Annotated in this window: 43 protein-coding genes, 3 tRNA genes, 1 rRNA gene and 3 pseudogenes (1 of these 50 cut by a window edge); 26 read left to right on the plus strand and 24 right to left on the minus strand. The window is 72.5% G+C overall.

The window, feature by feature from the left end; translation table 11 throughout:
• Window positions 1-75: 75 nt before the first annotated feature.
• The 5 genes from KCH_RS13315 to KCH_RS13335 form a co-directional block, all read right to left on the minus strand.
• Window positions 76-1,594: ribosomal RNA gene (locus tag KCH_RS13315) — 16S ribosomal RNA — on the minus strand.
• A gap of 543 nt (window positions 1,595-2,137) precedes the next feature.
• Entirely contained in the window at window positions 2,138-2,821 is a 684-nt protein-coding gene (locus KCH_RS13320) for a nucleoside/nucleotide kinase family protein (protein ID WP_051653028.1), read from the minus strand.
• Window positions 2,822-2,832: 11 nt separating this feature from the next.
• On the minus strand, window positions 2,833-3,762 hold the full coding sequence (locus KCH_RS13325; protein WP_035862878.1) for a S66 peptidase family protein: 930 nt from the start codon (window positions 3,760-3,762) through the stop codon (window positions 2,833-2,835).
• Between the two features lie 264 nt (window positions 3,763-4,026).
• A complete protein-coding gene (gene trpS / locus KCH_RS13330; RefSeq protein ID WP_035862884.1) occupies window positions 4,027-5,064 on the minus strand; it encodes a tryptophan--tRNA ligase in 1,038 nt (345 codons plus the stop codon).
• Between the two features lie 460 nt (window positions 5,065-5,524).
• Window positions 5,525-6,097, minus strand: coding sequence for a hypothetical protein (locus KCH_RS13335; RefSeq protein ID WP_157032035.1), 573 nt, complete (start codon window positions 6,095-6,097; stop codon window positions 5,525-5,527).
• A gap of 28 nt (window positions 6,098-6,125) precedes the next feature.
• Between KCH_RS13335 and KCH_RS41290 the strand changes: the two genes are divergently transcribed.
• Window positions 6,126-6,386 (plus strand): hypothetical protein, encoded by a 261-nt coding sequence (locus KCH_RS41290; RefSeq protein WP_157032036.1) that lies wholly within the window; start codon window positions 6,126-6,128, stop codon window positions 6,384-6,386.
• Between the two features lie 147 nt (window positions 6,387-6,533).
• Here the strand turns inward: KCH_RS41290 and KCH_RS13345 are convergent, their stop codons facing one another.
• On the minus strand, window positions 6,534-7,091 hold the full coding sequence (locus KCH_RS13345; RefSeq protein ID WP_084223571.1) for an NUDIX hydrolase: 558 nt from the start codon (window positions 7,089-7,091) through the stop codon (window positions 6,534-6,536).
• Between the two features lie 148 nt (window positions 7,092-7,239).
• On the opposite strand from KCH_RS13345, the gene KCH_RS13350 reads away from it, so the two are divergent.
• Window positions 7,240-8,262 carry an ATP-grasp domain-containing protein gene (locus tag KCH_RS13350; protein ID WP_063750144.1) on the plus strand — a complete coding sequence of 341 codons (1,023 nt, stop codon included), beginning with the start codon at window positions 7,240-7,242 and terminating at the stop codon, window positions 8,260-8,262.
• Here KCH_RS13350 and KCH_RS13355 read toward each other — a convergent pair whose 3' ends face one another.
• Complete coding sequence (locus tag KCH_RS13355) at window positions 8,263-11,982, minus strand: ABC transporter ATP-binding protein (RefSeq protein WP_035862901.1); 3,720 nt, start codon at window positions 11,980-11,982, stop codon at window positions 8,263-8,265. It abuts the gene before it with no gap.
• A gap of 222 nt (window positions 11,983-12,204) precedes the next feature.
• Complete coding sequence (locus KCH_RS13360) at window positions 12,205-12,867, minus strand: TetR/AcrR family transcriptional regulator (protein ID WP_035871878.1); 663 nt, start codon at window positions 12,865-12,867, stop codon at window positions 12,205-12,207.
• A gap of 130 nt (window positions 12,868-12,997) precedes the next feature.
• Here KCH_RS13360 and KCH_RS13365 point away from each other — a divergent pair, with 130 nt between their 5' ends.
• The 4 genes from KCH_RS13365 to KCH_RS13380 all read left to right on the plus strand — a co-directional run bounded on the left by KCH_RS13365 (window position 12,998) and on the right by KCH_RS13380 (window position 19,300).
• The gene (locus KCH_RS13365; protein WP_244305317.1) at window positions 12,998-14,713 is read left to right on the plus strand and encodes a carboxyl transferase domain-containing protein; all 1,716 of its coding nucleotides are present in this window, start codon (window positions 12,998-13,000) and stop codon (window positions 14,711-14,713) included.
• Between the two features lie 94 nt (window positions 14,714-14,807).
• Entirely contained in the window at window positions 14,808-17,060 is a 2,253-nt protein-coding gene (locus KCH_RS13370; protein WP_084223573.1) for an ATP-binding protein, read from the plus strand.
• On the plus strand, window positions 17,057-18,052 hold the full coding sequence (locus tag KCH_RS13375) for a hydroxymethylglutaryl-CoA lyase (protein ID WP_051653029.1): 996 nt from the start codon (window positions 17,057-17,059) through the stop codon (window positions 18,050-18,052). Before KCH_RS13370 ends, KCH_RS13375 begins: the two co-directional genes overlap by 4 nt.
• 57 nt (window positions 18,053-18,109) lie before the next feature.
• The gene (locus KCH_RS13380) at window positions 18,110-19,300 is read left to right on the plus strand and encodes an acyl-CoA dehydrogenase family protein (RefSeq protein WP_425268768.1); all 1,191 of its coding nucleotides are present in this window, start codon (window positions 18,110-18,112) and stop codon (window positions 19,298-19,300) included.
• 98 nt (window positions 19,301-19,398) lie between these two features.
• Here the strand turns inward: KCH_RS13380 and KCH_RS13385 are convergent, their stop codons facing one another.
• From KCH_RS13385 to KCH_RS13395, 3 genes are all read right to left on the minus strand, one after another.
• Entirely contained in the window at window positions 19,399-20,208 is an 810-nt protein-coding gene (locus KCH_RS13385; protein WP_084223575.1) for a bestrophin-like domain, read from the minus strand.
• Window positions 20,209-20,392: 184 nt separating this feature from the next.
• Window positions 20,393-22,282 (minus strand): DUF7507 domain-containing protein, encoded by a 1,890-nt coding sequence (locus KCH_RS47650; protein WP_482793295.1) that lies wholly within the window; start codon window positions 22,280-22,282, stop codon window positions 20,393-20,395.
• Window positions 22,283-22,562: 280 nt separating this feature from the next.
• Window positions 22,563-23,072, minus strand: coding sequence for a universal stress protein (locus KCH_RS13395; RefSeq protein ID WP_035862913.1), 510 nt, complete (start codon window positions 23,070-23,072; stop codon window positions 22,563-22,565).
• A gap of 1,059 nt (window positions 23,073-24,131) precedes the next feature.
• Here KCH_RS13395 and KCH_RS37260 point away from each other — a divergent pair.
• From KCH_RS37260 to KCH_RS13420, 5 genes and pseudogenes are all read left to right on the plus strand, one after another.
• Entirely contained in the window at window positions 24,132-25,100 is a 969-nt protein-coding gene (locus tag KCH_RS37260; RefSeq protein ID WP_051653031.1) for an HAD family hydrolase, read from the plus strand.
• Between the two features lie 1,214 nt (window positions 25,101-26,314).
• Window positions 26,315-27,535 (plus strand): annotated as a pseudogene (locus KCH_RS13405) (helix-turn-helix domain-containing protein); the annotation flags it as partial.
• 571 nt (window positions 27,536-28,106) lie between these two features.
• A complete protein-coding gene (gene orn / locus KCH_RS13410) occupies window positions 28,107-28,709 on the plus strand; it encodes an oligoribonuclease (RefSeq protein ID WP_035862916.1) in 603 nt (200 codons plus the stop codon).
• Window positions 28,710-28,823: 114 nt separating this feature from the next.
• A tRNA-His gene (locus KCH_RS13415) sits at window positions 28,824-28,899 on the plus strand.
• Between the two features lie 335 nt (window positions 28,900-29,234).
• Window positions 29,235-29,681 (plus strand): DUF4442 domain-containing protein, encoded by a 447-nt coding sequence (locus KCH_RS13420; RefSeq protein ID WP_035862918.1) that lies wholly within the window; start codon window positions 29,235-29,237, stop codon window positions 29,679-29,681.
• A gap of 181 nt (window positions 29,682-29,862) precedes the next feature.
• Here the strand turns inward: KCH_RS13420 and KCH_RS13425 are convergent, their stop codons facing one another.
• A complete protein-coding gene (locus KCH_RS13425; RefSeq protein ID WP_035862920.1) occupies window positions 29,863-30,927 on the minus strand; it encodes a LacI family DNA-binding transcriptional regulator in 1,065 nt (354 codons plus the stop codon).
• Window positions 30,928-31,328: 401 nt separating this feature from the next.
• On the opposite strand from KCH_RS13425, the gene KCH_RS13430 reads away from it, so the two are divergent.
• From KCH_RS13430 to KCH_RS13450, 5 genes are all read left to right on the plus strand, one after another.
• Window positions 31,329-32,651 carry an ABC transporter substrate-binding protein gene (locus tag KCH_RS13430; protein ID WP_035862922.1) on the plus strand — a complete coding sequence of 441 codons (1,323 nt, stop codon included), beginning with the start codon at window positions 31,329-31,331 and terminating at the stop codon, window positions 32,649-32,651.
• Window positions 32,652-32,875: 224 nt separating this feature from the next.
• Entirely contained in the window at window positions 32,876-33,841 is a 966-nt protein-coding gene (locus tag KCH_RS13435) for a carbohydrate ABC transporter permease (RefSeq protein ID WP_035862923.1), read from the plus strand.
• Window position 33,842: 1 nt separating this feature from the next.
• Complete coding sequence (locus KCH_RS13440) at window positions 33,843-34,757, plus strand: carbohydrate ABC transporter permease (RefSeq protein ID WP_035862931.1); 915 nt, start codon at window positions 33,843-33,845, stop codon at window positions 34,755-34,757.
• Between the two features lie 75 nt (window positions 34,758-34,832).
• Window positions 34,833-36,272 carry a GH1 family beta-glucosidase gene (locus KCH_RS13445; protein WP_035862935.1) on the plus strand — a complete coding sequence of 480 codons (1,440 nt, stop codon included), beginning with the start codon at window positions 34,833-34,835 and terminating at the stop codon, window positions 36,270-36,272.
• 80 nt (window positions 36,273-36,352) lie between these two features.
• Window positions 36,353-37,060 carry a hypothetical protein gene (locus KCH_RS13450; RefSeq protein WP_035862937.1) on the plus strand — a complete coding sequence of 236 codons (708 nt, stop codon included), beginning with the start codon at window positions 36,353-36,355 and terminating at the stop codon, window positions 37,058-37,060.
• A gap of 37 nt (window positions 37,061-37,097) precedes the next feature.
• Here the strand turns inward: KCH_RS13450 and KCH_RS13455 are convergent, their stop codons facing one another.
• From KCH_RS13455 to KCH_RS13470, 4 genes are all read right to left on the minus strand, one after another.
• Window positions 37,098-37,919 carry a spermidine synthase gene (locus KCH_RS13455; protein WP_051653032.1) on the minus strand — a complete coding sequence of 274 codons (822 nt, stop codon included), beginning with the start codon at window positions 37,917-37,919 and terminating at the stop codon, window positions 37,098-37,100.
• Window positions 37,920-38,224: 305 nt separating this feature from the next.
• The gene (locus KCH_RS13460; RefSeq protein WP_035862939.1) at window positions 38,225-38,476 is read right to left on the minus strand and encodes a hypothetical protein; all 252 of its coding nucleotides are present in this window, start codon (window positions 38,474-38,476) and stop codon (window positions 38,225-38,227) included.
• Window positions 38,473-39,042 (minus strand): DUF6232 family protein, encoded by a 570-nt coding sequence (locus KCH_RS13465; RefSeq protein ID WP_051653033.1) that lies wholly within the window; start codon window positions 39,040-39,042, stop codon window positions 38,473-38,475. The genes KCH_RS13460 and KCH_RS13465 overlap by 4 nt, the downstream gene beginning before the upstream one ends.
• A gap of 133 nt (window positions 39,043-39,175) precedes the next feature.
• On the minus strand, window positions 39,176-39,637 hold the full coding sequence (locus KCH_RS13470; protein WP_244305319.1) for a hypothetical protein: 462 nt from the start codon (window positions 39,635-39,637) through the stop codon (window positions 39,176-39,178).
• 334 nt (window positions 39,638-39,971) lie between these two features.
• Here KCH_RS13470 and KCH_RS13475 point away from each other — a divergent pair.
• A pseudogene (locus KCH_RS13475) lies at window positions 39,972-41,419 on the plus strand (NsdA family TPR-like regulatory protein).
• A 51-nt stretch (window positions 41,420-41,470) separates the two neighbouring features.
• Here the strand turns inward: KCH_RS13475 and KCH_RS13480 are convergent.
• On the minus strand, window positions 41,471-42,115 hold the full coding sequence (locus KCH_RS13480; RefSeq protein WP_035862947.1) for a histidine phosphatase family protein: 645 nt from the start codon (window positions 42,113-42,115) through the stop codon (window positions 41,471-41,473).
• A 192-nt stretch (window positions 42,116-42,307) separates the two neighbouring features.
• On the opposite strand from KCH_RS13480, the pseudogene KCH_RS44380 reads away from it, so the two are divergent.
• From KCH_RS44380 to KCH_RS13515, 7 genes and pseudogenes are all read left to right on the plus strand, one after another.
• A pseudogene (locus KCH_RS44380) lies at window positions 42,308-43,507 on the plus strand (hypothetical protein); the annotation flags it as partial.
• Between the two features lie 13 nt (window positions 43,508-43,520).
• A complete protein-coding gene (locus tag KCH_RS13490) occupies window positions 43,521-45,119 on the plus strand; it encodes a membrane protein (protein ID WP_035862956.1) in 1,599 nt (532 codons plus the stop codon).
• 7 nt (window positions 45,120-45,126) lie between these two features.
• On the plus strand, window positions 45,127-46,524 hold the full coding sequence (locus KCH_RS13495; RefSeq protein ID WP_051653034.1) for an AAA domain-containing protein: 1,398 nt from the start codon (window positions 45,127-45,129) through the stop codon (window positions 46,522-46,524).
• 142 nt (window positions 46,525-46,666) lie between these two features.
• Window positions 46,667-47,065, plus strand: a complete 399-nt coding sequence (locus KCH_RS13500; protein ID WP_244305321.1) for a hypothetical protein — start codon at window positions 46,667-46,669, stop codon at window positions 47,063-47,065.
• A 127-nt stretch (window positions 47,066-47,192) separates the two neighbouring features.
• On the plus strand, window positions 47,193-47,738 hold the full coding sequence (locus KCH_RS13505) for a bifunctional DNA primase/polymerase (RefSeq protein WP_051653035.1): 546 nt from the start codon (window positions 47,193-47,195) through the stop codon (window positions 47,736-47,738).
• Window positions 47,739-47,824: 86 nt separating this feature from the next.
• Window positions 47,825-47,898 (plus strand) — tRNA-Lys (locus KCH_RS13510).
• A 142-nt stretch (window positions 47,899-48,040) separates the two neighbouring features.
• Window positions 48,041-48,292 carry a hypothetical protein gene (locus KCH_RS13515; RefSeq protein ID WP_035862958.1) on the plus strand — a complete coding sequence of 84 codons (252 nt, stop codon included), beginning with the start codon at window positions 48,041-48,043 and terminating at the stop codon, window positions 48,290-48,292.
• A gap of 8 nt (window positions 48,293-48,300) precedes the next feature.
• On the opposite strand, the gene KCH_RS13520 is transcribed toward KCH_RS13515, so the two are convergent.
• Genes KCH_RS13520 through KCH_RS13530 form a run of 3 tightly spaced genes read right to left on the minus strand, consistent with a single transcriptional unit; the run spans window position 48,301 to window position 51,130 of the window.
• On the minus strand, window positions 48,301-48,918 hold the full coding sequence (locus tag KCH_RS13520; protein WP_035862962.1) for a LutC/YkgG family protein: 618 nt from the start codon (window positions 48,916-48,918) through the stop codon (window positions 48,301-48,303).
• Window positions 48,915-50,345: a lactate utilization protein B gene (locus tag KCH_RS13525; protein ID WP_035862965.1), complete on the minus strand. Its 1,431-nt coding sequence runs from the start codon at window positions 50,343-50,345 to the stop codon at window positions 48,915-48,917. Before KCH_RS13525 ends, KCH_RS13520 begins: the two co-directional genes overlap by 4 nt.
• On the minus strand, window positions 50,342-51,130 hold the full coding sequence (locus KCH_RS13530; protein ID WP_035862966.1) for a (Fe-S)-binding protein: 789 nt from the start codon (window positions 51,128-51,130) through the stop codon (window positions 50,342-50,344). Before KCH_RS13530 ends, KCH_RS13525 begins: the two co-directional genes overlap by 4 nt.
• Window positions 51,131-51,189: 59 nt before the next feature.
• On the opposite strand from KCH_RS13530, the gene KCH_RS13535 reads away from it, so the two are divergent.
• Window positions 51,190-51,849: a GntR family transcriptional regulator gene (locus tag KCH_RS13535; RefSeq protein WP_244305323.1), complete on the plus strand. Its 660-nt coding sequence runs from the start codon at window positions 51,190-51,192 to the stop codon at window positions 51,847-51,849.
• Window positions 51,850-51,907: 58 nt separating this feature from the next.
• On the opposite strand, the gene pgi is transcribed toward KCH_RS13535, so the two are convergent.
• Both pgi and KCH_RS13545 read right to left on the minus strand, forming a co-directional pair.
• Window positions 51,908-53,572 carry a glucose-6-phosphate isomerase gene (pgi, locus tag KCH_RS13540; RefSeq protein ID WP_035862967.1) on the minus strand — a complete coding sequence of 555 codons (1,665 nt, stop codon included), beginning with the start codon at window positions 53,570-53,572 and terminating at the stop codon, window positions 51,908-51,910.
• A 172-nt stretch (window positions 53,573-53,744) separates the two neighbouring features.
• Window positions 53,745-55,325, minus strand: a complete 1,581-nt coding sequence (locus tag KCH_RS13545) for a Na+/H+ antiporter (RefSeq protein ID WP_035862969.1) — start codon at window positions 55,323-55,325, stop codon at window positions 53,745-53,747.
• Window positions 55,326-55,436: 111 nt separating this feature from the next.
• Between KCH_RS13545 and KCH_RS13550 the strand changes: the two genes are divergently transcribed.
• A tRNA-Lys gene (locus KCH_RS13550) sits at window positions 55,437-55,510 on the plus strand.
• A gap of 52 nt (window positions 55,511-55,562) precedes the next feature.
• On the opposite strand, the gene KCH_RS13555 is transcribed toward KCH_RS13550, so the two are convergent.
• Together KCH_RS13555 and KCH_RS13560 are read right to left on the minus strand one after the other, a co-directional pair.
• A complete protein-coding gene (locus tag KCH_RS13555) occupies window positions 55,563-55,943 on the minus strand; it encodes a VOC family protein (RefSeq protein ID WP_035871922.1) in 381 nt (126 codons plus the stop codon).
• Between the two features lie 143 nt (window positions 55,944-56,086).
• On the minus strand, window positions 56,087-57,671 hold the 3' portion of the coding sequence (locus tag KCH_RS13560; protein ID WP_035862972.1) for a chitinase. The gene runs 74 nt beyond the window's last position; only the last 1,585 of its 1,659 coding nucleotides appear in the window; its start codon lies beyond the right edge, outside the window; it ends in the stop codon at window positions 56,087-56,089.

Genomic DNA, 57,671 nt, shown 5'->3' on the forward strand with positions numbered 1-57,671 from the left:
GTGCCGAATAGTCAACGTTCCACCCATGAGCAACCGTGCGAGACATTCGCTCGCAAGCGGCCATGTGCTCCTTAGAAAGGAGGTGATCCAGCCGCACCTTCCGGTACGGCTACCTTGTTACGACTTCGTCCCAATCGCTGGTCCCACCTTCGACGGCTCCTCCCCTTACGGGTTAGGCCACCGGCTTCGGGTGTTACCGACTTTCGTGACGTGACGGGCGGTGTGTACAAGGCCCGGGAACGTATTCACCGCAGCATGCTGATCTGCGATTACTAGCAACTCCAACTTCATGGGGTCGAGTTGCAGACCCCAATCCGAACTGAGACCGGCTTTTTGGGATTCGCTCCGCCTCACGGCATCGCAGCCCTTTGTACCGGCCATTGTAGCACGTGTGCAGCCCAAGACATAAGGGGCATGATGATTTGACGTCGTCCCCACCTTCCTCCGAGTTGACCCCGGCAGTCTCCTGTGAGTCCCCGACATTACTCGCTGGCAACACAGAACAAGGGTTGCGCTCGTTGCGGGACTTAACCCAACATCTCACGACACGAGCTGACGACAACCATGCACCACCTGTACACCGACCACAAGGGGGCTGCCCATCTCTGAGCCGTTTCCGGTGTATGTCAAGCCTTGGTAAGGTTCTTCGCGTTGCGTCGAATTAAGCCACATGCTCCGCTGCTTGTGCGGGCCCCCGTCAATTCCTTTGAGTTTTAGCCTTGCGGCCGTACTCCCCAGGCGGGGAACTTAATGCGTTAGCTGCGGCACCGACGACGTGGAATGTCGCCAACACCTAGTTCCCAACGTTTACGGCGTGGACTACCAGGGTATCTAATCCTGTTCGCTCCCCACGCTTTCGCTCCTCAGCGTCAGTAATGGCCCAGAGATCCGCCTTCGCCACCGGTGTTCCTCCTGATATCTGCGCATTTCACCGCTACACCAGGAATTCCGATCTCCCCTACCACACTCCAGCCTGCCCGTATCGAATGCAGACCCGGGGTTAAGCCCCGGGCTTTCACATCCGACGCGACAGGCCGCCTACGAGCTCTTTACGCCCAATAATTCCGGACAACGCTCGCACCCTACGTATTACCGCGGCTGCTGGCACGTAGTTAGCCGGTGCTTCTTCTGCAGGTACCGTCACTTGCGCTTCTTCCCTGCTGAAAGAGGTTTACAACCCGAAGGCCGTCATCCCTCACGCGGCGTCGCTGCATCAGGCTTTCGCCCATTGTGCAATATTCCCCACTGCTGCCTCCCGTAGGAGTCTGGGCCGTGTCTCAGTCCCAGTGTGGCCGGTCGCCCTCTCAGGCCGGCTACCCGTCGTCGCCTTGGTAGGCCATTACCCCACCAACAAGCTGATAGGCCGCGGGATCATCCTGAACCGCCGGAGCTTTCCACCAACCCCCATGCGGGAGAAGGTCGTATCCGGTATTAGACCTCGTTTCCAAGGCTTGTCCCAGAGTTCAGGGCAGATTCCCCACGTGTTACTCACCCGTTCGCCACTGATCCACCCCGAAGGGCTTCACCGTTCGACTTGCATGTGTTAAGCACGCCGCCAGCGTTCGTCCTGAGCCAGGATCAAACTCTCCGTGAATGTCTCCACGGGGAGCGGCACAGCAACCACCGGAATAAGGGCGGTCCTGCGCACTGCGTCCTCGCTAGTGTTACTTCATAAAGGAATCTCCAACCAACCGATACCGGCTGGCCGGGGATGTCAACATATCTGGCGTTGACTTTTGGCACGCTGTTGAGTTCTCAAGGAACGGACGCTTCCTTCGAGCCGCACTCCTGCGGACCCTCCGGGCGCTTCGTTCTTTCGTGTTTCCAGCTTATCAGATGTTTTCCGCTCCGTTTTCCGGAGTTTCGATCCGACTCGCTGTTGTCTTCTGCGACCTGACGGCCCGTCCGACGTTTCAAACTCTAGCCGATCCCCGCTCCGAAAAGCGAATCCGCCGCAATCTCCGAAAACGCGCACACCAAATAAGAACGGAGACGCGAAAAGGACGCGACCCGTCACGGATCAGCTACTTGGTTCTCAGGGATTGGCCGCCCCGGGACCGTCCACACAGATGCGTGTCCGGTGCTCCCTGCCGAGCGACTAGGTAACACTACGCCAATCGGTGGGCGGATGCAAAGTTCAGTCCGTACGGACGGTCCAGTCGCAGGTCATCCGGGTCGTCTCCACGTACGCCGCGTTGGGCAGGTCATTGAGGTCGACCCGTTGGCGGGCGGCGGCGCGGTCCTGGCCGCCGGCGGTGTGGCGATCGAGGAGGCGGGCGTCGCGGGCCGCGTGCTCGGCGTCGACGTACCAGAGCTCGCGCAGCAGTGCCCGGGCGTCCGTCCACGGGGTGGCGGAGGAGGCGAGGTAGTTGCCTTCGGTGACGACCAGGCGGGTGCAGGGGCGGATCAGGTGGCGGGCAGCGACGGGTTCGTCCAGCGTGCGGTCGAAGTCGGGCGCGTAGATGTCGTGGAAGCGGTCGGCGGCGACGCGCTGAAGGAGGGTGAGGTAGCCGCGCGCGTCGAAGGTCTCGGGGGCGCCCTTGCGGGAGCGCAGGTCGAGTCGGTCGAGCTGGGCGTTGGAGAGGTGGAAGCCGTCCAGGGGGAGGTAGGCGGCGGTGTCGGGGCCCTCAAGGCGGTTGATCTCGTCGATCAGGTGGCGGGCGAGGGTGGACTTTCCGGCGGCGGGCGGCCCGGCCAGGCCGAGGAGTACGCGCCCGGTTCCGCTGCCCGGGCCGCGGAGCAGGCCGAGCGCGCGGGCCACCGCCCGCTCTGGGCCGGCGGGGGTGGAAGTGCCTTCGACGGGGATGCCTTCGACGTGCATGGGCCGCAACCCTACGCGTGAGTAGGTGCGGTGAGAACCGGCGCGTCGAGCGTCAGGGTGGCGGCGTCGGCGTCCAGCGTGGCAGGGACGCCGAGCGGCACGGTGAGGGTGGACGGGCCGTGGCCGAAGCCGAGCTCCCACACGACGGGGACGCCGAGTCCGCCGAGGTGGTCGAGCATCACGGCGCGGACGCCGTCGAGCGGTCCACAGCTGTCCCAGGAGCCGAGGACCACTCCGGCGATTCCGTCCAGAGCGCCGCTGCGTCGCAACTGGGTCAGGATGCGGTCGAGCTGGTAGGGCTGCTCGTTGATGTCCTCCAGGACGAGCAGGCCGCCCGCGAACGACGGTCGGGCGGCGGGGGTGCCGCGGTCGGCGGCGAGGAGGGAGACGCAACCGCCCATCAGGACGCCGTGCGCGCGGCCGGGGACGAGGGTCGCGGCATCGGGTCCGGCGAGGACGGTGGTGCCGGCCGGTTCGAACAGGGTCCGGCGGAGGTGTTCGGCGGTCGGGCCGTCGGTGCTGAAGACGCCGGCACCGGGCATCGGACCGTAGAGAGTGGGGACGCCGAGCTGCTGGGCGACGGCTTCGTGCAGGACGGTGATGTCGCTGAACCCGACCAGCAGTTTGGGCGGCACGGCACGCATCGCCTCCCAGTCGAGGAGGTCGACCATCCGGTGCGCGCCGAAGCCGCCGCGGACGCAGAGGACGGCCGCGATATCCGGATCGAGCCAGGCGGCCTGCAGGTCGGCGGCGCGGTGGGCGTCGGCGCCGGCGAGGTGCGCCAGCGTGGGGTGGGTGTCGTGGACGTGCGGGAAGACGACCGGCTCCAGGCCCCAGGACCTGAGGATGTCGATGCCGAGGGCGAGTCGTGCGGGGTCGACCGCGCCGCTGGGAGCGACGAGGGCGACGCGGTCACCGGGACGGAGCGGGCGCAGGGGCATCGGGACTCCTTCATGGTGCGGAGCGGCAGCAGGACCCGAGAGCCGTGCCCGGCTGGGGCCGGCGAGTGGTCCGTCTGCTGACGGTATCCCCCACTCGTTAACCCGCCACCCCGAAGCGGGTGCTGTTGATCTGTCAGGACGGTATCGGCAGGGCGTGGATCAACTGCTGCATCGGGCAGCGTCGTTCGCCCGGTGCACGGGCCGCTGCCGGAGTGCGCGCCGTCTCGGTCGGACGCCCGCGCCCCGGCAGCGGGGCAGGACAGTTCAGAAGGTGCCCATCGCGGTGCGGACCTCGGCGAGGGTGCGGTCGGCGATGGCGTTGGCGCGGGCGTTGCCTGCGTGCAGGACGTCGCGCAGCACGGCACGGTCGGCGGCGAGTTCGGCCCGTCGGGTACGCAGGGGGCGGAGGAACTCGTTGACCGCCTCGGTCGCGGTGCGCTTGAGGAGGGCCGCTCCGCCGGAGCCGATCTCCTCCGCGACGGCGTGCGGGTCGCGGTCCTGGCAGAGGGCGATGAGCAGGACCAGGTTGGAGACACCCGGGCGGGTCTCGGGCTGGTAGCTGATGTGGCGGTCGGTGTCGGTGACCGCGCCCCGCAGCAGTCGGGCGGTCTCGTCCTCGTCGGCGCCGAGGGTGATGGCGTTGCCGCGGCTCTTGCTCATCTTGCCGCCGTCGGTGCCGAGGAGCAGCGGGGCTCGGGAGAGCAGCGCCTGCGGTTCGGGGAAGAGCGGGGTGTAGCGGTCGTTGAAGCGGCGGGCGATGAGGCGGGTGGTCTCCAGGTGCGGCAGCTGGTCCTGGCCGACGGGGACCAGGTCCGCCTTGCAGAACAGCAGGTCGGCGGCCTGATGGACGGGGTAGGTGAACATCAGTCCGCTGACGGCGGCCTGCCGGGAGTGGGCGATCTCGTCCTTGACGGTGGGGTTGCGGGAGAGTTCGGCGACGCTGATCAGGCTGAGGAACGGCAGCATCAGCTGGTTGAGAGCGGGGACGGCGCTGTGGGTGAAGATCGTGGCGCGCTCGGGGTCGACGCCGGCGGCCAGGTAGTCGAGGACCAGGTTCTCGGCGTGCTCGGCGATCCGCTCGGCCCGGTCCCGGTCGGTGATCACCTGGTAGTCAGCGATCACGATCATCAACTCCAGCCCTTGGGACTGGAGTTGGACCCGGTTCCGGAGCGTGCCGAAGTAGTGGCCGAGGTGCAGCGGCCCGGTCGGACGGTCCCCGGTCAGGATGCGGCGGTGGCCTTCGGCGCCGGCGGCGATCAGCGGGTTGGCGGTGCCGGACGCGGTGTCCGTGGTGGCGGTCATGGCGGAGGTTCTCCTCGGTTGCGGTGGTGACCGCCCGCCGGGTACCGGACCCCGTCCGAAATGATCGCGCCGGGGCCGCCCGTACGGACGGCCCTGGAGTCATGCAAGGGGATCGGCCGTCCTAGGACGGCCACCAGCACAGGCATGACGTGAGAGACATGCCTTCACCATAACGCGGCGGCGAGCGCGGGCGAGCGGATTTCGGCCCGCGCGGGCGGGAACCGCCAGGCTGTGCACGCACGTCCCTTGGCCCGGCGCGCACCGGTGGTGCAGGATCGGGCGTGCCGAGAATCCGGAGGGCTGCAGCCATGACCTCGCTCGACCAGAACGCGCCGGACCGGCCGGACGCGGACGCCAACCGCCGTGCGGCGAGCGTGCCTTCGACAGGTCCCGGCGCAGCGCGCGGCTCGGTGCCGTCCGACTCGACCCCGGGCGGGGCCGCTGACGCCGATGCGGACGGTCACAGAGCGGCGGGCAGGCGCGAGGTGCCCGGAGGCCGGGCGCTGTCGAGCGGCCGCGCGGTTTCGGACGGGGGCAGGTCGGCGGGGACGCCAGTGGCGACCGGGGCGACCGGGCCGTCGACGGTGCCCGGGTCGGTGCGGGGCACCGGGTCGGCGCGGGACGCCGGCTCGGCGCGGGACGCCGGCTCGGCGCGGGACGCCGGCTCGGTGCGGGAGTCCGCGCGGGTGCCCGGCGAGGTCGGTGCTGTGTCCGGAGTCGGCGGTCTCGGGCCGGCGGGGGCCGCGGAGTTGGTGACGGGTGGGGCTACCGGCGCTTCTGGGGCGTTGAGTTGGTCATCAGGGGTCTGGGGCGTGGGCGTGACCGCGGGGCGGGTACGGCCGCCGCGGCGGCCGACGCCTTCGCGGCGGTTGAGCCAGGTGCGGGCCGTTCCGTCCGCGTCGGTGCCGCTCGGCGGCACGGTGGAGGACGGGCCGGTTCCTGTGGAGGCGGACAGTGCGCCGGCTGCCCCGGTCGGCGTGCCGATGGGCGTACTGATCGGCGGGTCGCCCGGGCTGGTCGAGAGTGTGGCCACCGGCGTTGCTCGAATCGCGGAGCGCCGGGTGTCCGCCCAGTTGCTGCGGTTCGGCTCCGGGACCTGCCAGGTGGTGCTGCCGGAGTGGCGGCCGGCCATCGCGGTGTCCGTCCCCACCGAGCAGTTGCAGCGCTCGACCGGAATGAGCCCGGACGAACTGCGCTCCGCGCTGCTGTCGGTGGTGATCAACCCGGAGGCTGTGCACGACCGCGAGTTGGGGCCGCGCGACTGGCAGGCCGAGGTCCCGGCGGCTCGTGGACGCCGGAGGGGTCGGCGCCAGGTCCGCTGAGCGGGCTCGATCGGCTGCGGGTACGGGTGCGGGTTCCGTTCCTGTTGCGGCTCCTCTCTGTCGCCTGTCTGCCGCCTGTCGGGCTCGGCTGCGGGTACGGGTGCGGGTTCGGCGTGGGCGGGGTGTGCGCCCGGCTCCGGTCCGCTGTCAGCTGCTTCGGTTCGGGGTGGTCGGCGTGCTCGGGGCGGTGTTGGGCAGGTAGCCGAGGTGGACCGGGACGATCGGGCCGGGCTCTGCGGTGCGGAGCGCGGCAACCAGCTCGGGCAGGTTCGGCGGCCAGAGCGGGTCGGCGTCCGGTGCGGCGAGTTCGGCGGGCGTCCACCAGCGCCAGCCCAGGATGCCGTCGGCCCGGTGGACTGCCGCGACGTCTCCCGGCTCGCGCCGCGGACCGTACGTCAGAAATATGTGCTCGTGCTGCCGGACGGGCGTGCCGTGCCAGGTGAAGTCGTGCTCCCAGGTGCAGAGGAGTTCACCGGGCCGGAGGTCGGTCCAGCCGGTTTCCTCGTGCAACTCGCGGAGCGCTCCCTCCATGGGCGTCTCGCCGGACTCCAGGCCGCCGCCCGGAGCGTTCCAGTGCACCCCGATCTCGGAGTTGTCCGACCGGAACAGGAACACCTCGCCCTGCGGCGAGAGGATGACCGTTCGCGCCGCTCGACGGGGCCGTCGTTCGCCGTTGGACTTCTGACGTCTTGTGATCCACCGCACACGGAGAGCGTCGCAGCAGAACTGACGGGGTGTCGATCGATTTTTCGGCCATCGCGGTGGGGCGGCGCGGGTGTGCGACGCAGAGTGCCTGGTCAACGCCGGGTCAAAGCCGGACCGTCCACCGATCGGTGGACCTAATCTGAGCCCCATGGCCGACCCCACCGTCATCCTTCCCTCCGATCCGCTGCTGCCGCGTCGGACGGACCCTCACTTCGCCTGGGAAGCCGGACTGATCCGAGCCACCGGCGGCCGGCAGGCGCTGATCGACCACGACGCCCTGCTGGCCGGGGACGCCGAGGCCGCCGTCCGACGTGTCCCCACCGGCTCAGGTCTGCTCTGGTACCGGGGCTGGATGATTCCCGTCGCCCGGTACGCCGAGCTCGCCGAGGCCTTGGCCGACCGTGGCTGCAAGCTGCTGACCGGGCTGGACGAGTACGCCGCTGCCCATGAACTGCCCGGCTGGTACCGGACGTTCGAGCCCGTGACACCGGCCAGCTCCTGGCTGCCGGGCACCGGCTGGGACCGTCCCGCACTGTCTGCGGCCGCGTCCGCGCTGGGCGGACGCGGGCCTGCGGTGGTGAAGGACTACGTGAAGTCCCGCAAGCACGAGTGGCACGAGGCCTGCTACGTGCCCGAGTTGGCCGATCTCGACGCGCTGGAGCGCGTGGCCTCGCGGTTCGCCGAACTGCAGGGCGAGTTCCTCGCGGGCGGGTTGGTGCTCCGCCGCTTCGAGTCCTTCGCGCGGGCTGCGGACGGCCGGACGGAGGAGGCCCGGGTCTGGTGGCTGGACGGCGAGCCAGTGCTGATCGGACCGCACCCCGACTGCCCCGCGAGCCGGATCGAGCCCGACCTGTCGGCCGTCCGGCCTCTGGTGCGGGAGTTGGGGTGCCGTTTCGTCACCACCGACTTGGCGCGGCTGGCCGACGGCGCCGGGAGCCGTGACGGCAGCGCGGGCGGTGAGTGGCGGGTGGTGGAGGTCGGGGACGGCCAGGTCAGCGAGTTGCCGTCGGGGTGGATGCCGAGGTGCTGTTCCGGGCGCTACTGGCTGCCGCCTAGTCCGGGCGAACGTGAGGCCGCGCGGCGGGAAGGCCGACCCGGCACCGGGCAGGCCCCGCCGCCCGACGCGAGGTCGGGCCGGGGCCTGGCCGGTGCCGGGTCGGTCGGCGGGTGATCAGCCGAGTACCGGCGCGGGGTGTCCTTCGGCGATGAAGGCGTTCCACAGCTTGGCGTAGGTGCCGTTCCGGTCGAGGAGTTCGGCGTGGGTGCCGTCCTCCACTATTCGTCCGTGGTCGAGGACGACGACCCGGTCGGCGCGTTCGGCGGTAGTCAGCCGGTGGGCGATGACCAGGGTGGTGCGTCCCCCGGCGAGCCGGTCGGCGGCGTGGTTGACGGCTGCTTCGGTGGCGAGGTCGAGGGCGGCGGTGGCCTCGTCGAGGAGCAGGATGTCGGGGTCGACCAGTTCCGCGCGGGCGAGGGCGATGAGCTGGCGCTGACCGGCGGAGAGGTTGCGGCCTCGGGGGGCGACGGTGTGCCGGTAGCCGTCGCTGAGCCCGATGATCATGTCGTGCGCGCCGACCGCCTTGGCTGCGGCTTCGACCTCGGCGTCGCTCGCCCCGGGTCGGCCGTAGGCGATGGCGTCGCGGACCGTCCCGGCGAACAGGTAGGCCTCCTGCGGGACGACGCCGAGCCGGTGCCGGTAGCCCTCGAGGTCGTAGCCGGTCAGGTCGGTGCCGTCGACCCGGAGGGTTCCGCCGGTGGCGTCGTAGAACCGGGCGACCAGCTTGACCAGGGTGGATTTGCCCGCTCCGGTCTCGCCGACCAGCGCGACGGTCTGCCCGGCCGGTATGTGCAGGTCGATCCCGGACAGCACCTCGGGGTTGCCGGCGCCGCCGCCGTTGTAGGCGAAGCTGACGTTCTCGAAGGCGATCTCCCCGCGCAGCGACCCGACCGGGATGGGGTTCTCGGCCTGGGGCGTGGTGGTGGGGGTGCGCAGCAGGTCGCGGATCCGGCCGAGGCCGACGGCGGCCTGCTGGTAGCCGTCGAAGATCTGCGAGAGCTGGTTGACCGGGGCGAAGAACAGGTCGATGTACAGCAGGTAGGCGACCAGGGCGCCGATGGTGAGGGTGCCGTGGTCGACCCGGGAGGCGCCGACGATCAGGACCAGGGCGGACGCGACGCTGGACAGGAACTGCACGAACGGGAAGTACAGCGAGATGTACAGCTGGGCCTTGGCCCGGGCGTGCCGGTAGGCGAGGCCGCGTTCGACGAACCGGTCGATGTTGGCGTCCTGGCGGCGGAATGCCTGGACGATCCGCATGCCGGCGACGTTCTCCTGCAGGTCGGCGTTGACCGTGCTGATCAGGTCGCGGGAGATTTCGTACTGCTGGGCGGACTTCTTGCGGAACAGCAGGGTGGCGATGATCAGCGGCGGCAGCACCGTGAGGACGACCAGGGCGAGGCCCGGGTCGATCACTACGAGGGCCGCGAAGATGCCCACGAAGGTGAACAGGCTGACCACGGCGGTGACCACGCCGGTCTGCAGGAACGAGGAGATGGAGTCCACGTCCGTGGTCATGCGGGTCATGATCCGGCCGGTCAGCTCGCGCTCGTAGTAGTCGAGGCCGAGCCGGTTGAGGTGGGCGAAGATCTTCAGCCGCAGCGTGTACAGGACCCGCTCGCCGGTGCGCCCGGAGACCCTGCTCTCGGTGGCCTGCACCAGCCAGTCGAGCAGGACGATGACCAGGGCCAGCAGGGAGGCGACCGCGACTCCGCCGATGGCGGCCTTGCTGACGCCGTCGTCGATGCCGTGCCGGATCAGCACCGGCAGCGTCAGGCCGGCGGCGGTGTCCAGGGCGACCAGCAGCAGGGCGAGCAGCAGCGGGCGCCGGAACGGGGCGAGCAGTCGGGCCAGGCTGAAGCCGGGGTCGGCGGCCTCGGCCTGCTCGACCGGGATGTCGGGGGTGTCGGTCGCGGGCGGGAGGGCGGCGACCTTGGCGAGCAGTTCAGCATCGGCGCCGGGCTTCTCGGCTGCCGGTGCGGCGTTGGCGTTCTGCACCACCGCCTCGGCCCGCTCGGGCTCGGCCGTGGCGGGCACTGGGGCGGCCAGCGCGTCCGGGTCGGTGATCAGCGACCGATAGCGCGGACACCTGGCGGTGAGTTCCTCGTGGGTGCCCAGGTCGATCAGCCGGCCGCCTTCCAGGACGGCGATGCGGTCGGCGAGCTGCAGCGTCGAACGGCGGTGGGCGATCAGGAGGGTGGTGCGGCCGGCCATCACGCTGTCCAGCGCGTCGTGGATCTCCGCCTCGATCTGCGGGTCGACGGCGGAGGTGGCGTCGTCGAGCAGCAGGATGCGGGGGTCGGTGAGGACGGCGCGGGCGAGGGCTATGCGCTGCCGCTGGCCGCCGGAGAGCGTGAGGCCCTGCTCGCCCACCTTGGTGTCGTAGCCCTCGGGGAGCGCCCGGATGAAGCCGTCGGCCTGGGCGATCCGGGCGGCGGCGAGGATCTGCTCCTCGGTGGCTTCGGGGTGGCCGTACGCGATGTTGGTGCGGACGGTCTCGGAGAACAGGAAGCTCTCCTCCGGGACGATGCCGATGGCGGCGCGCACCGAGTCGAGGGTGGCCTCGCGGAGGTCCTGCCCGAAGAGTCGGACGGTGCCGGCGGTGGGGTCGTAGAAGCGGGGCACCAGCTGGGCGACGGTCGACTTGCCGGAGCCGGATGCGCCGACCAGTGCCAGGGTCTCGCCCGGGGCGATCCGCAGGGTGAGGCCGTCCAGCACCGGGACGCCGTCGGGGGCGCTGCCGGGCTCGGGGTGTTCCTCGGCCCGGTAGTGGAAGTCGACCCGGTCGAGCTCCAGGGCGGGCGTGTCGGCGGGGGCCGCGTCGGGGTCGAGGGGGCGGGCGTCCGGCGCGTCGGCGACCAGCGGGCGCTGGTCGATCAACTGCAGGACGCGCTCCACGCCCGCCCGGGCCTGCTGGCCCACGGTGATCACCATGGCGAGCATCCGGACCGGGCCGGCCATCTGCGCCAGGTAGGTGGAGAAGGCGACGAAGGTGCCGAGGGTGACGTCTCCCCGGACGGCGAGCCAGCCGCCGCCGGCGAGCACGGCGACCTGCCCGAGCGCCGGAACGGCCTGCATCGCCGGGGTGTAGCGGGCGTTCAGCCGGATCGAGCGGAGCCGGGCAGCGAACAGGGCGCGGGAGACCCGCTCCAGCTTGCCGCGCTCCTGGGCCTCCTGGCCGAAGCCCTTGACCACCCGGACGCCGCCGACCGCGGCGTCCACCACGCCGGCGACCTCGGCGGCCTGCTGCTGGGCGGCCCAGGTGGCGGGGAACAGGCGCTTGCGGCTGAGCGTGGAGAGCCACCACAGCACCGGGCCCATCACCAGCGCGATCACGGTGAGCGGCAGCGACAGCCAGAGCATGACCACCATCGACATGCCGAACATCAGGGCGTAGCCCGTCATCATCGGCATCATCGAGAGCAGCCCGTTGACCAGCTGCAGGTCGGAGGTGGCACGGCCGACCACCTGGCCGGTGTCCAGCCGGTCCTGGCGGTGCCCGTCGAGCCTGGTCAGCGAGCGGAACAGGTCGGCCCGCATGTCGTGCTGGACGTCGAGCGCGAGCTGCCCGCCGTAGTAGCGGCGGATCTGCGTGCACAGGAAGACGCCGGCGGCCGCGACCAGCAGCAGCACCGCCCAGGGGGTGAGCGGGCGGCGGTGCGTGGCGATCACGTCGTCGATGATCAGCTTGGTGATGAGCGGAACGATCGCGGTGATCGCCATGCCGACGAGCGACGCCCCGAAGGACAGCAGCAGGTTGCGACGGTAGCGCCAACAGTAGCCACCGAGCCGGCGAAGCCAGCCTTGCTCTGGGTAACCATGAGTCTCGGGCATATTTAGTGATGCTAACCATTCGGCCGATTGGGCGTCCATCGGGTTCGACGGGCGCATAGGAGGCTGAACGACCCGGGGCCGAGCTTCCTTCCCAATCACAGCCTGCCCGCGGCACGCGGTGGTGCGCCTCCTACGGTCGGCTACACCTGGGTCGGCCGATCGTCCTAGGCGGGGGTGCAGTCGGCTTCAGGCGAATGGTGAACGCGCCTGTAAAACCGCAGGTCAGACGAGGGGGCGCAGCGCGGCGACCTCCGCCGCGGCCGCCACGAACGCCCCCTGGGCCAGCGCGCGCAGCAACGCCGCCATGGCCTCCCGGCTCAGGCCGGCCCGCTCGGCAGCGGGATCGACCGGGGCGGCCTGGGGTGCAGCGCTGTGCGGAGTGGAGTTCAACAGGCCGAAGACCGCGTGCACGGCGGCCCGGGCGACCGGTTCCGCCTCCGCGGCGGCCAGCGCGTCGAAGGCCTCGCGCACCACCGCGACCCAGAGCTCGACGTACCCGCGCTGGAGCCGGCGCACCCGGCGTCGGTCCTCCTCCTTGAGATGGAGCAGCTCGCGGTCGTGCAGGATGATCAGGTCCCGGTCGTCCAGGGCGAAGTCGATGTGACCGTCGATCAGGGAGTCCAGCGCGGCCTGCGGCCCCGCGGCCGAACCGGCGCGACGGCGGCCCTCCTCCAGCAGGCGCTCACTGATGCCGACCAGGAGGTCGGCGAGCATCGCGTCCTTGCCCGCGAAGTGCCGGTACAGGCCCGGTCCGCTGATGCCGACCGCCTTGCCGATCTCGTCCACGCCGACCCCGAGGAAACCGCGGGCGGCGAACAGCCTGGCGGCCTCCTTCCGGATCTGGTCACGGCGTGGGAGCGCGGGGGCGGCGGGGCGGTTGGGCATGCTGCCCATCGTAGACAGTCGGGTTATCGCTGGTTAACCTGGCCACAGAGTTAACGCTCATTAACACGGGCTGGCCGGCTCGCCCTTCGGCCTGCCCGGATTCGAATCCGAGGGCAAGGGAGCTCTTGGGATGGTCCCCTCTTCGGCACCGACCTCATCGTGGTCTCCGGCTTCGTCGCAGAACGCTGCCGCGCAGCCGCCACTGGCACCGCTGTTCGGCGCGGCCGCCGCACCGGCGCCCCGCTTGGAGAGCACGGTCGACCCGGCGTCACCCGCCGGGCTCGCCAACGCGCAGGCCCACCGGGCGCTGGTCGCCGAGCTGCGCGAAAAGCTTGCGGCTGCGGCGCTCGGCGGCGGTGAGAAGGCGCGCGCCAAGCACACCGCCCGCGGCAAGCTCCTGCCCCGCGAACGGGTCGACACCCTGCTCGACCCCGGCTCGCCGTTCCTGGAGCTGGCCCCGCTGGCGGCCGACGGCCTGTACGACGGGGCCGCGCCCGCCGCCGGGGTGATCGCCGGCATCGGACGGGTCGCCGGGCGCGAGGTCCTGGTGGTGGCGAACGACGCCACCGTCAAGGGCGGCACCTACTACCCGATGACGGTGAAGAAGCACCTGCGGGCGCAGGAGGTAGCCCTCGAGAACAGGCTGCCCTGCATCTACCTGGTGGACTCGGGAGGCGCGTTCCTGCCGATGCAGGACGAGGTCTTCCCCGACCGCGACCACTTCGGCCGGATCTTCTACAACCAGGCGCGGCTGTCCGCCGCCGGGATCCCGCAGATCGCGGCGGTGCTCGGCTCGTGCACCGCGGGCGGCGCCTACGTCCCCGCGATGAGCGACGAAGCGGTGATCGTCCGCAACCAGGGCACCATCTTCCTCGGCGGCCCGCCGCTGGTGAAGGCGGCCACCGGCGAGGTGGTGACCGCCGAGGAGCTCGGCGGCGGCGACCTGCACTCCCGCACTTCCGGCGTCACGGACCACCTGGCGGAGGACGACGCGCACGCGCTGTCCATCGTCCGCACCATCGTGGCCGGGCTCGGCCCGCGCACGCCCAAGCCGTGGCCGGTGGCTCCGGTCGAGCCGCCCGCCGTCGACCCGGCCGGGCTGTACGGCGTGGTGCCGGTGGACCCGCGCACCCCCTACGACGTGCGCGAGGTGATCGCCCGACTGGTCGACGGCAGCCGCTTCGCCGAGTTCAAGGCGGAGTACGGCAGCACCCTGGTGACCGGCTTCGCCCGGATCCACGGCCACCCGGTCGGCATCGTCGCCAACAACGGCGTCCTGTTCGCGGAGTCCGCGCTCAAGGGCGCGCACTTCATCGAGTTGTGCGACCAGCGGGGCATCCCCCTCCTCTTCCTGCAGAACATCACCGGCTTCATGGTGGGCCGCCAGTACGAGGCCGGCGGCATCGCCAAGCACGGCGCCAAGATGGTCACCGCGGTGGCGTGCACCCGGGTGCCGAAGCTGACCGTGGTGATCGGCGGCTCGTACGGCGCGGGCAACTATTCGATGTGCGGGCGGGCCTACTCACCTCGCTTCCTGTGGATGTGGCCGAACGCGAAGATCTCCGTGATGGGCGGCGAGCAGGCGGCCTCCGTCCTGGCCACCGTCCGCCGCGACCAGTTCGAGGCCCGGGGCGAGGACTGGTCCACCGAGGCCGAGGACGAGTTCAAGCGCCCGGTCCGCGAGCAGTACGAGCGGCAGGGCAACGCCTACTACGCCACCGCGCGACTGTGGGACGACGGCGTGATCGACCCCATGCAGACCCGGACCGCGCTCGGCCTGGCGCTCACCGCCTGCGCCAACGCCCCGCTCGCCGAACCCCGTCCGTACGGGGTCTTCCGGATGTGACGCCCCGCCGGAGGGCCGAGCCACGGATCGGCCTCCACTCCTGATGCATCGTCAACTCGCTCACCCGTTCTTCTCGCAACGGAGGCACACCTCCATGTTCGACACCGTGCTCGTCGCCAACCGCGGCGAGATCGCGCTGCGGGTGATCCGCACCCTTCGACGGCTGGGCGTTCGCTCGGTCGCCGTGCACAGCGACGCGGACGCGGATGCCCCGCACGTCCGGGCCGCCGACCTGGCGGTCCGGCTCGGGCCCGCCGACCGGAGCGACAGCTCGGCCGCCGAGACCTACCTGCGCACCGACCTGATCCTGGACGCCGCCCGCCGGACCGGCGCACGGGCCGTCCACCCCGGCTACGGGTTCCTCGCCGAGAACCCCGCCTTCGCCGAGGCCTGCAACCAGGCCGGGCTGGTCTTCATCGGCCCGCCGCCGGCTGCGGTGGAACTGATGGGCGACAAGATCAACGCCAAGGAGGCCGTCCGCGTTGCCGGGGTGCCCGTCGTTCCCGGCAGCGAGGACGGTTCGCCCAGCGACGAGCAGCTGATCGAGGCGGCGGCCCGGATCGGCTACCCGGTGCTGCTCAAGCCCTCGGCCGGCGGCGGCGGCAAGGGCATGCGCCTGGTCCGCGACCCGGCCGAGCTGCCCGCCGAGCTCGCCGCCGCCCGCCGGGTGGCCCGCACCGCGTTCGGCGACGACACCCTGCTCCTCGAGCGCTGGGTGGACCAGCCGCGCCACATCGAGGTGCAGGTCCTGGCCGACACCCACGGCCGGACCGTTCACCTCGGCGAGCGCGAGTGCAGTCTCCAGCGCCGCCATCAGAAGCTCATCGAAGAGGCTCCTTCCGTCCTGTTGAACGCTCGGACCCGGGCCGCGATGGGCGCGGCCGCGGTACGTGCCGCCGAAGCCTGTGGCTACACCGGCGCCGGCACGGTCGAGTTCATCGTTCCCGGCGGGGACCCGGCAGGGCCCGACGCCGACGACGTCCTCGACTTCTTCTTCATGGAGATGAACACCCGCCTCCAGGTGGAACACCCCGTCACGGAACTGGCCGTCTCCGTCGACGGCCCCGAGGGACCGCAGCGGCTCGACCTGGTCGAGTGGCAGCTGCGCGTCGCCGCGGGCGAAGCACTGTCGTTCACACAGTCCGACATCTCCTTCCTGGGCCACGCGATCGAGGCCCGCATCTGCGCCGAGGACCCGGAACGGGACTTCCTGCCCACCGGCGGTCAAGTACTGCTGCTGGACGAACCCTCGGGCGAGGGCATCCGGGTGGACTCCGGAATCGCACCCGGCGAGCGGATCGGCAGCCTGTACGACCCGATGCTCGCCAAGGTGATCGCGTACGGGCCCGACCGCCCGACCGCGATCCGTCGGCTGCGGGCCGCACTCGCCGAGACCCGCATCCTGGGCGTCACCACCAACACCGGCTACCTGCGCCGGCTGCTGGCTCAGCCCGAGGTGACGGCAGGACGGCTCGACACCGGCCTGGTGGAACGCAGCGCCCAGCAGGACCCCTCCGTGCTGAGCTCTCCGTACACCCGTCCCGAGTCGATCGACCTGCTCCACTTCGCCGCCGCACTGGTGCGGCAGCTCGAACTCGGCCCGACCGACGCCTCCGACGGCTGGACCGACCCCTTCTCCCTCCCTTCCGGTTGGCGACTCGGTGGCGAGACCGCTTGGACCACGCACCGACTCCGGCTCGCCGGCCGCGAACCGGTCGCCGTGAGTTGCCGAATGACTACCAGCGGTGAATTCGAGAGCGCCAGCGGTTTTTCTGCCGCGACCACTCCCGAGTGGGAGGTCCGACTCGACGGCGGCCCGATCCGGCGAGCTCGCGCGAGCCGTGACGGAAACCTGCTCCGCCTTGCGGTTGACGGCCTGCAGGCCACTTTCACGGTCGCCGAGGAGCGCACCGCCGAGGGCATCACGCACTGGCTCGGCACCGACGGAGATGCCTGGCCCGTTCACCCGTTCGACCCAATTGCCGAGCGCGCCGCCGCCGGCACCGTCCACCACGGCACCCTCACCGCCCCGATGCCCGGCACCGTCACTGTGGTCAAGGTCGAGGCCGGCGAGCGGGTCCGCCGCGGACAGGCGCTGCTCGTCCTCGAGGCCATGAAGATGGAGCACGTCATCGCCGCGCCGCACGACGGCACCGTCGAGGACCTGAGGGTCACCGCCGGGGCCACCGTCGCCATGGACGAGGCGCTGGTGGCCGTCGCTCCGGACGACGAAGACGCCGGTGCCGCTGCTGGCACGGAAGCCGACAGCACCGCCGGAGGGGAAGCCGGCGCCAGCACCGAGGCGGCGGCCGGCACCACCGCGAAACTGTCGGAGGCTGCACGATGACCACCACCCCTGACCGGACCGCGCCGGAACCGACCGTGCTGGACCTCGGCCTGCCGGACCCGGTGCGCGACCCCGATCTGCCCGCCCGGGTGCGCATCCACGAGGTCGGCGCGCGCGACGGCCTGCAGAACGAGGGCACGCTCGTCCCCGTCGACGTCAAGGCGGAGTTCATCGCGCGGCTGGCGGCCGCCGGGCTGCGCACCGTGGAGGCCACCAGCTTCGTCCACCCCAAGTGGGTGCCGCAGCTGGCCGACGCCGAGGAGCTGATGCCCCGGCTGGCCGACCTGCCCGGGCGCCACCCGGGGCTGCGACTGCCCGTCCTGGTGCCAAACGAGCGCGGACTGGACCGGGCGCTGGCCCACCACGCGGGCGAGGTCGCGGTGTTCGCCAGCGCGACCGAGACGTTCGCCCGGCGCAATCTGAATCGCTCGGCCGACGAGGCGATGGCCATGTTCCGCCCCGTGGTCGAACGCGCCACGGCCGCAGGCGTCCCCGTGCGCGGCTACCTGTCCATGTGCTTCGGCGATCCGTGGGAAGGGCCTGTCCCGATCGCCCAGGTGGTCCGGCACGGACTGGCCCTGCTGGAGATGGGCTGCGCCGAGTTGAGCCTCGGCGACACCATCGGCGTCGCGACGCCCGGCCAGGTCAAGGCGCTGCTCGACGAGTTCACCCGCACCGGTGTTCCGATCGATCGGATCGCGGTGCACTTCCACGACACCTACGGGCAGGCCCTGTCCAACACGCTGGCCGCGCTCCGCTCCGGCGTGACGGTGGTGGACGCCTCGGCCGGCGGCCTCGGCGGCTGCCCGTACGCCAAGAGCGCCACGGGCAACCTGGCCACCGAGGACCTGGTCTGGATGCTGCACGGCCTGGGCATCGAGACCGGCGTCGACCTCGCGGCGCTCGCCGAAACCAGCGGCTGGATGGCGCGTCAACTCGGCCGCCCCAGCCCGTCGCGGACCGTCCGCGCCCTGCTCGGGCCCACGGCCTGACCGCTGATTCCACCACCCTCGCCAGGCCCACCAGGCCTCGATCCCGGGAGGATCCCTGTGCTCGACCACCGGCTGAGCAGTGACTACGAGGAACTCCGCCGCACCGTTGCGGAGTTTGCCAACGACGTGGTTGCGCCGAAGATCGGCGAATACTACGAGCAGAATGAATTCCCGTACGAAATCATTCGGGAAATGGGGCGGATGGGCCTGTTCGGGCTTCCCTTCCCCGAGGAGTACGGCGGCATGGGCGGCGATTACTTCGCACTCTGCCTGGCCCTGGAGGAATTGGCCCGGGTCGATTCCTCGGTGGCGATCACCCTGGAGGCCGCAGTCTCGCTCGGCGCCATGCCGATCTACCTCTTCGGCACCGAGGAGCAGAAGCGCGAGTGGCTGCCGAAGTTGACGTCCGGTCAGATGCTCGGCGCGTTCGGCCTGACCGAGCCCGAGGGCGGCACGGACGCCGGCGGAACCCGCACCACCGCGCGCTACGACGAGGCCACCGATGAATGGGTGATCAACGGCAGCAAGTGCTTCATCACCAATTCCGGGACCGATATCACCGGCCTGGTGACCGTCACCGCACTGACCGAACCGCTCACACATTCGAGTGACGGAGGTGTAAACAACTCGCCTACGAGGGAGATCTCCTCCATTATCGTCCCCACTGGAACCCCCGGGTTCCAGGTGTCGAAGAAGTACTCGAAGGTCGGGTGGAACGCCTCCGACACCCGCGAACTGTCCTTCTCCGACTGCCGAGTTCCCGCGGCCAACCTGCTCGGTCGCCGGGGCCGCGGCTACGCCCAGTTCCTGCGCATCCTCGACGAGGGCCGCATCGCCATCGCGGCCCTGGCCACCGGCCTGGCCCAGGGGTGCGTCGACCAGTCCCTGTCCTACGCCGCCACGCGCCGCGCCTTCGGCCGGCCGATCGGCGCCAACCAGGTCATCCAGTTCAAGCTCGCCGACATGGAGATGCGCGCACACACCTCCCGCCTGGCCTGGCGGGACGCCGCCTCCCGGCTGCTGCACTCCGAGGCCTTCAAGAAGGAGGCAGCCATTGCCAAGCTGTACGCCTCCGAGGCTGCGGTCGACAACGCCCGCGAGGCGACCCAGATCCACGGTGGCTACGGCTTCATGAACGAGTACCCGGTCGCCCGCATGTGGCGCGACTGCAAGATCCTGGAGATCGGCGAGGGCACCTCCGAGGTCCAGCGGATGCTGATCGCGCGCGAACTCGGCGTCAACTCCTGAACCACCTTCCGACACAGCCCTGCTGACGGGCCAACACCTGCGGAAGTGCCCGGACCGCCGCGTCCCGGCCCATCCTCAGGTCGGTCCGCCGAACGAGGCTAGAACGGCGGCAGTGCCGACCCACCGGCATCGGTGTCGATCTGGTCGTACCGCTCCAACGCCAGTTGGAACGCGGTCGGCTGGATCCGCACCGCGCCGGAGAACGGGCCGCTCATCACCGCCACCATGCTCACCCCGAACGCCACGGAGGCGCCTACGAAGCACATCAGCATCAGGTTCCGCGTGTTGGCCGTCAGCCCGATCACCGAGGGCGTGGCCAGTACGAACACCGCGCCCACCAGCAGTCCGCCGATCGCCACCACCGGCACGGACGCCCGGATGTCACCCAGCCGCGCGTTCCGCTTGGCGTTGACGTCGGACAGGCTGCGCAGCACATCGGTCCGCGCGCTCGTCTCCGCCGTGGTCTGCACCGCGGCGCGGTCGACGGCGGCCCGCACCTGGTCGATCGCCAGCCAGGCGGCCTGACTTCCGGTGTCGTGCTGCATCGCCGCCCACTCGTCGTCGATCACCACCTTGGTGTAGTTCCGCAGCCGCTCCCGCACCGCCGCGCGGTCGGCGGCCGGCAGACTGCCGGCGTTCCAGTAGGCCTCCGCGAGAGCCCGCGACTCCTCGTAGGTGTGCTGGCGGGCCGAGTTCAGCTGCTGCCAGGTGCCGGCGATGCTGAAGCCCAGGAAGAGCGCGAAGAAGCCGAGGATCGCCGCCCCGGCGAAGGACAGCGCCTGCGGCGTCGTGGACCCCTCCCGCGCGCGCTTCGTCTGGCCGAGCAGTAGTCCGATCACGAGCGCGAGCGCCGCACCCGCAACGGCGGCCAGGGCGACGATCAGCATCGCCGCCCCCCGGGTCCGCATGCCTGGACGCCCGGCGTCACCCCAGCGCCGCCACGGATCGCTCCCGGCAGGCGGAGATCGAGTGCGGCCACGCGCCGCGCCTCGTTCCTTGACTCGACAAGAGTTACGTCTACGACAACCCTCGGCATCGCCGGGTCGGTCCCGGTCACCCCGCCATCCGGTCGGATCACCACACTGCGCCCGTTCACCGTTGCCTCCGCCCTCGGACGGTGAACGCCGCCGCCAGCACGCACAGCACAGGAAGGAGAATCACCAGCAGCAGCATCATCACCTCGGTGATGTCCCACGGGTTGTCCTCATCCTGATCCGGATTCCAGTAGTCGTCCCCTGGTTGGGCCTGCGCACCGCCCGGCGACCGCCCTCCGGCGGAGGCCCCACCGCCGGAGGTCCCTCCCGCAGTCGCACCGCCCTGGCCCGGCCCGGCCGGCGCACCCGCACTCGGCCCGAACGCCAGGGCTCCGCCGCCCGCCGGAGCGCCCCCAGGAGTCGTCGCGCCGACTCCAACCTGACTGCCCCCGGGCACAGTTGACGCACCGACGGCACCCGGCGCGGCGAACGGCGAAGCAGGCAGCGCAAAGGCCGTTCCACCAGGAACCAGGGCGGGTGCCGCTCCGGGCAGGAACGGCACCACGGCCTGGCTTGCGGGGGCCGCTGCGGCTGCGCCGCCAGGGGCCGCGGCAGCGGGCTGCCCCGGAGCCGCCGCGCCGGCTTGCTGCCCGGCTGCGGCAGCAGCCGCCGCAGCCGCTGCCGCGGCTCCGCCCGGTGCTGCGGCGGGCGCCGGAACCGGTACCGGCAACAACCCTGCTGCGGCCGCCGCCGCGACGGCCGCACTGGCCGGCCCCGCCCCGGGCGCGGCCGCTCCTGGAGCGACGACCGCGCCCGCAGCCGCACCAGCCACCGCCCCGGCCCCGGCCCCGGCTCCGGTTCCGGCGGCAGCAGCCGCACCCGCTCCGGCCGCCGCACCAGTGCCTGTACCTCCGCCGGTCCCGGTCCCGGTGCCGGTGCCGGTAGTGGTGCCCCCGCCGGTGCCAGGGGGCGGCTGGGCAGCGGGAGCGGTGGGCGGTTCCGGGGCTGTGGGGGGCGGGGCGGGGCTGAGTCCGTCGTACGCTCCGGGCGCGTCCGCGGAGAGCAGTCGCGGAGCCTGCGGGTTGCCGTCCGGTCCGACGGTCCCGTCGTCCGCCAGACCGTCGGCGCGCGCGGTGCCGGTCTGGTGGCCGGGACGGGCGATTCCGGTCGCCTGGCAGTCGACGCCCTGGCCGGGGACGAGGGTCCGGCCTCCGTCGGGGCCCGCGCAGGTCACCGCTCCGACATCGGGGAGTCCTTCGACCACCGAGACGTTGGTGACCGGGACGTCCCCGAACGCCTCCACGCGGTAACGGAGTTCGACCGTCCCCCCAACGGCGGTCAGCGCCCTCGTCGCAGCGCGGCGGGAGCCGTCGGACGGAGCGATCTCCGGCGTGGCAGACGGAGCCGCATCCGGGGCAGCAGGTGGTGCGGCTTCCTGAGAGGCCTGCGGCACGGAGCGGCGGGACACTCCCGTGCCGCTGGGTTCTCCCACGCGGGCGAGTCGGAGTCCGGAGGTGATGCCCAAGTAGCCGGTGGGTGCGTCGGCATGGGCTTGCGGGATCCGGTTGGGGGCATCGGCAGTGGCGGCGACCTGGGCGGCCTGGGGTCCGCCGACGGCCGTGAAGGAAGCGGTGCAGTCGAGGCTGCCGCCCGGCGGGACCGTCCCTCCGGCATCGCACTGGGCCTGGCCGCCGGGAAGTTGAGGGTCGCTCAGAACAACCCGACTGAGCGGGTATTCGGCATGGTTGGTGAGATGGTAGGTGCGGGCGGCCACCTCCCCGGCCCGGAGCCGGACATGAGCATCGGTGCTGGCGTTGGTGCTGACGCTCAACGTCAGGGCGTCGCGCACCTCCCCGCCCCGGTGGGTACCGGGTTCCGGAGTCCAGCCACCGCCGACGAAGACCGGCACCAGCAGGGCAGTCCCCAGGAGGGACGGCAGGGGGCAGCGAGCCGCACCCGCCGCCGGGCGCTGTTGGGCTGCTGGTAAGCCGATATGACGATGGGTCACCTAGGCATGGTCGGCCATGCCCGGGTTCGGCAGCTGATATGACGCACGCTGCAGGGCCGGAACGACTCGTTCGGCCGAGCCGGAACCCCGGCCGGCCCTCCACCCACAGAGCCGCCACGGCGCGGCGCCTACCGCCGCCACATCAGGGTTCACAGGTCATGGGTGGCCGATTCCTCGCACCCGCATCCGGCCACCACCTATGCCCCCGTACGACGGAGGGGAAGCGGGCGCCTGCGGCTGCCGGCGAACCGCGGGCGCGACAGTCGGGACCGCGGCCCGGTCAGGGGATGACGATGACCGGACGGTTCGCGCGGCGGGCGAGTCGGCCGGAGACCGAACCGAAGATCTTCCCGAGCAGCCCGTGGGTGCTGCCGACCACGATGGCGTCCGCGGCGTACTCGCGGCCGACCTCTTCGATCTCGTGGCAGATGTCCCCGCCTCGCTCGACGAGGATCCAGGGGACGCCGGAGAGGAAGTCGGCGCAGGCGAGTTCGAGGCCGAGGATCTCGGTGCGCTGGTCGGGGAGGTCCACGAAGACGGGCGGCTCGCAGCCGGCCCAGACCGTGGCGGGGAGCCGGTTGGCGACGTGGACGATCACCAGTCCGCACTGGGAGCGGCGGGCCATGCCGATGGCGTAGGCCAGGGCACGTTCGCTGGAGAGGGAGCCGTCGAACCCGACCACCACACCGTGCTGGAACTGCGGGTCGCAGGCGCGCGAGCCGTGCTCCTGGAGCTGGGGTTCGCCATCGCCGTCGCGGCGGCCGACCGTCGGACGGGAGCTGTCGGTCATCGCGTCCTCCGCGGTACCGGGTCGTGGGACGGCGGCAGGGTCCGCCGCATTGCCGGGAGTGGCAGGGGTGCGGCGGCTCGGCCCGGTGCCCGGCCGGTCCGGACGCCGCCGACGTGCGGGTCTCCCGAACACGCCCGCACGGCCGAGGCGCATGGCCCAACTCGCCCGGCCTGAACGGTCGGACGCGTTCTCGGGACCGCCCCAATCGTCGCCGTCCGCACAGTCGCCGATCCGACCGTCACCGACCCCGCCGCCTCCGATGGGGCTGTTCCCGGTGCCGCCGTCCCCGCGCCCGTCGCGTTCGAGGCCATCACCGACGGCCCTGCCATCAGCGTCCCGGCCGGGGCGTACCTCTCCGCTCCTGGGGGCGTCAACGTCCGGACGGCGTGCCGGATCGGGCGCCGGCGGGGCGCCGAGGAACTCGGCAGCGGACCTGTCGTCCCGCGGACTGCCGTGGGCAGAACCGGAAGGCTCTCGACCAGCCATGGCTCAAAACTCTTCAACCGGGATGGGCCTGCACAGGGGGACACGGCGGCGGACCGCCCTGGCCCGGGGAGAGGCACGACCGCGATGGCGAACCGTTCGGAAACGACTACCACCGTTGGCGACCTGTGCCTTTCAGAGTACGGCGCGGAACGGGCCGCACCCAGCGGCGAAGCCCTCGTACGACCAGGTTCCCGCTTGTGGGGGAATCACACGCCGGCGCGTGCGCCCCTCCCGGGGCGGGTTTCATGGAGCTTGACCGACGACCCGCAGTGCGCGCAACAGGGCAGGCACACAACGTGATCCGACTGTCATCGTCAGAGATCGCCGCTGACCGTGGAGGGTGCAGCCGAGCGGCGGAGCGCGTCAACACAGGGCGGCTTCCCGGTCGTTCTCGAACAGACCCGGCACCGGGCGGGGCGCGGGTCGGCTTACGCGACGGCGCGAAGGAAGCATTCGACCGATCATGGGCCGAGTTGGGTGCGTAGCGGCCGGATTCGGCCAATTCGTGGGAATTCGATTTCCCTTTGGCAATTGCCACATGCATATGGGGCGCCCGCTGGCAGCATGCTCGGCATGCCGCTGCTCCTGCTCGACCTCGACAACACTTTGCTGCCCAGGGACGCCGCATTCCGGGCTTGGGCGGAGGACTTCCTCGCCGAGAACAACCTGCCCGCCGGTGACCTCGACTGGTTGGTCATGCTCGACGGGAGCGGCTACGTGCCGCGAAGCACCGTACTGGGAGCGGCGAAACGCCGCTACGGCATCGACCGGTCGGTCGAGTCGATGCTCGGCCACTATCGCCTCGGCATCAACTCCCACATCAATTGCCCCGATTCACATGTGCGCGCGTTACGCGAGGCCCGCGAGGCGGGATGGACGCTGGGGATCGTCAGTAATGGCGGGACGCGGCCCCAACTGGAGAAGATCCGGCTCACCGGGCTCGCCGCAATGGTGGACGGCTGGGTCATCTCGGAGGAGGCCCGCTGCGTCAAACCGGATCCGCTGATCTTCGAAATCGCGGCCCGGCGCTGCGGGTTCCGCCCGGCCGGCGACTGGACCGCCGAGACCTGGATGGTCGGCGACTACGGTCCCGCCGACATCGCCGGCGCCGAGGCCACCGGGCTTCGCAGCGTCTGGCTGCACCACGGCCGGCCCTGGGCGGAGCGCGGCTACCGTCCCACCGTCAGCGCGCCGGACTTGCCGGAGGCGGTACGCCTCATCCTCGGCGCCGCCGAACGCCCCACCGCCGCCCGGGGTTTCGCCGCCGCGCCCGGCCGCAAGCGCCCGCCCCGCACCCGCCTGGCCGTCCCGGCCTCCCGGCTGGCCCCCTCCCCCACGTCGAGCGGACCGAAGGCGCCCTTCACACGGTCCATGCCGTTCACCGGCGCAGTGCCCCTGACGCCCCTCGGGCCGGTCGCCTCGCCCGCGAAATCGCCGGCAACCACACCGTCCTCCCCGGCCACCGCATCGGTGGCGGCAGCGGTCACCCTGCCGACCGCCGCCCAGGCCCGCTGGAGCGACGCCTCCACAGCCGCCGGCTGAACCCGCAGCAGACGTCCAAGCAGGCCCGGCCAGCGCCGAGTTGTCGCCCGGAGGATCGGCGGAAGCACCCGGGCTGCACCGGCCCACCACCAAGGGGCCGGCCCGACGAGCTCGCCACCGGACCCCTGAGCTGCCCCCGGGCCCACCGCACCGCCCCGCCCCGGGAGTTGGCACCCTCGCGCGCACCCGCACCCGCACCCGTCCAGGCCCGCACGCCCGCACGCACCCACAGACGACCCTCATAGCCGCCTCCGCGGCCGTTCTCGCAGCACGTCCTCGACAGGGTTCGGATTCGGACGAATGTGCGGCGCACAGCTCCTCCGCACGAGCCGCCGGGTGGGGCGGGTGATCCGTGGCGATCGTGGGGCGGGTGGGGCTGTTGGGGCTGGTGTGACAGATGGGAAGTGAGGGGTACGAAGTGACGGACTGTGAGGTGGGAGGCGGTCGGAGGTGGCCGGTTCGGGTTGGGCCGGGGGGCTGACGGGGCGCGGGGATCTTGGCTCAGGTGTGCGCTGTGGCGCGTGGGAGCTGGGCTCACGCCCCCGATTTGAACCGTGTGTTTTCGGCCAACTTGGCGGCCCGACCCGTCGTTCGGGCAAAGCTGCAGCACACAGCGGCAGGCGGGTGTGCCTTTGGCGAAGGAATCACGAGCAGGTCGTGCGACAACCAGCCACGGTTGTCCGCGCCCCCTTCACAGCGGGGTCGACGGGTGCCACGCTTCGTGATCGAATGCTTCACGCCAAATTGCCATGTCGACATAGCGTCGGATGGTGAACTTGTCACAACAGCAACGGTCCACCAAGTAGATTCGATCTTGGCTCGCAGAGCGGCAGCCGAGACCACCACACCACCGAGGGGGCTGGAGCGCCTTGAGCAGGGTGAGCAGGAGCGACGCGGGTCCTGAAGGCGGCCGCCAGCCGTCGGGCCTTGCCGGTGGCGGAGCAAGACTCGGCAAGTTCGGTGGCGCGTCGTCCGGTTCGCTCGGCGTCGGGCCGAGTGGGCATCAGTCCTACGGCGGTGGCGCAAGTCTGACGTCGGGTCAGTACAGCCCGGCTGCCGGACCGCAGTCCTCCGCACCCCTCTCCGGCCACGGCGGCCTCGCCTCCGGAGCGCCCGCCTCCTCCGCGTCCTCGACCGGCACCACCTACGCCTCCGGCAGCGGCCTCAACTCCGGTGCCGGCTCCGGCTCGGACGCGCTCGCCGCCGGACCGGGTGTGCTCGGGGCGCCGCGCAAGCTGGCCGGGCGTCGGCGGCGCGAGACGGTCGCGGTGCTGCTGTTCAGTGGGGCGCCGATCTTCGAGAGCTCGATCCCGCTGTCGGTGTTCGGCGTGGACCGGCAGGACGCCGGCGTCCCCCGCTACCGGCTGCTGGTGTGCGCGGGCGAAGAGGGTCCGCTGACCACCACCGGCGGGCTGACCCTCACCGCGCCGTACGGACTGGAGGCGCTCTCCCGGGCCGGCACCATCGTGGTGCCCGCCTGGCGTTCGATCTCCCAGCCGCCGCCGGTCGAGGCGATCGCCGCGCTCCGCAAGGCGCACCACGAGGGGGCCAGGATCATCGGCCTCTGCACCGGCGCCTTCGTCCTGGCCGCGGCCGGCCTGCTCGACGGGCGTCCGGCGACCACGCACTGGATGTACGCGCCGACGCTGGCCAAGCGCTACCCGCGGGTCCACGTCGACCCGCGCGAACTCTTCGTCGACGACGGCGACGTGCTGACCTCCGCGGGCACCGCCGCCGGCATCGACCTCTGCCTGCACGTGGTCCGCAGCGACCACGGCGCCGAGGCCGCGAACGCGCTGGCCCGCCGACTGGTGGTGCCCAACCGGCGCGGTGGCGGAGGTCAGGCCCAGTACATCGATCAGTCTTTACCGGAGGAGATCGGCAACGACCCGCTGGCCGAGGTGGTCACCTGGGCGTTGGAGAACCTCAACCAGCAGTTCGACGTCGAGGTCCTGGCGGCCCGCGCCTACATGTCGCGGCGCACCTTCGACCGGCGCTTCCGCACGCTCACCGGCAGCGCCCCGCTGCAGTGGCTGATCACCCAGCGGGTGCTGCAGGCGCAGCGCCTGCTGGAGACCTCCGACCTGTCGGTGGACGACGTCGCCCGCCGCTGCGGCTTCCGGTCGCCGGTGGCGCTGCGCGGTCACTTCCGTCGCCAGCTCGGGGTCTCCCCGGCCGCCTACCGGACCACCTTCCGGGCCCGGCGTCCGGCGGCCGGCGCCTCGGCGTCGCCCGCGCAGGGCGTCCCGGCCGAGCGCATGGCGGGCGCGCCGGGTGTCGGCGGGGCGGTGCAGGGCGGGCTCGGCCAGCAGGCCCAGGGTCCGGGCGGCAACGTCGGCCTGACGCACGGTCAGGCAACGGCTCCGGCAGGCGGTCCCGGTCCCGGCGGCCTGAGTGGCTCGGCCGGAGCGGCGGGTCGGCAGCGGCAGCGTCCGCTGGTGCCGCCGCAGCCCGGTCCGCCGCCGGGAGCGTTCGGCGCGCGCACGCCGGAACGTCCGGGCGACCCGCGGTACGCCGCCCGACCGACCGGCGGGGGCACCGGTGCAACGGCCCCCGGCCAGCCCGGCAACTCCCCGTACCCGAACGCCCATCAGGGCCCCCGCCCGCGCACGCGCACGCCCAGCCGTCACCGGGCCAGCCGGTGCGACCGAGTGCGGCGTACCCGGGCGGCCGCGGTGCGGCCCCGGCGGACCGGACCGACCGGACGGACAGGGCAGACCGCACCGACCGTTCCACCGCCCCGGACCGCACCGACCGCAGCGACCAGCGTTCCGAGCGCACCGACCAGCGTTCCGAGCGCGCCGACCGGGCGGAGCGGCTCGATCGGTCGGCGGAGCACGCAATCGCGGAGGACGCGGACGGTCAGCAGCCGAGCGCCCGTGGCCAGCGGCTATCGCACCGCCCGGAGACCGAGCCGGAGCGCGGGGCGCGCGGGACGGCGGAGTTCGGGCCGGACGGGGCCCGTGCAGTGTCGGGGGCGCGCGATCGCGCCGTAGGGTGAGGGGCGTGAATGACCGTTTGGTATGGATCGACTGTGAGATGACCGGCCTCGACCTCGATCGGGACGCCCTGATCGAGGTCGCCGCCCTGGTGACCGACTCCGAGCTGAACGTGCTCGGCGAGGGCGTGGATGTGATCATCCGCCCGCCCGCCGAGGCGCTGGAGGGCATGCCCGAGGTGGTGCGGGAGATGCACACCGCCTCGGGTCTGCTCGACGAGCTCGCGGACGGCCTGACCATGGCCGAGGCGCAGGAGCGCGTGCTGGCGTACGTCCGCGAGCACGTTCCGGAGGCCGGCAAGGCGCCGCTGTGCGGCAACTCGGTGGCCACCGACCGCGGCTTCCTGTCCCGGGACATGGCGGAGCTGGAGGGCCACCTGCACTACCGGATCGTGGACGTCTCCTCGATCAAGGAGCTGGCCCGCCGCTGGTACCCGCGCGCCTACTACAACAGCCCGCAGAAGGGCGGCAGCCACCGCGCGCTGGCGGACATCCGCGAGTCGATCGCCGAACTCCGCTACTACCGCGAGGCCGTGTTCGTTCCGCAGCCCGGCCCGGACGGCGACACCGCTCGGGAGATCGCCGCCCGCCACCAGGTGCCCACGGCCTGACCAGGGCTCGGGTCCTGCCCGGTCGGGAAACCCTGGCGCGAGCACCCCTCGGCATCCTGTAGAGTTCTTCCTGTCGGAGCGGGAACGCGAAAGCGGGAAAGCACCGGACAGATGGTGGGCGTAGCTCAGTTGGTAGAGCACCTGGTTGTGGTCCAGGTGGCCGCGGGTTCGAGTCCCGTCGCTCACCCCATCGAAGAAGGGCCCTGGCCAAGGGAATTGGCCAGGGCCCTTCTTGCTGTCGGCACTTCGCGCCCCCACCGTGTCACCACCACGCCACCACGCCACCACGCCACCACGCACCACGCCACCGCGTCGTCATGCCGCCACGCCGTCGCGGCCCCAGCCCCGATCAACGGCCGCCGTCACGACCCCCGCCCCACCCGCTCCGCCGCCGGCCCGCACCCCGCCCGCACCCCGCCCACGCCCTTCCCCGGCCGCCTGACGGGGCATCAGCGACACTGTCCCGGGAGGGCAGCCACGCCTCCACCATGGACGACCAAGCTACCTGTCAGTAACATCGGCGCCATGACCTCTACTGCGATCGGCAAGCTGCTCACCGACACCGTCCCGATGGTGAAGACCCTGCAGCTGGAGTACCTGGAGACCACCCCGGAGCGGGCCGTGCTGCGGCTGCCCGACCTGCCCGAGTACCGCAACCACGTGGGCGGGCCGCACGCGGGCGCGATGTTCACGCTGGCCGAGTCGGCGAGCGGCGCGATCGTGCTGGCGGCGTTCGGCGACCAGCTGAACCGCGCGGTGCCGCTGCCCACCGTCGGCGAGATCTCGTTCAAGAAGCTCGCCCGCGGCGTGGTGACGGCCACGGCCACCCTGGGCCGCCCGGTCGCCGAGGTGCTCGCCGAACTGGACGAGGGCAAGCGCCCCGAGTTCCCGATCACCGTGGAGATCACCCGCGAGGACGGCGACGTCACCGGCGTGCTGGAGATCATCTGGACGCTGCGCCCCAACTCCTGACCCACCCCGGCCACCCTGGCCACTCCGGCCACGCGAGCCACCCCGGCCGCCCCACCGGCCATTCCCGGCCACTCCCCGCAGGCCGCCCCACGGCCTGCGGCCGAGCCGGCGACCGCCCCGCACCACACGGCCACCGAGCCGCACCGACCCCGCCCAAGCGCCCCCGCCGCACGCGCCCCGCCTACGCGGAGTCCCGCACGATCAGCTCGGTCGCCAGCACCACCTGCCGCCTGGCCCGGCCGCGTTCGGCGATCTCGTCGAGCAGCAGCCGGGCCATGGTGCGGCCCATCTCCTCGATCGGCTGTCGCACGCTGGTCATCGGCGGATCGGTGTGCCGCGCCACGATCGAGTCGTCGAAGCCGATCACCGCGACGTCGTCGGGGATGCGGCGCCCGGCGGCCCGCAGCACCTGCATCGCGCCGGCCGCCATCACGTCGGACGCGCAGAAGACGCCGTCCAGTTCGGGCCGCCGTTCCAGGAGTTCGCGCATCGCGACCCGGCCGCCCTCCTCGGTGAAGTCGGCGAGGCCGACCAGTTCCTCGTCGTAGCGGTGGCCGGCCTCCTCCAGGGCCCGGCGGTAGCCGCCGAGGCGGGCCTGGGCGACCTCCATGTCCAACGGGCCGGTGAGGGTGGCGACCTGGCGGCAGCCGCGGCGCAGCAGGTGCCGGACGGCCATCCTGGCGCCGCCGGCGTTGTCGGCGTGGACGTAGCTGAGCGGTTCGAGGTCGCCCCGCCGTCCGGCGAGCACGGACGGGATCTCCAGGCTCTCCAGCAGGGCGGGCAGCGGGTCGTCGCGGTGCACCGAGACGACCAGGACGCCGTCGACGCGCTGGGCGGTCAGGTAGGCGGAGAGGCGTTCGCGCTCGCGCTGGTTGCGGACCAGGATCAGCAGCAACTGCATGTCGGTCTCGGCGAGTTCGGCCGAGACGCCGCTGATGATGTCGGAGAAGTACGGCTCGGAGAAGAGTCGGGTCTCGGCCTCGGGGACGACCAGCGCGATGGAGTCGGTGCGCGAGGTGACCAGGGTGCGCGCCGCCCGGTTGGGGACGTAGCCGAGTTCGGCGATGGCGTTCTGGACGGCCTCGCGGGCCTTGGCGCTGACCCGCGGCGAGCCGTTGATGACCCGGGAGACGGTGCCGCGGCCGACGCCGGCCAGTGCGGCCACCTCCTCCAGGGTGGGGCGCGCGGTGGCTCTGCCGCCGGCGCCCTGGTGGAGCGCTTCGGGGCGCTGTGCGGTCGGGCTCATCGCTGCACCTCTCGGTCTCTGTGACGGATGGGACGGGCGGGGAGGGCGGCACGGTTCCGACGCGCCCGCCCGGCCCCCGTACGGACTGTTCATTGTGGCCGGTCCCGCGCCGTTCACGACCATCCGGGGCGAACTGGGGTCGGGTTGCCGGGCGGGGCCCTGTGGAGCGCCGGGCCCGGTGACGCTCCCGGAAACGCTCCGGCAACGTTTGTGTCACCACGTCTTGACACTCACCCCCGCGACACAGCAACCTTCCGGCATGCCAAGTGTGGGAGCGCTCCCACACTGTAGCCACAAAACAGCGCACCAAGAACATCCGAGAAGCGTCAAGAAGCTCCAAGAACCTCTCCGATCCACCCCGGAAGCCCCGGATCTCCACCCGGACAAAGGAGTTCGCCCCCATGCGCACCACCACTCGCCCCCGCAGAGCTGCCGTCCTCGCCACCGCGGTGCTGGCCACCTCCGCCCTGCTGCTCACGGCCTGCTCCTCGGGCTCGGACAGCGGCAGCAGCGGTTCCGGCGACGCCAACGCGAAGGTCACCCTGACCGTCGGCGACTTCGGCACGTTCGGCTACAAGGAGGCGGGCCTGTACGACGAGTACATGGCCGCGCACCCGAACGTCACGATCAAGTACGACACCGTCCAGGACGGCCAGAAGTACTGGGACGCGCTGACCACCCACCTGGCGTCCGGCAGCGGTCTGGCCGACATCCAGGCGGTCGAGGTCGGCTACATCGCGCAGGCCGCGAACACCCTCGGCGACAAGTTCCTGGACCTCGGCAAGACCGACGGCATCAACCCGGGCAACTGGCTGGACTGGAAGTCGAAGCAGGCCACCACCGCGAAGGGCGCGCTGATCGGTCTGGGCACCGACATCGGCCCGATGGCGATCTGCTACCGCACCGACCTGTTCCAGCAGGCCGGCCTGCCGACCGACCGCACCGAGGTCGGCAAGCTGTGGGCGGGCGACTGGTCGAAGTTCGTCGAGGCGGGCAAGACCTACCAGAAGAACGCCCCGGCCGGCACCTTCTTCACCGACTCCGCGTCCGGCCTGTTCAACGCCGCGCTGTCCGCCGAGCCGGTGCAGTACTCGGACGCCAGCGGCAAGTTGGTCTACAAGGACAGCGCGGGCGTGAAGAAGGCCTGGGACCTGGCGGTCTCCGCCTCGCAGGCCAAGATCAGCGCCGGCCTGCGCCAGTTCCAGGACCCGTGGAACGCCGCGTTCGCGAACGCCAAGTTCGCCACCGTGGTCTGCCCGTCCTGGATGACCGGCGTGATCAGCAAGTACGCCGGCGACTCGGGCAAGGGCAAGTGGGACGTCGCGGCCCCGCCGGCCGCCGGCAACTGGGGCGGCGCGTTCCTGACCGTCCCGAAGGCCGGCAAGCACACCAAGGAGGCCGCCGCGCTGGCCGCCTGGCTGACCGCGCCGGAGCAGCAGGCGAAGGTCTTCACCAAGGTCGGCAACCTGCCGTCGACCGTGGGCGGCCTGCAGCAGTCCGCCGTCCAGGGCGCCAAGGCCGAGTACTTCAACAACGCCCCGACCGGCCAGATCTTCGCCGCGTCCGCGCAGTCCATCAAGCCGGCGCCGATCGGTGAGCAGGACGGCAACGTGAAGACGATCATCACCGACAACGGTGTCCTCGACATCGAGGAGCACGGCACCGACCCGGCGAAGGCCTGGAGCAACGTCACCAAGCTGATCGACGACAAGGTCGGCCACTGACCCCGGCCGACCCCGGTCCGGGTCGCCGGACCCCGATCCGGCCGGACACCCGGCCCGGACCGCTCCCTGATCCGGCCGGACGTCCGGCCCGGACCGCTCCCTGATCGGGAGCCCGGTCCGGTCCGGCGTCCGCCGGTGACCGATCCCAACTGCCCGGCCGGGTCCGCCCACCCGGCCGGGCGCCGTTCCGCCGCCCCTAGCCACCCCCGGGAAGGAAACCCCAAGTGGCCACCAACGTCCGCGCCGAGGCACCGCCCGTCGCCCCGGGGCGCCCCGCCTGGCGCTCCCGTCTGTACCGGTTCGACCTGAAGGCCTCCCCGTACGCCTTCATCGCCCCGTTCTTCCTCTGCTTCGCCGCGTTCGGCCTGTTCCCGCTGATCTGGACCGGCTGGCTGTCGCTGCACTACGTCGACCTGCTGAAGCCGGACGTGTTGGAGTGGAAGGGCTTCGGCAACTACACCCGGCTCTGGTCCAACGACCAGTTCTGGACGGCCCTGCGCAACACCTTCACCATCGGGGTGATCTCCACCGTCCCGCAGCTGCTGATGGCGCTGGGGCTCGCGCACCTGCTCAACTTCCGGATGCGGGGCCGCGGTTTCTTCCGGGTCGCGATCCTCGCCCCGTACGCCACCTCGATCGCCGCCGCCACCCTGGTGTTCGTCCAGCTGTTCAACCCGGACTACGGGTTCATCAACTGGGCGCTGGACCTGGTCGGCCTGCACCCGAACTGGTACTCCGAGACCTGGCCCTCGCAGATCGCCATCTCCACCATCGTGACCTGGCGCTGGACCGGCTACAACGCGTTGATCTACCTGGCCGCGATGCAGGCGGTGCCGAAGGACCTGTACGAGGCGGCCAGCCTGGACGGGGCCAACCGGTGGCAGCAGTTCACCCGGATCACCATCCCGTCGATCCGGCCGACCATCCTGTTCACCATCATCGTGTCGACCATCGGCGCCACCCAGCTGTTCGGCGAGCCGATGCTGTTCGGCGGCGGCGTGGGCGTCTCCGGCGGCTCCGCGCACCAGTTCCAGACGCTCAGCCTGTACATGTACGAACTGGGCTGGCCGTCGCGCCAGTTGGGCCGCGCCTCGGCGGTGGCCTGGACGATGCTGCTGATCCTGCTGCTGATCGGCCTGGTGCAGTTCCTGATCACCCGTTACCGCAAGCGCCACGAGCTGGGAGGCTGACATGGCCGCCACCCTGTCCACTCCCTCCCCCCGCGAGGCGAAGGCCGCCGAACAGGAGCGTCCGCGCAGCCTGTTCCGCCGCGGCGCCGGCGACCACGACAAGGCCGGGCCGGTCGCCTACGTACTGCTGGCGATCGCCGCCGTGGTCTCGCTGTTCCCGCTGTACTGGACGTTCGTCGCGGCCTCGCACACCGGCGAGCGGGTGGCCCAGTCGCCGCCGCCGATGGTGCCCGGCGGGCAGCTGTGGAAGAACATCTCGGTCGCCTGGGACCAGGCCGACATGGGCACCGCGCTGCTCAACTCGACCGTGGTGGCGGGCTGCGTGGCACTGTCCACGGTGCTGTTCTCCACGCTGGCCGGCTTCGCCTTCGCCAAGCTGCGCTTCCGCGGCCGGAACGCGCTGCTCACCCTGGTGGTCGCCACCATGACCATCCCGCCGCAGCTCAGCGTGATCCCGCTGTACCGGATCATCACCGAGCTGGACTGGGGCAACCACCTCCAGTCGGTGATCCTGCCCTCGCTGGTGGCCGCGTTCGGCGTGTTCTTCATGCGTCAGTTCCTGTCCGAGGCGCTGCCGTTCGAGCTGATCGAGGCGGCCCGGGTGGACGGGGCGAACAGCCTGCGGATCATCTGGCACGTGGTGTTCCCGGTGGCCCGGCCCGCGATGGCGGTGCTCGGCATGCTGGTGTTCGTCCAGTCCTGGAACGACTTCTTCTGGCCCTTCGTGGTCCTCACCCAGCAGAACCCGACCGTGCAGGTCGCGCTCTCGGCGATCGGCGGCGGCTCCGGCCACGACATCAACCAGGCCGTGATCATGACCGGAGCCCTGGTCGGCACCCTGCCGCTGCTACTGATCTTCGCCGTTCTGGGGAAGCACATTGTCGGCGGGATCACGTCCGGCGCCGTCAAGAGCTGACCCTCTGGAAGCACCCGGCACACCCCGCCCTGTCCACTCCTCAGCCATGGGAGCGCTCCCGTATGACCATGACCGATCCGACCATCGCCGCCCACAACGCCGCGGCGGCCCCCGGGCGCCTTCCCGCCCGGCTTCGCCTGGGGCGCGGCCACCGCCGCCTACCAGATCGAGGGCGCCGCCGCCGAGGACGGCCGCACCCCCTCGATCTGGGACACCTTCAGCCACACCCCCGGGAAGGTCCTGAACGGCGACCACGGCGACGTCGCCGTGGACCACTACCACCGCTTCCGCGAGGACGTCCGGATGATGGCCGACCTCGGCCTCACCTCGTACCGGTTCTCGATCTCCTGGCCGCGGATCCAGCCGACCGGCCGCGGCCCCGCCGTCGAACGCGGGCTCGACTTCTACCGCGCCCTGGTCGACACCCTGCTCGAACACGACATCTCGCCGGTCGCCACCCTCTACCACTGGGACCTCCCGCAGGACCTGGAGGAGGCCGGCGGCTGGCCGGTCCGCGAGACCGCCTACCGCTTCGCGGACTACGCGGCGCTCGCCGCCCGCGCGCTCGGCGACCGGGTGCCGGTCTGGACCACCCTCAACGAGCCCTGGTGCAGCGCCTTCCTGGGCTACGGCTCCGGCGTCCACGCCCCCGGCCGGACCAGCGCCGCCGACTCGCTCAAGGCCGCGCACCACCTCAACCTCGGCCACGGCCTGGCCGTCGGCACGCTGCGCGAGGTGCTGCCCGCCTCCGCGAAGATCGCGGTCTCGCTCAACCTGCACCTGGTCCGCCCGCTCACCGACACCGACCAGGACCGCGAGGCGGCCCGCCGGATCGAGGCGGTCGGCAACCGGATCTGGACCGGCCCGATGTTCAAGGGCGGCTACCCGGCGGACCTGAAGGCCGACACCGCCGGCATCGTCGACTGGGACGAGCTGGTCCGCCCCGGCGACGAGGCGGAGATCGGCCGGCCGATCGACCTGCTCGGCCTCAACTACTACAACCCGACGGTCGTTTCGGCCCCGCGCGGCGACACCGAGACGGCGGAGGCCGCCCGCAACGACGGCCACGGCGACAGCGAGTTCAGCTGCTGGCCGGGCTCCGAGGACGTGGTCTTCCACCTCGCCAACGACGACGTCACCGCGATGGGCTGGCCGATCGACGCCACCGGCCTGTCCGACTCGCTGATCGGCATGCACCGCGACTTCGGCCTGCCGCTGATGGTCACCGAGAACGGCGCCGCCTTCGAGGACGTGGTCGGCCCGGACGGCCAGGTCGACGATCCGGAGCGGATCCGCTACGTCAAGCTGCACCTGGAGGCGGTGGCCGAAGCGATCGCCGCCGGGGCGGACGTCCGCGGCTACTACCTCTGGTCGCTGATGGACAACTTCGAGTGGGCGTACGGCTACGGCAAGCGCTTCGGCATCGTGCACGTCGACTACGAGACCCAGCAGCGCACTCCCAAGGCCAGCGCCCGCTGGTACGCGGAGGTGATCCGGCGCGGGGGGCTCGCGTGAACCCCCTGCATCACCGGCCGATGTGACGGAGTGTGAGTGACGAGCGTGACTGCGGGGAGTCTCGCTCGTTCTCCCCTGGTGTGCGAACCAACCACCCCAAGCGGCCGCGACGTTCGGACACCCCCCGGCGGGGCCTGCCCGGGGCACTGGCGGCGAGCGGACTGCTCGCCGCCCAGCTGCTGGGCCTGGTCCTCGGCACCGGCGACGCGTACGCCACCGACCCCGGTCGGGCCGGCCCCGCCCCCCGCATCCGCTCGCTCTGTCCGGCCGTTCCCGCCGCCCCCGCCGACCGGGGCGGACTGCTCGGCGGCACCGCTCCCGCGCTGGACGGCGCGGTCGGCGAACTCGGCACCGTCCTGCAGCAGCACCTCGGCGCCGGCGAACTCCCGCTCCCCGGCCAGCACTCCGGCCCCGACGCCTTCGCGATCGCCGCCCGGCTGCTCTCCACCGTCCCCCCGCAGGCCCGCGCCGACGAGGCCGGCCGTGCCTCCCGCTCCGGCCCCGCCGAGGGCCGCCCCGAGGAACCGGCGAACCGGGTGCCCGCGCCCCGGCCCGCCGACGATCCCGCCCCGCTCCCCTCCCGTCAGCGGATCGACACCGTCACCCTCGTCCCCCCGCCGCCCGGCACCGCCTCCGGCAGCGACGGCTCCCCGCTCGCCCTCACGGCCTCCCCCACCCGCCCCGAGGACAACGACTCCACGCTCGCCGTCCTCCTCCCCATCGCCGCGGGCCTGCTCCTCACCGCTGCCGCCGCCTACAAGCACCGCGGCCTCCCGGGCGGCCACTGACCGCGGGAGGCCGCTTCTCCGACGGAACGTCAGCAGCTCAGTCGAAGGCCTTCGGCGGCGGGGCCGGGGACTGGACGGCGCGGGCATCCGGGACGGGGCCGGCACCGGCCGTGAAGTCGGCGAGGTCGCGGCCGTGCAGCAGCCGGGCCTGGGCCGGGTCGGCGGCCAGCCGGCGGGTCAGGTCGGTGAGCGGCAGCGGCGTGTGCGCGGCGGCCAGGACGAGGTTGCCGAAGCGCTTGCCGCGCAGCACCGCGGGGTCGGCGATCAGGCAGACCTCGGGGAAGACGGCCAGCAGGGTCGCGGCCTGGGCGCGGGCGAAGGCGAGTTGGCCGCCGTCGGTGATGTTGGCGGTGTAGCGGCCGGTGCCGGTGAGAGCCCGGGCGGCGAGGCGGACGAACTCGACGGTGGCGCAGTGCGCGGGGACCCGGGCGCCGGCGAAGACGTCGGCGATCACCAGGTCGGTGGAGCCTTCGGGGGTCCGGTCGAGGACGGCGCGGGCGTCGCCGCCGCGGACCCGGATCTGCCAGCTGCGGTCCAACGGGAGCTCGGTGCGCACGAGTTCGGTGAGCGCGGTGTCGATCTCGGCGACCTGCTGGCGCGAGCGCGGCCGGGTGGCGGCGGTGTACCGGGCCAGGGTGAGCGCGCCGCCGCCGAGGTGGAGCACCGAGACGGGCTGCCGGGCGGGGGCGGCGAGGTCGATCAGGTGGCCGATCCGGCGCTGGTACTCGAAGCCGAGGTGGGTGGGGTCGGCGAGGTCGACCAGCGACTGCGGGGCGCCGTCGAGGACGAGCTGCCAGCCGTGCGGCCGGTCGCGGTCGGGGCGCAGTTCGGCGGTGCCGGAGGCGACGGTCGCGGTCAGCGGGCCCTCGGTGTGCGCGCGGCCGGGGACGGCGGGGGCGGGGTGGTACGTGAGCGGCCCATACGCCCATTATCCGATGATCACCCGAAACCCGATCACGGACGGCCGCACGCCCCCTCGACCGCACCCCGCAGTACGCCCGCGCCCCACAGCGCCCGCGCACCCACGGCGCCCCACGCGCCCCCCGGCCGGTCGCCCTCAGCCTCCCGACGCCATCCCGATGATCCGGTTGGCGAGCTCGACCACGCCGGGCCCGAGGCTGCGCGCCGTCTCGGCGACCCGCCGCGCGGTCTCCAGCGCCCGGTTCAGCCGCGCCCCCGCTGCTCGGCGGTCTCCCCGGCCGGGCCGCCCGCCGGGTCGAGGTCGCTGAGCGTCTCGTCCAGCTGCTGGGCGTCCGCCGCCGGGACGTGCCGGCGCAGGTCGGCGAGCAGGGCCCGGAGCAGTGCGAGCTGTTCGGGGCCGGGCTGCGCGGCGGCGCCGAAGTTGACCGAGCCGATGTTGCCGCTGCCGCTGACGTTGGTGACGTTGCCCAGGTAGAAGTGCTGCTCGCCGCTCATGTGCTGATCCTTCCGACGTTGCCGGTGCCGTGGACGTTGACGGTGTCGCCGAAGTAGTAGTTCGCCGGGTTGACCGCCAGGGTGTCCACGTGCAGCAGCAGGCTGCTCTGCGGGTTGTCGACGGCGGCGGCGATGTACTCGGTCAGGGCGCGGCGGCGCTCGGCGTCGGCGGCGGTGATCAGGGCGACCGAGGAGCCGTTGGTCTCGATGGCGACCACGTGCTGCGGCTTCTGCAGCACCACCCGGAGCAGCTCGACGACGTACAGGATCAGGGCGACCACCGCGACCGAGACCACGAACTGGGTGAACGCGGACGAGGTGTCCGACCTGGTCGACCTGCTGCTGGTGGTCGCGATGGACAGCTGCCCGACGCCGACCACCAGGAACGCGGACACCAGGGTGATCCCGACCCGGCGGCCGAACCGGGCGAAGGCCTCGGCGCTCCGCGGGTAGAGGACCACCGGGAACACCCGGGCGATGTTGTGCAGCGGGTACGCGGCCTGCCCGATCCACAGCAGTTGCCGCTCGACCCGGACTTCGACCTGCCCCGGCCGGAACGTCGGCATCGGCGGTACCGGCGGCTTCGACGGCACCGGTCCAGGATTGTTCTGAGACACCCGACCCCTCCCCCAACTGTCGTGTGCAGCACACTGTATGAGTGCTCGTCAGGGAGGAAAAGGCGTTTTGCACGGGTTCCGCTCAGAGCGGCCCGAGGCCGCCCGCGGTGAGGGTGGTGGCGGCTTCGCAGAGCGCCGAGCGGAGCACCCAGGCGTCGGTGGGGCGGGTGCAGTGCTGCGGGCCGGAGGGCGGGATGATCCAGCGCGGGTCGGTGGGCGGCAGCAGGTCGGCGCCGGAGGTACAGGTGGAGCCGGGCAGGTGCCAGCGCAGCGCGGTGCCGGGCGGGACGAGGAAGGCGATCGCGGAGCCGCCGGAGGTCTGCTGGACGGCCCCGCAGGCCCGCCGGAGCCGCAGGATGTCGACCGCCTCCAGGCCGTGCCGGACCGGAACCGTCACCGTGTCGTACTGCGCGACCCTCCCGACCACGCCGCCCGGGCCGGCGCCGGTGCAGGCGGAGACGGCCGGCGGAACGGGCAGCACCGCGGAGCCCGGCAGCACGGCCTGGACGGTCGGACGCCGGTACTGGGGAACTCCGGTGGCCATGGGGGACCTCCTGTCACCTCGGGTCGCGCGGACGCCGGACGGTGCTCCGGCGCCTGGTTGGGCAACGGGGGGCCGGCACGGGAGGGGGCCCGTACCGCCGGTGTCCATGTATCAGGACAACGCGCAACCCCTCGTTCAGGCCACGGCTTCCGATACGGCAAGCCATGGCATTTCGTGGCGGAACACGGCAACTGCGTCCGCATTGTCCGCAATTGACCCATCTTCTCCCGACAACTCGCCGTGTACGCCGAGTGACTACGGGTACTGTCGTGGCGACGCGGCGGCCCTCACCCAGAGGTCGGCGCGACCGCCCGGTACGACTTCGGAGTGCACCATGGCAGCCACGCGAACCGGCGGGCCCCGCCCGGCGGCCGTCCCCAACCAGGCGATGCGCGAGCTGCGCGGCAACCTCTCCCCGCGGGAGTTCGCCACGCTGGTGCGCCGGGCCGCCCGGGAGATCGGCGAGCACGTGTCGTGCGACGCGCGCTACGTCGGGCGGGTGGAGGCCGGCGAGATCCGCTGCCCCAACTACGCCTACCAGCGGGTGTTCCGGCACATGTGGCCGGAGAAGTCCTTGGCGGACCTCGGGTTCGCCGCGCGCAAGACGGTCCTCCGCCGCCCGGGGTCCGCCGAACCGGCGGCCGGGCCGACGACACCGGCCGCCGGCCCGGCGGCCCGACCGACCACGCACCCATCCACCGATCCGGCCGCCGGACCCGCCACCCCGGCGGGCCCGCCGGACCCGGCGCATCGGTCTGACGAGGAGAACGACGACGTGCTTCGCCGTACGTTCCTGAACGGCGGTCCCGCCGCGGTGGCGGCCGCGCTCGGCATGGACCTTCCGCCGCTGCCCGCGGCCCCGCCCCAGCCGGAGCGCCGCCGGGTCGGCGCGGCCGAGCTCCGCAGCGTCGAGCAGGCGGTCCGCGACATTCGGCTGCTGGACGACGCGCACGGCGCGGACGCCCTGTTCGAGCTGGCCGGGCAGTCCCTGCGCAGCGCCTACGTGTTGCTCAACGACGGCGAGTACAACGCCGCCACCGAGCGCCGGCTCCAGTGCGGCGCGGGCGAACTCGCCATCTCCGTCGGCTGGTTGGCGCACGACTCGAACCGGCTGATGGACGCCAGGTCGTTCTACTCGGAGGCGCTGGCGACCGCCCGGATGGCCCAGGACGCCGGCCTGGAGGCGCACGTGTTCAGCAACAGCGCCTTCCTCGCCCGGGACGCCGGGCGCCCCGGGAGGCCCTGCGCGCCGCGCAGGCCGGGCAGGCCGCGGCCGCCGGGCTGGGTTCGGACCGGCTGCTGTCCCTGCTGTCGCTGCGCGAGGCGGGCGGCTGGGCGCTGCTCGGCGATCGGGGCGGCTGCCGGCGGGCGCTGGCCCGGGCGTACGCGCTGTTCGACCGCGGCCCGCGGGACGCCGACCCGGAGTGGATGTCCTTCTTCGGGGAGGCGGAGCTCGCCGGCCAGGAGGCGCAGTGCTGGTCGGCGCTCGGCGAGTGGGAGCGGGCGAGCGCCCGGGCCGAGCAGGCGGTGAACCTGCAGCGGCCGCACTTCGTCCGCAACCGGGCGCTGTACACCGCCGAGTTGGCGCACGACCGGCTGGGCCGGGGCGACCTGGCGGGCGCGGCCGCGCAGGGCTCGGCGGTGGTGGAGCTGCTGGGGCAGGTCCGCTCGGCGCGGATCCGCGGCATGCTCGCGCACACCGCGGACCGCCTGCGCGGGCACGCGGCCGTGCCGGAGGTGCGGGAGTTCCTGGACGGCTACGACGACGTCGTGGCGGCCTGACCCGCCGTCAACCCCGGCGGTACGACGGCGCCGTCAGGTGCACCGAGCGGGTCAGAGCCGGTCGAGGTGGCTGTGGTCGTTCCAGATCTCGACGGCGGGCAGCCCGTACTCCCAGGACAGCACGGAGAGCGCGGCGGTGCCGAGCTTGAAGCGCTGCGCGTACTCGGGGGCGAGGCCGAGCCAGCGGGCGGTGAGGATGCGCAGCAGGTGGCCGTGGGCGAACACCACGACCTCGCAGTCGGCGCAGTTCATCGTGGTGGTGCCGGGCTCGGGGACGCCGTGGCGCTCGTTGAGTTCGGCGAGGAAGCCGTCGACCCGGGCGCAGACCTCGGAGAGCTTCTCGCCGCCGGGGACGCCGTCGCGCCAGATCAGCCAGCCGGGCTGGTCGGTGGCGCGGATCTCGGCGCCGGTCCGGCCCTCGTACTGGCCGTAGTCCCACTCCAGCAGTTCGGGGCGGTCGATCGCGCGGTCGCCGAAGCCGGCGAGTTCGGCGGTGTCGCGGGCGCGCGAGAGCGGGCTGGTGTACACCGTGGCGTCGGGCAGGCCGTTCCACGGGGCGCGGCCGAGGCGCTCGCCGAGGGCGCGGGCCATGGCGCGGCCCTCGTCGGTGAGCGGGACGTCGGTGCGGCCGGTGTGCCGGCCGGTGGCCGACCAGGAGGTCTCGCCGTGGCGGACCAGCACGATACGGGCGGGCATGGGGGTCTACCTCGTTCGATGTTCGTTGGGGGCTCGAAGGTCCCGAAGGTCTCGACGGTACTTCACGACGTGCCGACGGGGCGGGCACGGGCCGCGTCGTCGGGGCCGCGGGCCCATGATCCCGCACCGGGCGGGCCGGATCGAGCGGCGGGCTCCGCTTTGTCGGCGTCGGATGCGAGACTGGGCCGCACCATGAACGTCTCGCACTTGGGGCAGGCTTCCCCGCCGCTGCGGCGGCTCTCCGAGCTGCGCGGCCCCGCGCCGCAGCGCAGCCTCGACGCCCGGGCCCTCGCCGCTCTCGCCGCCAATCCCGGATGCCGCCGTCGCGCGCTGCTGGACGCCGCGGGGGTGGACAAGACGGCGCTGGCCCAGCGGCTGGGCCGCCCCGCACCGTTCGGCCAGTCGCCGTTCGCGATCCGCCGCGGCCTGCAGTTCGAGTCCCGGCTGAAGCGGGACGGCTACGCGGTGCTGCTGGAGCCGCTGCGCCGGATGCTGGGGGTGCCGGAGGAGGAGGTCGCCTCGCTCGGGGTGCCGGACCTGCTGCCCTCGCAGTCCCCCGCGGTGCGCACCGAGCGGACGCTGGCGGCGCTGGCCGAGGCCTGTGCCGATCCGGTGGCGTGGACGCTGCTGGACCGTCCGATGCTGCGCCTCGACGTGGCGGGCAGCCCGGCGTACCTGGAGCCGGACGGCCTGGTGGTGCACGGCGGCCGGTGCACCGTGGTGGAGATCAAGTCCTTTCCGGTGCTGGACGGTTCGGCCGATCCGGCGAAGGTCGGTGCGGCGGCCCGGCAGGCCGCGGTGTACGTGCTGGCGTTGCAGGAGGCGGCGGCCCGGCTGGCCGGCCGCGAGCCCTCCGCGGACCCGTACGCGGTCCAGGAGCTGCCAGGTGCGCCGGAGTTGACGGTGCTGCTGGTCTGCCCGAAGGACTTCTCCAACCGTCCGGTCGCGGTGCCGGTCGACGTGCGGCGCGAACTGTCCACCACGCGGCGGCAGTTGTCCCGGATGACCAGGGTGGAGCAGTTGCTCGCGGCGCTGCCGGAGGGGGTGACCTTCGACCTGGCGCGGGACGACTCGGGGGCGCCGACCCGTCCGGTGGAGGAGTTGACGGAGGCGGTGGCGGCGGTGCCGGCCGCGTACGGCCCGGAGTGCATCTCGACCTGCGAGCTGGGCTTCCACTGCCGGGCGCAGGCCCGCTGCTCGGGCGCGGTGGAGCAGTTGGGCCGCGGGGTGCGCGGCGAGCTGGGTTCGCTGCGCACCGTGGAGGCGGCGCTGGCGGCGGCCGAGCGGGGCGCGGCGGAGAGCCTGGAGCCGTCGCTGCTGGCCGAGTTGGGCCTGGACGAGGCCTCCGAGCGGCTGGCGTACGCGGCGCGGCTGCGGGCGGAGGCGCTGGCGGTCGGGGCCTGCGGTGAGTCTGCTGTCCACGCTGGCGCGGCTGGAGGCGGTGCGCGGGCAGCGCGCGGAGCCGCTGGCGACGGTGCGGCACCGCCACCTGTCGGAGCGTCCGATGGTGCTGGTGCCGTTGGCGGCGGCGGGCGAGGCGGGCGCGCCGCTGGCGGTGCTGCTGGGCACCGACCGGGAGGCGCCGCGGCTGCACCTGGTGCCGCAGCCGCTGAACCGCACGCAGCGTTCGGACTTCCTGGCGGCGGTGGCGGCGGACGTGGTGCCGTACCTGGAGTCGTTCGGCGAGCAGGTGGAGCTGCTGGAGGGTTCGGAGAAGGACCCGGTGAGCGGCGAGAAGGTGCCGGTGGTGCGGGAGTTGTGCGCGGACGCGCCGCAGCTGATCGTGCCGAACGCGGCGGGGGTGTCGCACCTGGCGCTGCTGGGCCGCTCCACCCGGTTCCGCCGCACGGCGGAGGACCCGGATCCGGGCGAGTACCCGGCGCCGACCCAGGTCCCGCTGCTGGGGCGGTGGTTGACGCATCTGACGGACCGGGCGCAGGTGCCGGGTTCGTCGATGCTGCTGGCGATGACGGGCCTGCTGGCGCGGCACTGGGCGACGGGGCAGTCGAATCTGGAGGACCAGCACCTGGCGGCCCGGCTGGCCTGGCACCGTCCGCCGCCCGGTCTGGAGCCGGCCGTGACGGGTGCGGCGGCGGCGGAGTGGGTGGAGTCGGAGCGCGACGCGGAGGGCCTGCCGGCCTGTCCGCCGGCCGGTCCGGCGACGGATCCGACCTTCGACGAGAAGGTGCTGGCCCCGGCGATCCTGCGGCACGACGCGGCGGTCGCGGTGTGGGAGCGGGCCGAGGCGGCGCGGGACGCGGCGGAGTCGCGCCGGGCGGCGGGGCTGGTGGAGCAGGCCCGGGCCGAGCTGTCCCGGGTGCTGCTGGCGGCGACGCTGCCGACCTGGCACGACGTGTGGCAGGGCGTCGACCTGCTGCGCGGGCTGCCGGCGGCTGGTCATCTGCCGGACCGCTGGGAGGGCGACCGCTGGTCGTTCACCATGCACCGGGACCGGGTGGCGGCGGGCGAGCCGCCGCAGCCGCGCCGGGACGACGCGGTGACGGCGGCCCGCAAGCTGGCGCAGCGGGAGCGGGAGCAGGCGAAGCTGGAGATCCAGGAGGCGTTGGACGATCCGCTGGCGATGGCGGAGCGCCGGCTCGCGGGCGAGGCGTTCGCGGGCGAGGTGGTGGACGTGGTGCCGGAGTGGTCCGAGGGCCGTTCGCCGAAGCCGCGTCCGCTGCTGGTGGTGCGCACGGGGGACCGTCCGCACGCCGATCCGGGCCGCGAGGTGTACCGGGCGCACGCGGAGCCGGCGCAGCGGGCGGAGATCGTCTCGGCGGAGCCGGGCGAGGTGGTGGTGCGGCTGCTGTCGGGGATGGGCCGGCGGAAGGATCCGGAGCCGGGCAGTGTGCCGGAGGTGGGCAGCGAGGTGGTGTTCACGCTGTTCGAGCTGACGGCTCGTCAGTCGGCGCCGCTGCCGGATCCGGCGGACACTCCGTGGACGCACGGCGGCCCGCCGCTGGTCGGCGAGGATTCATCGGCCGGTACGGACGAGTGGGAATGACCTGCGGATGAGCTTCTCGGGAGAGCTGGTGACCGACCCTCAGGACGCGCTGGACTCGGGCGCGTTGTCGCCCGGCGAGGCCGCCGACCGGGCCGTGGCGGGCATTCTGGACGCGGTGGTGCGGCCGCGTCCGGGCGCCCCGCGCGGGGTGGTGGTGGATTCGCCGCCGGGTGCGGGCAAGTCGACGCTGGTGGTGCGGGCGGCCCGGGAGCTGGTGGGCGCGGGCGAGCGGCTGATGATCGTCGCGCAGACCAACAGCCAGGTGGACGACCTGGTGGACCGGCTGGCGTCGAAGGCCCCGGACGTCTCGATCGGCCGGCTGCACGCGAGCGATTCGCGGCCCGCCCCGGAGGCGCTGCGGCACGCGAACGTGACGGCGAAGGACAAGGTCGCGGACCTGCTGGAGCTGGACGTGGTGATCTCCACGGCGGCGAAGTGGCAGTGGGTGAAGGCCGAGCAGCCGTGGCGGCAGGCGATCGTCGACGAGGCGTACCAGATGCGTTCGGACGCGCTGCTGGCGGTGGCTCGGCTGTTCGAGCGGGCGCTGTTCGTCGGCGACCCGGGGCAGTTGGACCCGTTCACGGTGGTGGGCACCGACCAGTGGGCGGGCCTGTCGTACGACCCGTCGAGCTCGGCGGTGGTGACGCTGCTGGCGCACAATCCGTCGATCCGGCCGCACCGGCTGCCGGTGTCCTGGCGGCTGCCGGCGTCGGCGGCGCCGCTGATCTCCTCGGCGTTCTACCCGTACACGCCGTTCCGGTCGGGCACCGGCCCGGGCGAGCGGACGCTGCACCCGGGGGTGCGGTCGGACGGTTCGGCGGTGGACGCGGCGATCGACGAGGCGGCGGGCAGCGGTTGGGCGCTGCTGGAGCTGCCGGCCCGGCACACGGTGCGCACCGACGCGCAGGCGGTGGCGGCGGTGGCGAGGACCGTGCAGCGGCTGCTGGAGCGGGAGTTGACGGCGGTCTCGGAGCAGGGTTCGGCGCGGTTGACGGCGGGCCGGGTGGCGGTGGGGACGGCGCACCGGGACCAGGCGGCGGCGGTGCGGGCGGAGCTGGCGCGGCTCGGGGTGCCGGTGGATCCGGCGCTGGGCGAGGCGGTGACGGTGGACACCGCGAACCGGCTGCAGGGCCGGGAGTACGACGTCACGGTGGTGCTGCACCCGCTGTCGGGGCGGCCGGACGCGACGGCGTTCCACCTGGAGACGGGCCGGCTGTGCGTGCTGGCCTCGCGGCACCGGCACGCGTGCATCGTGGTGGCCCGGGCGGGCATCGCGGAGCTGCTGGACGAGCATCCGTCGACGGAGCCGGTGCAGCTGGGCGTGGCGGTGAAGTTCCCGGACGGCTGGGAGGCGAACCACGCGGTGCTGGCGCGGCTGTCCGAGCACCGGGTGCGGCTGGCGTGACGCGCCCCACCGGCGCGCGGCGGGTGCTGCGCGCCGGTGGTGGGGAATAGCGACCGTGGGCACACCGTTCCGCTGGTTGCGGTCCGCGCGCGACAATGGACGCCGGCCGTCATCCCTTTCACCACCCCGGAGGTGCCCCGCCATGCCCGACTCGCACCCGCAGGCGTCCGACCAGAGCGGTGCGCCGGTGCCGGCCGCCGTGCCGGGGCCTGGCGATCGGGGGCGTCGGATCCGCCCGGCCCAGCTGATCTTCGAGCCGGAGGGCCAGGAGCCCGAGCCGGAGCGCTTCTTCGACCTGGAGTCGATCGCCGATGCGGGCGAACTGCTGTCCCGCTCCACCGAGTTGGCGCTGGCGTTCCGCGCCGCGGCGGAGCGCGCGACGGACTTCCAGGCGATCGCCGCGGCCCAGCTCGCCGATCCGCGCCGCTTCGACGCGCTGTCCGCCGAGCAGATCGCCGAGCGCGCGGAGTGGACGCCCGACTACGCGATGAAGATGGTCGAGTACGGCCGCTCCCTTCAGCGCCGCGGCCCGGAGGAGTAGGCCCGGGGAGCGGGCCCGCCAGGCCTCTGGCATATGCGGCGGGCGATGGTACGCTCTCGCCGCCGCCGGTGTCCGGTGAACGCGGTTTTCTGCGCGGCCCCGGGCGCGCCCGGTCCAGGCTGGACGGGTGGACATCTGGACCTATCAATCCGTCGAGTACGTCAGCGTCGCCGGGGAGGCGTGGCTGGCCTCCGCCAGCGAGTACCCGAGCAGCATGCGCGCGCTGTGGGAGGCCCGCCCGTGGGTGCCGGCCGTCCTCCCGTGCGGCCGGGTGTTCGACGTGATCAGCCTGCCGGCGGTGTTCGGCCGCCGGGTGCTCGACGAGCTGTGGGCGTCCGGGCCGGGCTGCGGCCCGGTGGCCACCTTCCGCGGCCGCACCCTGCTGTTCGCGCAGCCGGGCACGGCGGCCCGCCTGCGCACCCTGCTGGCCTGGGAGGAGTGGGCCCGGGACGTTCCGCCGCTGCTCTGCCACGGCATCGGCGACGCGGTGACGGTGCCCCCGGTGCAGCGCGCCGTGGACGCCGCCGACAGCGCCGCCGGCCGCTGGATCGTCGCCCCCGACACCCGCGAGCCCTGGCTGCCGGGCGCCTCGGTGCTGCTCTGGGCCTGCGTCCGCGCCGCCCGCGGCCGCCCCGCCCGCGAGTCCGGCGACCCCCGGCCGAACACCCGCTGAACCCCGGGTGCCCGCCGCGCGACCCTCCGGCCGGAACGGATTTTGGCTCCGGCCCCGGCCGCTGCTACAGTTTTCCACGTCAGCAAGCGCCGCTAGCTCAGTTGGTTAGAGCAGCTGACTCTTAATCAGCGGGTCCGGGGTTCGAGTCCCTGGCGGCGCACAGACAGTCGAAGGCCCCTCGCGCGAGCGGGGGGCCTTCGTCGTTCTCCGCCCGGGTCCTCGCCGGTCCGGTCCTCGCAGGTCGGCGCGGGGCTCCTCGGGGCTCGGTCGGATGTGCGTAAAGGGCTGCTAATCTCCGGGTCATGGCGTCCGACGACCTGCATTCCGACTGGGCCGCCTGGCTCGACGCCGAGCTCGCCGAGGCCGAGGCGGCCGCGTTGCGCGCGCACCGGCGGGAGGGGCTGGAGCGGCGGTTGAAGCGGCTGCTGGCGTGGACGGGGGCGGTGACGCTGGCGGCCGGCCTGGGGTTCGGGCTGGTGTACACGGCGCAGCACGGTCCGGCGCCGCGCCCGGCGGGGCCGACGGCCTCGGCGGCGCCGACCCCGGAGGGCTGAACCCGCGGTCAGGGCAGCAGGACCACGGCGAGCCGACGCGGCCCGTGGACGCCCTTGACCCGGATCATCTCGATGTCGGCGGTGGCGGACGGCCCGCTGACGAAGGTGAGCGGCCGGCGGGGGTCGAGTCCGGCGAGCGCGCCGGGCAGCGCGGAGTGGACCTGGGCGGCGCGGACCACGCACACGTGCAGGTCGGGCAGCAGGGTGGCGGCGCGCCGGCCCTGGCCGGGTCCGCCGTCGAGGATCAGGGTGCCGGAGTCGGCGACGGCGGCGGCACAGGTCGTCAGGACGGCGTCGGTGGCGTCGAGTCGGGCGTGGGTGAGCGGCGGCCGGTCGCTGCGCGCCTCGCCGTCCCAGCGGGCGGTCCACTCCGCGGGCAGGCCGGCGGGGACGACCGCGGTGCGCGCGTCCCCGAGTGCTTCCGCGACGGCGGTGGCGGGGTCCTCGGCGGGCAGCACGGTGGCGCCGTACTCGGCGAGCCGTTCGGCGAACAGGGCGAGGACGGCGGGGCGGTCGTCCTCGGCGAGGCCGGGGGCGTGGCGCAGGTAGTGCCGGGGCGGGGCGGCCGCGGGCGGGACGGCGGCGGCGCGGATCCGGCGGAGGATCTCGGTGCGGGCGTCGGTCACTTGGTGTCTCCTTGGGTCCGCTTCCACCAGCCTCGGAAGGACTCCTTGGGGATGGCGGGGAGGGTGCGGCTGTCGGTCCAGCCGCCGAGCGCGCCGGGCAGTTTGATGCGCCGGGGCAGCAGCGGGCCGGCCGTGGTGGCGGTCTTCACCGCGGCCTTCCAGGCGGCCTGATGGGCCATCACTCCGCCGACGGCGCCGAGCGCGGCGCGTTCGACGGGGTGCTGTCCGCCGTCGGCGACCTGGGCGCGGAGGTCGAGCAGGACGTCGGTGAAGCGGATCCGGACGGGGCAGACCTCGTTGCAGGCGCCGCACAGCGTGGAGGCGTACGGCAGGGAGGCGGTCTGCGGGTCGTCGAGTCCCTTGAGCAGCGGGTTGAGGATGGCGCCGATCGGGCCGGGGTAGACGGAGCCGTAGGCGTGGCCGCCGGTGCGCTCGTAGACGGGGCAGGTGTTCATGCAGGCGCCACAGCGGATGCAGCGCAGGGCCTGACGGCCCGTCGGGTCGGCGAGGGCGCGGGTGCGGCCGTTGTCGACGAGGACGAGGTGGAAGGTCCGGGGGCCGTCGCCGTCGGTGGTGCCGGTCCAGGTGCTGGTGTAGGGGGCCATCCGTTCGCCGGTGGCGTTGCGGGCGAGGAGTTGCAGGAAGACTTCGAGGTCCTGCCAGCTGGGGACGGTCTTCTCGATGCCGACGACGGAGATCAGGGTGTCGGCGAGGGTGAGGCACATCCGGCCGTTGCCCTCGGATTCGACGACGACCAGGGTGCCGGTCTCGGCGACCAGGAAGTTGGCGCCGGAGACGGCGACCTTCGCGCCGAGGAACTTCTCCCGCAGGTGCAGCCGGGCCGCTTCGGCGAGTTCGGCGGGGTCGTCGGTGAGGCCGTCGGGGGCGGGGCGGCCGTGGCGGCCCATCTCGCGGACGAAGATGTCGCGGATCTCGCTGCGGTTGCGGTGCAGGGCGGGCACCACGACGTGCGAGGGCAGGTCGTCGCCGAGCTGGACGATGGTGGCGGCGAGGTCGGTCTCGCGGGCGTTGATCCCGGCGGCTTCGAGGGCGGCGTCGAGGCCGATCTCCTCGGTGAGCATCGACTTGACCTTGACGATCTCGGTCTCGCCGGTGGCCCGGACCAGCTCGGTGACGATCCGGTTGGCCTCGGCGGCGTCGCGGGCCCAGTGGACGGTGCCGCCGGCGGCGGTGACCTTCTCCTCGGCCCGGAGCAGCTGGGTCTCCAGGTCGGCCAGCACCTGGTCCTTGATCGCGGCGGCGGAGTCCCGCAGTGCGTCCCAGTCGGGGCGTTCGGCGGCGAGCACTGCCCGCTTGCCGCGGATGGTGTGCGTGGCGCGGCGCACGTTCTCCCTCAACTGCCGGTTGCCGACCTCGCGTTCGGCGGCCGCGGGGAACGCGGGCCAGCCCAGGAAGGACCTCGTCATCGTGCTTCCTCCACCACGGGGACGCCGGGCAGCGGCCCGTCCTGTTCGGTCCGGGCCAGGATCTCGACGAGGTGCACGGTGCGCACCGGGTGCCCGTCCCGGTCGAGCCGGCCGCCGATGTTCATCAGGCAGGAGTTGTCGACGGCGGCCAGGACGCTCGCGCCGGTCTCCAGCACGTGCCGGGCCTTGTCGCCGTTCATCGCGCCGGAGACGGCGGGGTTCTTCACCGAGAAGGTGCCGCCGAAGCCGCAGCACTCCTCCTGGGCGGGCAGTTCGACGAAGTCGATGCCGCGGACGGCGCGCAGCAGCCGGTAGGGGCGGTCCCCGAGCCGGGTGGCCCGCAGGCTGTGGCAGGTCGGGTGGTAGGTGACCCGGTGCGGGAAGTACGCGCCGACCTCCTCGACGCCCAGCCGGTCGGTCAGGTACTCCGTCAGTTCGACGACGCGGGGCGCGAGTTCGGCGACGGCGCGGGCGAGTCCGGGGTCGCCGGCGGCGGCGAGCGGGTAGGCCTCGGCGGGCATGCCGGCGCAGGAGGCCGAGGGGACGACGATCTCCTCGTAGTCGCCGAAGGTGTCCACGAAGTGCCGGGCCAGTTCGGCGGTCCGCTTCCGGTAGCCGGTGTTGAAGTGCATCTGTCCGCAGCAGCTCTGCCCGGGCGGGAAGTCGACCTCGACGCCGAGGCGGCGCAGCAGGGCGACGGCGGCGCGGCCGGTGCCGGGGAACAGGGTGTCGTTGAGGCAGGTCACGAACAGGGCGGTGCGGGGGCGTGGCACGTTCGGAGGCATGCTCCGCATCATAGATGCAAGCTTAGATGCAAGGTGGGACGCCGTGGCAGAATGGCGGCGTGACCGACGCCCAGCCCAGCCCCGCCGCCGATGCGCAGCCCGCTGCCGCCGACGGCCAGTCCACCGCCGAACGGGCCTACCACCACGTCCGCACCCGGCTGCTCGACGGCACCTGGCCGGGCGGCATGCTGCTCTCCGAGGGCGTGGTCGCGATCGAGCTGGGCCTGTCCCGCACCCCGGTCCGGGAGGCGTTCCTGCGCCTGCAGTCGGAGGGCTTCCTGCGCCTGTACCCGAAGCGCGGCGCCCAGGTCGTCCCGATCGCCCCGGGCGAGGCCCGGGACGTGCTGGCCGCCCGGGTGCTGTTCGAGCACGGTGCGGTCGACGCCCTGGCCGCCCGCGGCCCGGAGGCGCTGACGGCCGCCGCCGCCGAGCTGCGCGCCGCCTTCGAGCACCCGGACCAGCACCCGGTGGAGGCCGGCCGGGAGTTCCACCTGACCCTGCTGCGGGCGGCCGGCAACCCCGTCCTGACCTCCCTGTACGAGACCCTGTGGGACCGTCAGATACGCATCTCCGCCGCCGCCACCGCGACCCGCGCGCACGCCGCCGAGGACCACGCCGAGCACCGGGCGCTGGCCGACGCGCTCGCCGTCCCGGACGCCGCGCTGGCCCGCTCCCTGATCACCGCGCACGCCGACTCGCTGCTGTCCCGCATCCGCTGACGCGGGGGTACGCGAAGGGCCCCGGGGGAACTCCCCCGGGGCCCTCGCCGTTCGTGCCTTACTGGCGGCCGCGCAGCTCGCGGTAGCGGCCGACCAGGGCCGCGGTCGAGGAGTCCAGCGCCTCGCCGCCCTCGCCGGTCAGCAGGACGGGCTCGATCTTCTTGGCGAGCACCTTGCCGAGCTCGACGCCCCACTGGTCGAAGGAGTCGATGTTCCACACCGCGCCCTGCACGAACACCTTGTGCTCGTAGAGGGCGATCAGCTGGCCGAGCACGTGCGGGGTGAGCTCGTCGGCCAGGATCGTGGTGGTCGGGTGGTTGCCGCGGAAGGTCTTGTGCGGGACCAGCTCGGCGGGCACGCCCTCGGCCGCGACCTCCTCGGCGGTCTTGCCGAAGGCCAGCGCCTGGGTCTGCGCGAAGAAGTTGGCCATCAGCAGGTCGTGCTGGGCGACCAGGCCGGCCTGCAGGTCGTCCACCGGCCGGGCGAAGCCCAGGAAGTCGGCGGGGATCATCTTGGTGCCCTGGTGCAGCAGCTGGTAGTACGCGTGCTGCCCGTTGGTGCCGGGGGTGCCCCACACCACGGGGCCGGTCTGCCAGTCGACGGGCCGGCCGTCGCGGTCCACCGACTTGCCGTTGGACTCCATGTCGAGCTGCTGCAGGTACGCGGTGAACTTCGACAGGTAGTGCGAGTACGGCAGCACCGCGTGCGCCTGGGCGTCGAAGAACGCGCCGTACCAGACCCCGAGCAGGCCCAGCAGCAGCGGGACGTTCTGCTCGGCGGGCGCGGTGCGGAAGTGCTCGTCGACCAGCCGGAAGCCGGCCAGCATCTCCTGGAAGCGCTCGGAGCCGATCGCGATCATCAGCGACAGGCCGATCGCCGAGTCGTAGGAGTAGCGGCCGCCCACCCAGTCCCAGAACTCGAACATGTTGGCGGTGTCGATGCCGAAGTCGGCGACGCCCTGCGCGTTGGTGGACAGCGCCACGAAGTGCTTGGCGACGGCCTCCTCGCCGGCGCCGAGCTGCTCCAGCAGCCAACTGCGGGCGGCGACCGCGTTGGTGACGGTCTCGATGGTGGTGAAGGTCTTCGAGGCGACGATGAACAGCGTCTCGGCGGCGTCCAGGTCGCGCACCGCCTCGTGCAGGTCGGCGCCGTCCACGTTGGAGACGAAACGGACCGTCAGCCCGCGGTCGGTGTACGAGCGGAGCACCTCGTAGGCCATCGCCGGGCCGAGGTCGGAGCCGCCGATGCCGATGTTGACGACGTTGCGGATCCGCTTGCCGGTGTGGCCGGTCCAGGCGCCCGAGCGGACCCGCTCGGAGAAGTCGGCCATCTTGTCCAGCACGGCGTGCACGGCGGGGACGACGTTCTCCCCGTCGACCTCGATCACGGCGCCGCGCGGGGCGCGCAGCGCGGTGTGCAGGACGGCGCGGTCCTCGGTGTTGTTGATCTTCTCGCCGCGGAACATCGCGTCCCGCAGCTCGGCGACGCCGGTGGCGGCGGCGAGCTGGCGCAGCAGGTCCAGGGTGCGGTCGGTGACCAGGTGCTTCGAGTAGTCGACGAAGAGGTCGCCGACCTGGAGCGTGTAGCGCGTGCCCCGGTCGGGGTCGGCGGCGAACAGCTCGCGCAGGTGCTGGTCGCCGAGCTCGGCCCGGTGCTTCCCCAGCGCGGCCCACTGCGGGGTGCGGTCCAACGGGGTGCGGCCGTTGGCAGGGGTGTCCGACATCGGTTGCTCCTTGCGTCATGCGGGTGCAGATACCGGCGGGTTCCGGCGGGAGGGTTGCGCTGGGGCCGGCGGGTACGGTGCACGAGCCGGCACCATCGCCAGCCTTGCCCGCCCCAACCCTATTCCCTGCCGGCCGCCCCGCCGGGACATCCGCCCCGGGGTCGACGGACCGTCACTTCCTGGCCGACTGGAGGTCGAGCGCCCGCAGCACGCGGTCCGCGATCTCCGGGTCGGCGCCGGCCTCGCCGCGGGCGACCAGCACCTCGCGCCGGGAGGCGGCGATCATCTCCTGCTCGACCGCGAACGCCTGCCGCCACTTCTTGCCGCGGCGCTTCGCCTCCAGCGCCTCCTCCTCCTCGTACTTCTCCGGGCAGAGCCGGGCCAGCCGGTCGTGCTGGCGCTCGCGCAGACGCTCGGTGATCTCCGGCGGCAGCTGGTCCTCCTCCTCCAGCTCGGCCAGCCGGTGCAGCCCGGCCTTGGCGGCCCGCCACCACAGCTCGCGGACGGCCTGCTCGTGCGCGTCGTGGTCGCTGTCCAGGCCGAGCAGCTTCACCACGTAAGGGAGCGTCAGGCCCTGCACCACCAGCGTGAACAGGACGACGCTGAAGGCGATGAAGACGATCTCGTTGCGGGCCGGGAACGGCAGCCCGTCGTGCAGTGCGAGCGGAATGCCGAGCGCCAGCGCGACGGTGGCGACCCCGCGCATGCCGGACCACCACAGCACCACGGTCTCCCGCCAGCTGATCGGGGTGTCCTCCTCGCCCTTGCTGACCCGCTTGGACAGCCACGCCGCGGGCAGCAGCCACAGCAGCCGGACCAGCACCACCACGGTGATGACGATCGCGGTGTCGCCGATCATGGTGTGCCAGGTGTCCTTGACGTCCCGCAGCACGGTGGAGAGCTCCAGGCCGATCAGGCCGAACGCGACGCCGGTGATCAGGGTTTCGACGATCTCCCAGAACGCGTTGCCGACCAGCCGGAACGACACGTCGTCGGCGTCGGACGCCCGGTCCGCGAGGTACAGCGCGCACACCACCACGGCGAGCACGCCGGAGCCGTGCGCCTCCTCGGCCAGGGTGTACGCGGCGAACGGCACCAGCAGATTCAGCGCCACCTGCTGGGTGGGGTCCTCCAGCCGCCCGGCCAGCTTGGCGTTCGCCCAGCCCAGCCCGATGCCGACCACCACCGCGACCACCGCCGACAGCAGGAACCGCAGCACCGCGTGCCCGGCCGACAGGTCCCCGTCGACCACTGCCTCGATCGCCAGCGAGTACACGACGATCGCGGTGACGTCGTTGAACAGGCCCTCGCTCTCCAGCACCGCGGTCAGCCGGCGCGGCAGCCCCACCTCGCCGGCCACCGCGACGGCGGCCACCGGGTCCGGCGGCGAGACCAGTGCGCCGAGCGCGACCGCGGCGGCGACCGGCACGCCCGGCACCAGCCAGGAGAAGGTGCCCGCGACGGCGGTCGTGGTGACGATCACCAGCGCGACGGCCAGCAGCAGGATCGACCGGATGTTCGCCTTGAAGTACCGCACCGAGGAACGCCGGGCGACCGCGAAGATCAGCGGCGGCAGCACCAGCGGCAGGATGAACTCCGGGTCGATCTCCACGTTCGGGATCTGCGGCACCAGTGCGAACACCAGGCCGACCATGGTCATCAGCACCGGTTGCGGGATCCGCGTCTTCCGGGCCAGCGGCATCGTCACCACCGAGGCGAGCAGCACCAGGAAGAGCAGTGTCAGCTGGCCCACGGAGGATCCTCTCGGCAGAAGCGGACGGCCGGCTTCAGCATACGTTCCCGCCCCGACCGGACCGATTGTGTGTTTCCGGGCCTGACCAGGTAATGTTCTCTCCGTCAGCAGGCGCCGCTAGCTCAGTTGGTTAGAGCAGCTGACTCTTAATCAGCGGGTCCGGGGTTCGAGTCCCTGGCGGCGCACAGACAGTACGAAGGCCCCTCGCGGAAGCGAGGGGCCTTCTGCGTTCTCCGCTCAGTCCGGGCGCCGCTCATTGACGCACAGCACGTTGCCGTCCGGGTCCTTGAACCACGCCGCGCGCATGCCGTCGTCCTCCGCGACCCCGTTCACGGTCTTCAGCCCCGGCAGGTCGTACTCCTCGAACACCACGCCGCGACCGCGCAGTTCGGTCATCTCGGCGTCCAGGTCCGCGACCTTCCAGCTGGCCAGCGTGTGAGCGGCCTGCCCTCCGTAGGGCGTCTCGTACACACCGAACTCGCTGTCCCCGCACCGGAACGTGGCCTCCTCCGCCCCGTCCCGCACGAGAGCCAGCCCGAGCGTGTCCCGGTAGTACCGCTTTCCCCGTTCGAGGTCGGTCACCGGAATCACCGCGTACAGCGGCGCATCTCCCAGCATCACCACCACCTCCTGCTCCCAGGCTAGGCACCCGCCCCCGCCCCCGCGATCCCCTGCGTCCACCCCCGGCCGGCGCGGGCGGCCGCACGGCGCGAAGGCCGGCCGCCTCGCGGCGGCCGGCCTCCGTTGCGTGGCGCGGCTGCTCAGCCGAAGTAGCCGTGGAAGTTCTTCGAGAACTCGTTCCCGTTGTAGTTGTCCCAGTTGATCGACCAGGTCATCAGCCCGCGCAGGTTCGGCTGCTTGCCGGCCCGCGGGGCGTAGGAGCCGCAGCTGGTGCCCTTGGTGAGGCAGTCCAGGGCCTGGTTGACGACGGCCGGGGCGACGTAGCCGTTGCCGGCGTAGGTGTTGGCGGGCATGCCGATCGCGACCTGCGAGGGCTTGAGCGCCGGGAACATGTTGGCGGTGTTGCCGGCCACCGGGAAGCCGGTGAGCAGCATGTCGGTCATCGCGATGTGGAAGTCCGCGCCGCCCATGTTGTGGTACTGGTTGTCGAGACCCATGATCGAGCCCGAGTTGTAGTCCTGGACGTGAAGCAGCGTCAGGTCGTCGCGCAGGCCGTAGATGACCGGCAGGAACGCCCCGGCGCGCGGGTCCTGGCCGCCCCAGGGGCCGGAGCCGTAGTACTGGTAGCCGAGCTGGACGAAGAAGGTCTCCGGCGCCATGGTCAGCTGGAACTTCGCGCCGTACTTGGCCTTGAGCGTCTTCACCGCCGAGATCAGGTTGGTGATCACCGGCGTGGTCGGGTTCTTGAAGTCGTTGTCGCCGGTGGCCAGCGACAGCGAGTGCCCCTCGAAGTCGATGTCGAGGCCGTCCAGGCCCCACTTGTCGATGATCGCGGACACCGAGTTGACGAAGTTGTCGCGGGCGCCGGTGGTGGTGAGCTGGACCTCGCCGTTCTGGCCGCCGATCGACAGCAGCACCTTCTTGCCCTTGGCCTGCTTGGCGGCGATCGCCGCCTTGAAGTCGGCGTCGGACTCCACGCCGGGGCACTCGGTGACCGGGCAGCGGTTGAAGTGGATGGTGCCGGAGGTGATGGAGTCGGGCTCGCCGAAGGCCAGGTCGATGATGTCCCAGCTGTCGGGGACGTCCGCCATCTTCAGGTACCCGGCGCCGTTGGCGAAGCTCGCGTGCAGGTAGCCGACCAGCGCGTGGCTCCCGGGGGGCGGCGGGGTGGTCGGCGAGCTCGACGGGCTGGCACTGGCACTCGCACTGGCACTGGCGCTCGCACTGGCACTGGCGGACGCGGAGGCCGAGGCCGAGGCGGACACCGACGCGGACGGACTCGGCGCGCCCGGCCCGTCCAGCGAGATGTCGTCCGCGTAGTAGGTGCCCTGCCCGTACCAGCCGTGGGTGAAGACGGTGGCGGAGGTCTGGGTGGCGGCGGTGGTGAAGCTGACGGACAGCTTCTGGTAGGCGCCGCCGGTGCTGGGCGTCCAGGTGGAGGTGCCGCCGTTGACGCCGAGGTAGACGTACGCGCCGTTGACGTAGGCGCTGAGGGTGTACGTGGTGTTGGGGGCGACGGCGACGGTCTGGGTGCACTGGGCGGTGTCGCCCGCGCTCGCCGCGCCGGCCAGCGCGTAGCTGCCGCCGTGGGCGTGGCCGGTGACCACGCTGCCGGTGGAGCCGCTGCAGGTCCAGGGGTTGAGCGCGCCGGTCTCCAGGCCGCCGTTGACCAGGAACTCGCCGGCCGAGGCCGACCCGGCCAGTCCGAAGCTGATCGCGACGGCG

Source organism: Kitasatospora cheerisanensis KCTC 2395 (genome assembly GCF_000696185.1).
Lineage (GTDB): Bacteria > Actinomycetota > Actinomycetes > Streptomycetales > Streptomycetaceae > Kitasatospora > Kitasatospora cheerisanensis.

Excerpts from the sequence above, each read along its gene's own strand:
- KCH_RS13320 (WP_051653028.1), bottom strand. The coding sequence starts at position 2,821 with ATGCACGTCGAAGGCATCCCCGTCGAAGGCACTTCCACCCCCGCCGGC.
- KCH_RS13325 (WP_035862878.1), bottom strand. The coding sequence starts at position 3,762 with ATGCCCCTGCGCCCGCTCCGTCCCGGTGACCGCGTCGCCCTCGTCGCT.
- trpS (WP_035862884.1), bottom strand. The coding sequence starts at position 5,064 with ATGACCGCCACCACGGACACCGCGTCCGGCACCGCCAACCCGCTGATC.
- KCH_RS13350 (WP_063750144.1), top strand. The coding sequence starts at position 7,240 with ATGGCCGACCCCACCGTCATCCTTCCCTCCGATCCGCTGCTGCCGCGT.
- KCH_RS13355 (WP_035862901.1), bottom strand. The coding sequence starts at position 11,982 with ATGCCCGAGACTCATGGTTACCCAGAGCAAGGCTGGCTTCGCCGGCTC.
- KCH_RS13360 (WP_035871878.1), bottom strand. The coding sequence starts at position 12,867 with ATGCCCAACCGCCCCGCCGCCCCCGCGCTCCCACGCCGTGACCAGATC.
- KCH_RS13365 (WP_244305317.1), top strand. The coding sequence starts at position 12,998 with ATGGTCCCCTCTTCGGCACCGACCTCATCGTGGTCTCCGGCTTCGTCG.
- KCH_RS13370 (WP_084223573.1), top strand. The coding sequence starts at position 14,808 with ATGTTCGACACCGTGCTCGTCGCCAACCGCGGCGAGATCGCGCTGCGG.
- KCH_RS13375 (WP_051653029.1), top strand. The coding sequence starts at position 17,057 with ATGACCACCACCCCTGACCGGACCGCGCCGGAACCGACCGTGCTGGAC.
- KCH_RS13385 (WP_084223575.1), bottom strand. The coding sequence starts at position 20,208 with ATGCGGACCCGGGGGGCGGCGATGCTGATCGTCGCCCTGGCCGCCGTT.
- KCH_RS13395 (WP_035862913.1), bottom strand. The coding sequence starts at position 23,072 with ATGACCGACAGCTCCCGTCCGACGGTCGGCCGCCGCGACGGCGATGGC.
- KCH_RS37260 (WP_051653031.1), top strand. The coding sequence starts at position 24,132 with ATGCCGCTGCTCCTGCTCGACCTCGACAACACTTTGCTGCCCAGGGAC.
- KCH_RS13420 (WP_035862918.1), top strand. The coding sequence starts at position 29,235 with ATGACCTCTACTGCGATCGGCAAGCTGCTCACCGACACCGTCCCGATG.
- KCH_RS13425 (WP_035862920.1), bottom strand. The coding sequence starts at position 30,927 with ATGAGCCCGACCGCACAGCGCCCCGAAGCGCTCCACCAGGGCGCCGGC.
- KCH_RS13430 (WP_035862922.1), top strand. The coding sequence starts at position 31,329 with ATGCGCACCACCACTCGCCCCCGCAGAGCTGCCGTCCTCGCCACCGCG.
- KCH_RS13440 (WP_035862931.1), top strand. The coding sequence starts at position 33,843 with ATGGCCGCCACCCTGTCCACTCCCTCCCCCCGCGAGGCGAAGGCCGCC.
- KCH_RS13460 (WP_035862939.1), bottom strand. The coding sequence starts at position 38,476 with ATGAGCGGCGAGCAGCACTTCTACCTGGGCAACGTCACCAACGTCAGC.
- KCH_RS13465 (WP_051653033.1), bottom strand. The coding sequence starts at position 39,042 with ATGCCGACGTTCCGGCCGGGGCAGGTCGAAGTCCGGGTCGAGCGGCAA.
- KCH_RS13470 (WP_244305319.1), bottom strand. The coding sequence starts at position 39,637 with ATGGCCACCGGAGTTCCCCAGTACCGGCGTCCGACCGTCCAGGCCGTG.
- KCH_RS13480 (WP_035862947.1), bottom strand. The coding sequence starts at position 42,115 with ATGCCCGCCCGTATCGTGCTGGTCCGCCACGGCGAGACCTCCTGGTCG.
- KCH_RS13495 (WP_051653034.1), top strand. The coding sequence starts at position 45,127 with ATGAGCTTCTCGGGAGAGCTGGTGACCGACCCTCAGGACGCGCTGGAC.
- KCH_RS13500 (WP_244305321.1), top strand. The coding sequence starts at position 46,667 with ATGCCCGACTCGCACCCGCAGGCGTCCGACCAGAGCGGTGCGCCGGTG.
- KCH_RS13515 (WP_035862958.1), top strand. The coding sequence starts at position 48,041 with ATGGCGTCCGACGACCTGCATTCCGACTGGGCCGCCTGGCTCGACGCC.
- KCH_RS13525 (WP_035862965.1), bottom strand. The coding sequence starts at position 50,345 with ATGACGAGGTCCTTCCTGGGCTGGCCCGCGTTCCCCGCGGCCGCCGAA.
- KCH_RS13530 (WP_035862966.1), bottom strand. The coding sequence starts at position 51,130 with ATGCCTCCGAACGTGCCACGCCCCCGCACCGCCCTGTTCGTGACCTGC.
- pgi (WP_035862967.1), bottom strand. The coding sequence starts at position 53,572 with ATGTCGGACACCCCTGCCAACGGCCGCACCCCGTTGGACCGCACCCCG.
- KCH_RS13555 (WP_035871922.1), bottom strand. The coding sequence starts at position 55,943 with ATGCTGGGAGATGCGCCGCTGTACGCGGTGATTCCGGTGACCGACCTC.